The 56,784-nt window shown below is 55.5% G+C and carries 53 protein-coding genes and 1 other RNA gene (1 of these 54 only partly in view); 18 read left to right on the top strand and 36 right to left on the bottom strand.

Features of this window, described 5'->3' with window-relative positions; translation table 11 throughout:
• Nucleotides 1–70: the 3' portion of a cation:proton antiporter gene (locus IG168_RS00745; protein WP_193161229.1), read on the top strand. 1,787 nt of this gene lie to the left of the window's left edge; 70 of the gene's 1,857 nt are visible here — the last part of the coding sequence; its start codon lies beyond the left edge, outside the window; it ends in the stop codon at nucleotides 68–70.
• A 132-nt stretch (nucleotides 71–202) separates the two neighbouring features.
• Here IG168_RS00745 and IG168_RS00740 read toward each other — a convergent pair whose 3' ends face one another.
• The 5 genes from IG168_RS00740 to ccoG all read right to left on the bottom strand — a co-directional run bounded on the left by IG168_RS00740 (nucleotide 203) and on the right by ccoG (nucleotide 7,354).
• Nucleotides 203–1,720, bottom strand: coding sequence for a dihydrolipoamide acetyltransferase family protein (locus IG168_RS00740; RefSeq protein WP_193161228.1), 1,518 nt, complete (start codon nucleotides 1,718–1,720; stop codon nucleotides 203–205).
• Nucleotides 1,721–1,752: 32 nt separating this feature from the next.
• Nucleotides 1,753–2,733: an alpha-ketoacid dehydrogenase subunit beta gene (locus IG168_RS00735; protein WP_193161227.1), complete on the bottom strand. Its 981-nt coding sequence runs from the start codon at nucleotides 2,731–2,733 to the stop codon at nucleotides 1,753–1,755.
• Nucleotides 2,726–3,811: a pyruvate dehydrogenase (acetyl-transferring) E1 component subunit alpha gene (pdhA, locus tag IG168_RS00730; RefSeq protein WP_193161226.1), complete on the bottom strand. Its 1,086-nt coding sequence runs from the start codon at nucleotides 3,809–3,811 to the stop codon at nucleotides 2,726–2,728. Before pdhA ends, IG168_RS00735 begins: the two co-directional genes overlap by 8 nt.
• 766 nt (nucleotides 3,812–4,577) lie before the next feature.
• Nucleotides 4,578–5,600 (bottom strand): hypothetical protein, encoded by a 1,023-nt coding sequence (locus IG168_RS00725; RefSeq protein ID WP_193161225.1) that lies wholly within the window; start codon nucleotides 5,598–5,600, stop codon nucleotides 4,578–4,580.
• A 380-nt stretch (nucleotides 5,601–5,980) separates the two neighbouring features.
• Complete coding sequence (ccoG, locus tag IG168_RS00720; protein WP_193161224.1) at nucleotides 5,981–7,354, bottom strand: cytochrome c oxidase accessory protein CcoG; 1,374 nt, start codon at nucleotides 7,352–7,354, stop codon at nucleotides 5,981–5,983.
• A gap of 113 nt (nucleotides 7,355–7,467) precedes the next feature.
• Between ccoG and IG168_RS00715 the strand changes: the two genes are divergently transcribed.
• The gene (locus IG168_RS00715) at nucleotides 7,468–8,877 is read left to right on the top strand and encodes an aminotransferase-like domain-containing protein (protein WP_193161223.1); all 1,410 of its coding nucleotides are present in this window, start codon (nucleotides 7,468–7,470) and stop codon (nucleotides 8,875–8,877) included.
• Nucleotides 8,878–8,995: 118 nt separating this feature from the next.
• Here the strand turns inward: IG168_RS00715 and IG168_RS00710 are convergent, their stop codons facing one another.
• Nucleotides 8,996–9,793, bottom strand: a complete 798-nt coding sequence (locus IG168_RS00710; RefSeq protein ID WP_226876390.1) for an alpha/beta fold hydrolase — start codon at nucleotides 9,791–9,793, stop codon at nucleotides 8,996–8,998.
• A gap of 500 nt (nucleotides 9,794–10,293) precedes the next feature.
• Between IG168_RS00710 and IG168_RS00705 the strand changes: the two genes are divergently transcribed.
• Entirely contained in the window at nucleotides 10,294–11,481 is a 1,188-nt protein-coding gene (locus tag IG168_RS00705; protein WP_193161222.1) for a PilT/PilU family type 4a pilus ATPase, read from the top strand.
• A gap of 179 nt (nucleotides 11,482–11,660) precedes the next feature.
• On the opposite strand, the gene IG168_RS00700 is transcribed toward IG168_RS00705, so the two are convergent.
• Nucleotides 11,661–11,894 (bottom strand): PLD nuclease N-terminal domain-containing protein, encoded by a 234-nt coding sequence (locus IG168_RS00700; protein ID WP_226876389.1) that lies wholly within the window; start codon nucleotides 11,892–11,894, stop codon nucleotides 11,661–11,663.
• Between the two features lie 250 nt (nucleotides 11,895–12,144).
• Between IG168_RS00700 and IG168_RS00695 the strand changes: the two genes are divergently transcribed.
• Nucleotides 12,145–12,828: a spermine/spermidine synthase domain-containing protein gene (locus IG168_RS00695; protein ID WP_193161221.1), complete on the top strand. Its 684-nt coding sequence runs from the start codon at nucleotides 12,145–12,147 to the stop codon at nucleotides 12,826–12,828.
• A 60-nt stretch (nucleotides 12,829–12,888) separates the two neighbouring features.
• On the opposite strand, the gene IG168_RS00690 is transcribed toward IG168_RS00695, so the two are convergent.
• Nucleotides 12,889–13,473: a nucleoside deaminase gene (locus IG168_RS00690; protein ID WP_193161220.1), complete on the bottom strand. Its 585-nt coding sequence runs from the start codon at nucleotides 13,471–13,473 to the stop codon at nucleotides 12,889–12,891.
• Between the two features lie 166 nt (nucleotides 13,474–13,639).
• Between IG168_RS00690 and IG168_RS00685 the strand changes: the two genes are divergently transcribed.
• Entirely contained in the window at nucleotides 13,640–13,798 is a 159-nt protein-coding gene (locus tag IG168_RS00685; protein ID WP_193161219.1) for a hypothetical protein, read from the top strand.
• A 69-nt stretch (nucleotides 13,799–13,867) separates the two neighbouring features.
• Here IG168_RS00685 and IG168_RS00680 read toward each other — a convergent pair whose 3' ends face one another.
• Nucleotides 13,868–15,118, bottom strand: a complete 1,251-nt coding sequence (locus IG168_RS00680) for an alpha/beta hydrolase-fold protein (RefSeq protein ID WP_226876388.1) — start codon at nucleotides 15,116–15,118, stop codon at nucleotides 13,868–13,870.
• Between the two features lie 105 nt (nucleotides 15,119–15,223).
• Nucleotides 15,224–15,712, bottom strand: coding sequence for a hypothetical protein (locus tag IG168_RS00675; protein WP_193161218.1), 489 nt, complete (start codon nucleotides 15,710–15,712; stop codon nucleotides 15,224–15,226).
• A 189-nt stretch (nucleotides 15,713–15,901) separates the two neighbouring features.
• Here IG168_RS00675 and IG168_RS00670 point away from each other — a divergent pair, with 189 nt between their 5' ends.
• Nucleotides 15,902–16,690 (top strand): tetratricopeptide repeat protein, encoded by a 789-nt coding sequence (locus IG168_RS00670; RefSeq protein ID WP_193161217.1) that lies wholly within the window; start codon nucleotides 15,902–15,904, stop codon nucleotides 16,688–16,690.
• 133 nt (nucleotides 16,691–16,823) lie between these two features.
• On the opposite strand, the gene IG168_RS00665 is transcribed toward IG168_RS00670, so the two are convergent.
• The 15 genes from IG168_RS00665 to IG168_RS00595 form a co-directional block, all read right to left on the bottom strand.
• Nucleotides 16,824–17,897: a hypothetical protein gene (locus tag IG168_RS00665; protein WP_193161216.1), complete on the bottom strand. Its 1,074-nt coding sequence runs from the start codon at nucleotides 17,895–17,897 to the stop codon at nucleotides 16,824–16,826.
• A 106-nt stretch (nucleotides 17,898–18,003) separates the two neighbouring features.
• Nucleotides 18,004–18,369, bottom strand: a complete 366-nt coding sequence (locus tag IG168_RS00660) for a molecular chaperone DnaJ (protein ID WP_193161215.1) — start codon at nucleotides 18,367–18,369, stop codon at nucleotides 18,004–18,006.
• A complete protein-coding gene (locus IG168_RS00655; RefSeq protein ID WP_193161214.1) occupies nucleotides 18,362–19,162 on the bottom strand; it encodes an NYN domain-containing protein in 801 nt (266 codons plus the stop codon). Before IG168_RS00655 ends, IG168_RS00660 begins: the two co-directional genes overlap by 8 nt.
• Before the next feature lie 106 nt (nucleotides 19,163–19,268).
• Nucleotides 19,269–19,772, bottom strand: coding sequence for a GNAT family N-acetyltransferase (locus IG168_RS00650; protein WP_193161213.1), 504 nt, complete (start codon nucleotides 19,770–19,772; stop codon nucleotides 19,269–19,271).
• Between the two features lie 175 nt (nucleotides 19,773–19,947).
• Nucleotides 19,948–21,096 (bottom strand): DUF429 domain-containing protein, encoded by a 1,149-nt coding sequence (locus tag IG168_RS00645; protein ID WP_193161212.1) that lies wholly within the window; start codon nucleotides 21,094–21,096, stop codon nucleotides 19,948–19,950.
• A gap of 125 nt (nucleotides 21,097–21,221) precedes the next feature.
• Entirely contained in the window at nucleotides 21,222–22,283 is a 1,062-nt protein-coding gene (locus IG168_RS00640; protein WP_193161211.1) for an oxidoreductase, read from the bottom strand.
• A 259-nt stretch (nucleotides 22,284–22,542) separates the two neighbouring features.
• Nucleotides 22,543–23,046, bottom strand: a complete 504-nt coding sequence (locus IG168_RS00635; protein WP_193161210.1) for a GNAT family N-acetyltransferase — start codon at nucleotides 23,044–23,046, stop codon at nucleotides 22,543–22,545.
• A gap of 299 nt (nucleotides 23,047–23,345) precedes the next feature.
• Nucleotides 23,346–23,990: an HNH endonuclease gene (locus IG168_RS00630; RefSeq protein ID WP_193161209.1), complete on the bottom strand. Its 645-nt coding sequence runs from the start codon at nucleotides 23,988–23,990 to the stop codon at nucleotides 23,346–23,348.
• Nucleotides 23,991–23,994: 4 nt separating this feature from the next.
• A complete protein-coding gene (locus IG168_RS00625; RefSeq protein WP_193161208.1) occupies nucleotides 23,995–24,636 on the bottom strand; it encodes a hypothetical protein in 642 nt (213 codons plus the stop codon).
• 2 nt (nucleotides 24,637–24,638) lie between these two features.
• The gene (locus IG168_RS00620) at nucleotides 24,639–26,915 is read right to left on the bottom strand and encodes a sensor histidine kinase (protein WP_193161207.1); all 2,277 of its coding nucleotides are present in this window, start codon (nucleotides 26,913–26,915) and stop codon (nucleotides 24,639–24,641) included.
• 3 nt (nucleotides 26,916–26,918) lie between these two features.
• Complete coding sequence (locus IG168_RS00615) at nucleotides 26,919–28,205, bottom strand: N-6 DNA methylase (RefSeq protein WP_193161206.1); 1,287 nt, start codon at nucleotides 28,203–28,205, stop codon at nucleotides 26,919–26,921.
• A 560-nt stretch (nucleotides 28,206–28,765) separates the two neighbouring features.
• Nucleotides 28,766–30,028 (bottom strand): ribonucleotide-diphosphate reductase subunit beta, encoded by a 1,263-nt coding sequence (locus IG168_RS00610; protein ID WP_193161205.1) that lies wholly within the window; start codon nucleotides 30,026–30,028, stop codon nucleotides 28,766–28,768.
• A gap of 266 nt (nucleotides 30,029–30,294) precedes the next feature.
• Nucleotides 30,295–33,249: a ribonucleoside-diphosphate reductase subunit alpha gene (locus IG168_RS00605; protein ID WP_193161204.1), complete on the bottom strand. Its 2,955-nt coding sequence runs from the start codon at nucleotides 33,247–33,249 to the stop codon at nucleotides 30,295–30,297.
• 810 nt (nucleotides 33,250–34,059) lie between these two features.
• A complete protein-coding gene (argF, locus tag IG168_RS00600; RefSeq protein ID WP_193161203.1) occupies nucleotides 34,060–34,974 on the bottom strand; it encodes an ornithine carbamoyltransferase in 915 nt (304 codons plus the stop codon).
• Nucleotides 34,975–34,994: 20 nt separating this feature from the next.
• The gene (locus IG168_RS00595; protein ID WP_193161202.1) at nucleotides 34,995–36,182 is read right to left on the bottom strand and encodes an aspartate aminotransferase family protein; all 1,188 of its coding nucleotides are present in this window, start codon (nucleotides 36,180–36,182) and stop codon (nucleotides 34,995–34,997) included.
• Between the two features lie 264 nt (nucleotides 36,183–36,446).
• On the opposite strand from IG168_RS00595, the gene grxD reads away from it, so the two are divergent.
• Nucleotides 36,447–36,779, top strand: coding sequence for a Grx4 family monothiol glutaredoxin (gene grxD / locus IG168_RS00590; RefSeq protein WP_193161201.1), 333 nt, complete (start codon nucleotides 36,447–36,449; stop codon nucleotides 36,777–36,779).
• Between the two features lie 112 nt (nucleotides 36,780–36,891).
• Here the strand turns inward: grxD and bfr are convergent, their stop codons facing one another.
• Both bfr and IG168_RS00580 read right to left on the bottom strand, forming a co-directional pair.
• Entirely contained in the window at nucleotides 36,892–37,368 is a 477-nt protein-coding gene (gene bfr / locus IG168_RS00585; RefSeq protein WP_193161200.1) for a bacterioferritin, read from the bottom strand.
• A 256-nt stretch (nucleotides 37,369–37,624) separates the two neighbouring features.
• Nucleotides 37,625–38,953, bottom strand: a complete 1,329-nt coding sequence (locus IG168_RS00580) for a DUF2254 domain-containing protein (protein ID WP_193161199.1) — start codon at nucleotides 38,951–38,953, stop codon at nucleotides 37,625–37,627.
• A 446-nt stretch (nucleotides 38,954–39,399) separates the two neighbouring features.
• Between IG168_RS00580 and IG168_RS00575 the strand changes: the two genes are divergently transcribed.
• On the top strand, nucleotides 39,400–39,921 hold the full coding sequence (locus IG168_RS00575; protein WP_193161198.1) for a cupin domain-containing protein: 522 nt from the start codon (nucleotides 39,400–39,402) through the stop codon (nucleotides 39,919–39,921).
• 340 nt (nucleotides 39,922–40,261) lie between these two features.
• Here IG168_RS00575 and IG168_RS00570 read toward each other — a convergent pair whose 3' ends face one another.
• Together IG168_RS00570 and IG168_RS00565 are read right to left on the bottom strand one after the other, a co-directional pair.
• A complete protein-coding gene (locus tag IG168_RS00570; protein ID WP_193161197.1) occupies nucleotides 40,262–40,474 on the bottom strand; it encodes a bacterioferritin-associated ferredoxin in 213 nt (70 codons plus the stop codon).
• Between the two features lie 121 nt (nucleotides 40,475–40,595).
• A complete protein-coding gene (locus tag IG168_RS00565) occupies nucleotides 40,596–41,120 on the bottom strand; it encodes a cyclic nucleotide-binding domain-containing protein (RefSeq protein ID WP_193161196.1) in 525 nt (174 codons plus the stop codon).
• Nucleotides 41,121–41,418: 298 nt separating this feature from the next.
• Between IG168_RS00565 and IG168_RS00560 the strand changes: the two genes are divergently transcribed.
• From IG168_RS00560 to IG168_RS00525, 8 genes are all read left to right on the top strand, one after another.
• Nucleotides 41,419–42,021 (top strand): peroxiredoxin, encoded by a 603-nt coding sequence (locus IG168_RS00560; RefSeq protein ID WP_193161195.1) that lies wholly within the window; start codon nucleotides 41,419–41,421, stop codon nucleotides 42,019–42,021.
• A gap of 259 nt (nucleotides 42,022–42,280) precedes the next feature.
• Nucleotides 42,281–43,477 (top strand): serine hydrolase domain-containing protein, encoded by a 1,197-nt coding sequence (locus IG168_RS00555; protein WP_193161194.1) that lies wholly within the window; start codon nucleotides 42,281–42,283, stop codon nucleotides 43,475–43,477.
• Between the two features lie 121 nt (nucleotides 43,478–43,598).
• Nucleotides 43,599–45,515, top strand: coding sequence for a molecular chaperone HtpG (gene htpG, locus IG168_RS00550; protein ID WP_193161193.1), 1,917 nt, complete (start codon nucleotides 43,599–43,601; stop codon nucleotides 45,513–45,515).
• A 76-nt stretch (nucleotides 45,516–45,591) separates the two neighbouring features.
• Nucleotides 45,592–45,666, top strand: a non-coding RNA gene (locus IG168_RS00545) — sX9 sRNA.
• A gap of 195 nt (nucleotides 45,667–45,861) precedes the next feature.
• Nucleotides 45,862–46,914, top strand: coding sequence for an NAD(P)H-dependent glycerol-3-phosphate dehydrogenase (locus tag IG168_RS00540; protein ID WP_193161192.1), 1,053 nt, complete (start codon nucleotides 45,862–45,864; stop codon nucleotides 46,912–46,914).
• Nucleotides 46,915–46,950: 36 nt separating this feature from the next.
• Nucleotides 46,951–47,409 carry a DUF4389 domain-containing protein gene (locus IG168_RS00535; RefSeq protein WP_193161191.1) on the top strand — a complete coding sequence of 153 codons (459 nt, stop codon included), beginning with the start codon at nucleotides 46,951–46,953 and terminating at the stop codon, nucleotides 47,407–47,409.
• 33 nt (nucleotides 47,410–47,442) lie between these two features.
• On the top strand, nucleotides 47,443–47,907 hold the full coding sequence (gene sixA, locus IG168_RS00530; protein WP_193161190.1) for a phosphohistidine phosphatase SixA: 465 nt from the start codon (nucleotides 47,443–47,445) through the stop codon (nucleotides 47,905–47,907).
• Nucleotides 47,908–48,037: 130 nt separating this feature from the next.
• Nucleotides 48,038–48,910: an alpha/beta fold hydrolase gene (locus IG168_RS00525; protein ID WP_193161189.1), complete on the top strand. Its 873-nt coding sequence runs from the start codon at nucleotides 48,038–48,040 to the stop codon at nucleotides 48,908–48,910.
• A 28-nt stretch (nucleotides 48,911–48,938) separates the two neighbouring features.
• Here the strand turns inward: IG168_RS00525 and IG168_RS00520 are convergent, their stop codons facing one another.
• Complete coding sequence (locus IG168_RS00520) at nucleotides 48,939–49,283, bottom strand: 5-carboxymethyl-2-hydroxymuconate Delta-isomerase (protein WP_193161188.1); 345 nt, start codon at nucleotides 49,281–49,283, stop codon at nucleotides 48,939–48,941.
• Nucleotides 49,284–49,366: 83 nt separating this feature from the next.
• Nucleotides 49,367–49,906, bottom strand: coding sequence for a GTP cyclohydrolase I FolE (gene folE, locus IG168_RS00515; RefSeq protein WP_193161187.1), 540 nt, complete (start codon nucleotides 49,904–49,906; stop codon nucleotides 49,367–49,369).
• Nucleotides 49,907–50,128: 222 nt separating this feature from the next.
• Here folE and prmB point away from each other — a divergent pair, with 222 nt between their 5' ends.
• Nucleotides 50,129–51,052 (top strand): 50S ribosomal protein L3 N(5)-glutamine methyltransferase, encoded by a 924-nt coding sequence (gene prmB, locus IG168_RS00510; RefSeq protein WP_193161186.1) that lies wholly within the window; start codon nucleotides 50,129–50,131, stop codon nucleotides 51,050–51,052.
• Between the two features lie 131 nt (nucleotides 51,053–51,183).
• A complete protein-coding gene (gene aroC, locus IG168_RS00505; RefSeq protein WP_193161185.1) occupies nucleotides 51,184–52,269 on the top strand; it encodes a chorismate synthase in 1,086 nt (361 codons plus the stop codon).
• 142 nt (nucleotides 52,270–52,411) lie between these two features.
• Here aroC and IG168_RS00500 read toward each other — a convergent pair whose 3' ends face one another.
• The 5 genes from IG168_RS00500 to IG168_RS00480 form a co-directional block, all read right to left on the bottom strand.
• Nucleotides 52,412–53,473 carry an NAD(P)-dependent alcohol dehydrogenase gene (locus tag IG168_RS00500; protein ID WP_193161184.1) on the bottom strand — a complete coding sequence of 354 codons (1,062 nt, stop codon included), beginning with the start codon at nucleotides 53,471–53,473 and terminating at the stop codon, nucleotides 52,412–52,414.
• Nucleotides 53,474–53,493: 20 nt separating this feature from the next.
• Nucleotides 53,494–53,823 carry an aldo-keto reductase family protein gene (locus tag IG168_RS00495; RefSeq protein ID WP_193161183.1) on the bottom strand — a complete coding sequence of 110 codons (330 nt, stop codon included), beginning with the start codon at nucleotides 53,821–53,823 and terminating at the stop codon, nucleotides 53,494–53,496.
• Nucleotides 53,820–54,737 (bottom strand): AraC family transcriptional regulator, encoded by a 918-nt coding sequence (locus tag IG168_RS00490; protein ID WP_226876387.1) that lies wholly within the window; start codon nucleotides 54,735–54,737, stop codon nucleotides 53,820–53,822. Before IG168_RS00490 ends, IG168_RS00495 begins: the two co-directional genes overlap by 4 nt.
• 272 nt (nucleotides 54,738–55,009) lie before the next feature.
• Nucleotides 55,010–55,747 carry a TIGR04219 family outer membrane beta-barrel protein gene (locus tag IG168_RS00485; protein WP_193161182.1) on the bottom strand — a complete coding sequence of 246 codons (738 nt, stop codon included), beginning with the start codon at nucleotides 55,745–55,747 and terminating at the stop codon, nucleotides 55,010–55,012.
• A 97-nt stretch (nucleotides 55,748–55,844) separates the two neighbouring features.
• The coding region (locus tag IG168_RS00480; protein ID WP_319024629.1) for a LysR family transcriptional regulator at nucleotides 55,845–56,784 on the bottom strand (940 nt) is incomplete at its 5' end.

The following is a 56,784-nucleotide window of genomic DNA, read 5'->3' as shown; positions in this document are numbered from 1 at the left end:
GCCGGAGGAAGCAGCGGAAAAGTCCGCAGATGGCGCTCCATTGGCGCCCGGCGATGTTTCAGCCGGCTAGGAAATCGTATTTTTCTTAAGCGCCAAAATTGGCCGGCACATGTCACCAAAGCTTATGTCCAGCGAACCGCGAGCGGTTCAATACCCTCCGCGGGGGCGCCGCAATGAGATCCCGTCGCACGGGCCTTATAGTCTATATCGAAAGCATGAATTGGCCTGGATCGCCCAATAGTGTCTTGAGTCGATCCATGAACTCGACAGCATCTGCGCCGTCATTGAGGCGGTGATCGTATGCCAGGGTGATCGGTAGCATCAGTCGAGGCAAGATATCGTAATCTTCCAGCGTACCCTGCACAGTGGGCTGTAATTGCGCCTTGCCCATCCCCAGAATTGCTGCTTCAGGGTAATTGATAATAGGCTCGAATCCTGCGCCGCCAAGCGGCCCGGGATTGGTCAGGGTAAAGGTGCTGCCGCTCAGGTCGTCCTGGGAAGCCTCCCCGGCTCGGGTGCGTTGTGCCAATTCAGTCAGCGCAATAGCAATCTCGAAAAGACTCTTGCGTTCCACGTCTCGCAACACCGGTACCATCAGGCCACGGTCGGTCTGCACGGCGACGCCGATGTGGTAATACTCCTTGAGTATGATTTCATCGCTTTCAGTATCCAGACTGGCATTGAAGCGGGGAAACTCGCGCAGTAATACCGCAATCGCTTTGATCAATAGCGCGGTCAGGGTGAGCTTGCCGCCCTCGTTTTCCACTATGCCCTTGTGCTTCTGGCGGAACTGTTCCAGCGCCGTGATATCAATGCTGTCGTGATGGGTGGCGTGGGGAATCTGTGACCAGGCCCGCGCAACCTGACGCGCTGTCGCACGCCGTATCGAGCGCAGTTTTTTACGTTGAATCGGCCCCCACTGCTCGAAGTCGGGCAGCTCAGGAGTCTCGCGGCGCGCGGAACCACGACCGGCCTGCTGCTTATCCTTATCTTCGGCAAATGCCTGGACGTCTTCAGTGGTGACTCGGCCCTCGGGGCCGGTGGCCTCGACCTGGTGCAGGTTAACACCCAACTCCCGCGCCACGCGGCGTGTCGCCGGTGAGGCCGGGGCGGGGCGCCCATACTGCGACCGGGCTTCTGTTGATTCAGCTCGGGATCGCTCTTCTTTAGTTTGTACGGCTTTTTCCTGCTTTTTCTCTTGCCTTTTTTTCTCTTTCTTTTTTGCCTTCTCCTTCTCCTTCTCCTTCTCCTTCTCCTTCTCCTTCTCCTTCTCCTTCTCCTTCTCCTTCTCCTTCTCCTTCTCCTTCTCCTTCTCCTTATCTTTCTTTTCTATTTCCTTTTTCTTTTCTTTCTCCTGTTCCTTTTTTTCTTTGTCCTTCTTTTCCGAATGTTGTGACTTCCCCTTTTCTGCATCGGGCTCTGCAGTCTCCGGTTCGGATTTGTCACGCTCGGCTTTGCCTGTGTCCTCCGATGGACTTTCGCCCTTTTCGCGATAGGTCATGAGTACGTCGCCGACGCGTACCGTGTCACCTTCCTTTACGCTGATGTCCTCGATCGTACCGTCGAAGGGCGCCGGAATGTCAATCGCCGCCTTATCGCTCTCTACCGACACGAGGTCGTCGCCGTCCGCGACCGTATCACCGGATTTCACGTGCAGCTCGATGATCTCGACTTCGTGAACGCCCTCTCCCGGATCCTTCAATCGAAACTCACGGGCCATAGGGATATGCTCCTTTCGGTGTATTTCCTGCGCTAGGTATTCAGCGCGCGGCGGCATCCGTCCAGAATGCGTTCAACGCTGGGCAGGTAATCCTGTTCTCGGGCGAAGTAGGGAACCTGGATGTCGTATCCGGTGATCCGCTCCACCGGCGCCTCCAGGTAGTAGAAAGATTTTTCCATCAGGCGCGTGATGATCTCGGCGGCGGGGCCAAAGCTCCGGTGAGCTTCATGGACCACCACCATTCGCCCGGTGCGGCGGACCGACTCGGTGAAGCGGCTGTCGTCGAGTGGGGAGAGACTGATAAGGTCGATGACTTCCGCCTCCGCGCCATCCTCCTTTGCCAGCTTTTCTGCGGCCTCCAGCGCCCGGTGCAACATGGCCCCGTAGGCCACTATGGTCAGGTCCGTGCCTTCTCGGGCGGTGCGGGACTCGCCGAGGGGCAGAGTTTCTTCTTCGTCGGGAACTTCCTCGCGAAACGCCCGGTACAACGCCTTGTGTTCGAAGAATATGACCGGATCCGGATCGCGGATGGCGCTGATCAGTAATGCGCGGGCGTTGCGCGGACCGGAGGGAATGACCATCTTCAGGCCCGGAATGTGCGCATAGATCGTTTCCTTGCTCTCGGAGTGGTGTTCCAGGGCGTGCACGCCCGCGCCAAACGGCATGCGAAATACAATCGGCACGTGGAATCGCCCGCGGGAGCGCCAGCGCATGCGTGACGCGTGCGCTTCTATCTGGTTGAAGGCCATGTAACTGAAACCCGAAAACTGTATCTCACAAACCGGTTTGAGCCCGTATATGGCCAGTCCGATAGCCATGCCGGCGATGCCGGTTTCTGCCACCGGGGTATCGAGGACGCGCTTGTCGCCGAAGCGGTCGAGCAAGCCGTCGGTAATGCGGAATACGCCGCCGTTCACGCCGACGTCTTCGCCGAGCGTGATAATGTCGTCATCCCCGTCCATGGCTTCGCGCAGGGCAAGGTTGAGCGCTTCGCTCATTGTCAACTCAGCCATTGTCCTGCCCTCCGACGAACCCCTCGCGTTGCTCCTCCAGGTAGGGCGGACGCCCGGCATAGAGGTATTCAAAGATGACCGACGCATCGCTCAATGCGTCGATCTGTTCTTTCGTGTCCTGCCAGGCCTGTTTCACAGTCTGTTCGATTTCCTTTTCGTCTTTTTCTATGTCCTCGTCCGTCAGCATTTCCTTGTGCTTGAGGTATTTCTGCAGCCGCTCGATGGGATCCCGCTTGGCCCACTGTTCCACTTGTTCTTCATCCCGATAGCGGGTCGGGTCGTCGGCGGTGGTATGTACTTCCATACGGTAGGTGACACACTCGACCAGCGTGGGACCATCTCCGTCCCTGGCCCGCTGCACGGCCTCGCGCACCGCGCAATAGACTGCGAGGACGTCGTTGCCGTCCACTTGAATCCCCGGCATACCGTAGGCGATGGCTTTCTGCGCAATGGTTTCCGATCGCGTCTGGCGATCGCGAGGTGTCGAGATGGCCCAGTGATTGTTCTGGCATACGAATATGGTGGGCGTTTCAAACAGCATGGCCAGGTTCAGGGCTTCGTGGAAGGGACCTTCCGAGGTAGCGCCGTCGCCGAAAAATGTGAGAGCCACCCGGTCGGTGTCCTGGTAGCGGCAACCGTAGGCGATCCCCACCGCATGGGGAATCTGTGAGCCGACGGGAATTGCGATGGGCAGGTCGTTCTGTTCGTCCGGTATCCGTCCACCCTCGTTGTAGCCCGCGTTGTAAAGCAGCATGCCGCTCAGCGGCGTACCGCGCCAGATGGCGGCCGCAGTTTCGCGAAATGCCGGCACCAGCCAATCGTCATCTTCCAGGTTCGCGACCGCGCCGATCTGTGCAGCTTCCTGGCCCTTAACCGGCGCAAAGGTCCCTATCCGCCCCTGGCGTTGCAGCTTGAGCATGTATTCGTCGAAGCGGCGGCTTAGAAGCATTGCGTGGTGGAATTTGAGTAGTTGCTCTTTGGAGAGATCCGGGTCCAGGCTCGTGTCGGCCTCGCCAGACTCATCCAGAATGGAGAGGTATTCGAGCTGATACTTCAGGCCGATCTTTACACGGGGCATGAAAGTCTCCTTGGCTGGCAACGGCTGCTGTGGAAACGCACTGCGGCAAACTGGAAAAAGGCTGCGGAAACGCGTCGAGGGCACTTCCATCAATACTAATAAAGAAAACCGCTCTGTGCCGGATGGATGTGCCGGATGGATGTGCAGGGTGCGAGGGGGCAGTGGCGCAAGAACATCGGCGTAAATTGGCTCCTACTATTTTTCAGCACGTCGGGCGCGTTTGGACAATATCCCCATTTGCGAGGGCAATCCGATCTCGGAGTATGCCAGCCTGACCATGGATCCTTCCGCAGTTGGCAAGATGCTGGTGCTATCCCCCTACAAGCAACTCACCCCACTGATCACCTACCACTTCGAGCACTTGCTCGACAAAGGCTCGGTGCTTGGGCTCATCCCCGGTACACAGGAGGGGCGGGCCAGTTACCAGGTGTCGGAAGAGTGCGTAAAAAACTGGAACTCTTTTCCGAGAACGCCACCTACAGCCGCCTTGTCAGCCTGGTGGCGAATGGTGCAACGATCAGGACCACCCGCCTTACGGGAGCTTTCGCCATTGATAATTGCCGGGAAACCACGGTAACCGCGTCACGCGACTCTATGCGGTTGACCCGCAGGGGAAAATCCATATCGATACGACTTCACATGAATTTGCGCTTGCGCCCGACTGGCAGATTGTCAGCCTGATCGCGCCGGAGGAAGTAGCAGAAAAGCGCGCAGAAGGCTCTCCGTAGGCGCCCGGCGATGTTTCAACTGGCTAGGTCCACATCAATTACTGAGAAACGCTCAATTGGCGATACTGCGTGATGGCCTCATCTACAGAAGGTATATCGCTGATGCTGTCGCAGGAAGCCTCTCGATAATAGCCAACGCCAGTCCGGTGTGCTTCGGCTTTGCCATCACTGAATACATTCACGTGGTATCCGTGATTGGGAACAATAGACCGGCACTTGATTGAGCCAGAATCGGCATCTTGAAATTGTTCGATCCTGCTACTGCCTGAAACAAATGTAAAACTGGTGTGACATAAGTCGATGCTTTCTTTCTGGGAGGGGATCTGGAGGGTGCGCGGATTTACCTGTTTCCAGCGAACTTGGTCATCGCAAATGAAACTGAAATGGGAGTCAGTAAGGTGGAGGTTCTCAGTACTTGCCTGAGGGAATTTCTCCAGTATGGCATTCTGCGCATTTTGAAAAAGCGCTTTATAGTCAACCATGAAATAGCCATCTGGATTTGCAATAACTTCGCTGCTCATTTTTGAAGTTGAAGTAGAGTACTCCTTCGCCAGTATGGCCTCGTGCGTATTTGCAAGATCGATTATCTCCCTGGGTGTGTGATCTTCATTGCAGTCACCAGTCTCCCCGGATTGGAATTGGAACTCTGGCCGTCTTGCCTCAATAGCACCATCCTGAAAGAATTCGACAATAACCGGACGGTAGTGAGTGCTAAATAGACAAAGACCATTCCTCTGGGCAGTTATAGTTTGTTCAACTGTCGATCGGAGCATCAGATTGACTTCCACACTACACGGTGTAGAGGAAAAGGGATGCTTCAGGCACTGCCTGGCGGCTTCCTCCTGCCGATAGCGTTTTCGCTCCGGCGTACATGAAAAATGGAAGGTGTCGCCAGATGCAACCAATTCAGATTTTTGAATATCTGGATAGGTAGCATGGACAAATTCCTGCGCCTTGCGTAGTAATTCAGGCGTATCGATAAAAAACGCAGGGTTGGCGTGACAGATACCGGATACCAGGAGAAGGGCGCTGGGGAATAGTCGGGAGAGTATCGGGTTCATGCGTGACCGTGCCGGTTTAATAGGGTGGAAATATAGGCATAGTCAGGGGGAGGGGTAGTGTCCAGCTACCATTGAAGGCAGTGCGGTCGTGTTGGCAAAAAGTACGCCAAACGGCTGGGTTCACTTCAGTCTGGGTTTAATAAAATCAGCTAACGAATAAATGGACTCAGGGCAAACTTTTCACCTGGCCTCATTTGTAGTGGCACCATTGACGACTAGAGATTTCTTCGCCACGTCACTGCGATTCCAGATCGTCAATGCGTGGCCTGGTGACTTTGAATTGCCTTGTCCACGTTGCCCAGAGACGTGTAACGCATGTCTACCGGGCAACGGGTTAAACTTTCTGGGGGGCTCTAACTCAAAATGTGAAACACAGAGGATTAAGATCCGGTGGCTTCATGGTGACCGGTCAGGAAGGTCGTATTTTTCGAAACGGATAACACGTCCCCATTAAAGTGGAAGGTCAATTTTGATTTTGCCACTTTCAGGTCGCGTGCGCAGACACGGTAGGGCTGCCAATACGCGTTATCTTCCGCAAGGTCAATTTGCTGGGGTCCAAAAAAGCTGAGTTTCCCCTCTCCAGAAATCGAAACGTCGACAAAACGTTGCTCTTTACTATAGCCCTCAACTTTGACCAGATAGACGTTGCACACCGTATGTTTGTTCACTTGCCTGAACAGGGAACCGCGGTCGCGTCTGATTTCAACGAGTAACTCGGTGGTTTGGGTGAAGCCATAAAGCACTGCAGTGAAAGCCAGAATCATTACGGCTCCATATCCGGCCAATCGCGGACGAAGGAAGTGGCTTTTGTTGCCGTTGAGTTGGGCTTCAGAGGCGAAGCGAATAAGTCCGGTGGGGCGCTCCAGTTTCGTCATAACGTTATCGCAGGCATCGATGCAGGCCGCACAATCGATGCACGCTGCCTGCAAACCGTCGCGAATATCGATGCCGACGGGACATACCTGTACGCACAGCCCGCAGTCGACGCAATCGCCGCTGTTCTCACCACCTTTACGCCGGTTGGCACGGGGCTCGCCCCGGCCGGCATCGTAACTGACGGTCTGTGTATGGTCGTCGAACATTACGCCCTGAAAGCGGGAGTAAGGGCAGGCATGCAGACAGATCTTTTCGCGGACCAGTCCGGCATTCAGGTAAGTCAGGCCCGCCATAATCAGGATCCAGCCGGAAATAGCGGGCGACAAGTCCAGGTTCACGGCTTCCGCAACTATCTCGCGAATGGGCACGAAATACCCGGTGAAGGTGGTTGCGGTAGCGATTGCGAGAAGGATCCAGAGCAGGTGCTTGGCAGATCGGCGGAGGAGTACCTGTGCGGTGAGTGCTTCGCGGTCTTGCCGGGCTCTTTTGCTGGCTTTGCCCTCCGTCAGGTCTTCGATGCGGATAAATAGCCAGGTCCAAATGCTCTGCGGGCAGGCGAAACCACACCAGACGCGTCCCCAGGCCACCGCCAGGAAAAACAACATACAGGCGCTGGCGATCAGCAGGCCGGCCAGCAGGGACAGGTCGCGCCACGAGAGTGCGTCGCCGAAGAGAATGATCCGGTGCTGTTCGAATGAAAACAGCAGCCAGGGTTGGCCATCGAACTGCACCCACACCAGCCCAAAGAATGAGGCGAGTAGTGGCCAGCTGATGAAGCGCCGCAAATTCTGGAAGCGCCCTTCGGTCAGGCGCACGTGAAACTTGCCGTCCCGGGCAGGCAGAGGGGCATAGTCCTGAACAACTGGAATTTTTTCCATGACATCTCATCCGCTCGATCATCGACGGCGGAAGACTACGCGCACACTCTCAATAGGTGCAGGCATAAAAAAAATAAATACAATAGGTACAGATTGAGGTTGGAGGTGGGTTGGTGACTGAAGAGTTTCGCTACAAGCAGCTGGAGGCGTGGCTGCTCCAGGGCATCAAAGAGCAGCGCTGGCGCCAGGGAGAGAGATTGCCGTCGATCCGTACCCTGTGCCGGGAACACGCGGTTTCCAAGGCGACCGTCCAGCACGCACTGCAAAGGCTGGAAGCGCAGGGCCTGGTGGAGGCCCGGCCCAAGGCCGGCTATTTCGTCTCCCTGCAATCGCCCCCGGTCAAGCGGCCCGTCAGTCGTGCCAGGATCGAGGCGCCGCGGCCGGTGACCGTCAGTGACCTGTTGCTGGATATCATGCGCAGAAGTGCGGCGTTCGATCTGCTGCCACAGCACCCCCCCGGCGATCTGCCCCCTGGCATTGTTGCGCTGAACCGTTCGATAGGGCGCTCGCTCAGGCGTCAAGGTGGCCAGGACTACCAGTATTACGATGAACCCGCCGGTAATTACGAGCTGCGCCAGCAGCTGGCGCTGCATTTGACGCGGCGTGGATGGCAGAGCGAGCCGGATGCGTTCTGTATTACCTCGGGTTGCCAGCACGCATTATTCCTCGCCCTGATGGCGTGTTGTGATCGCGGTGACGTGGTCGCGGTAGAGTCGCCGGGGTTCTACGGCGTGATGCAGATCATTGAGCAGCTGGGGCTGCAGGTGGTTGAAGTGCCGGCCTCACTGGAAACCGGGATGGATATCGATGCGCTGGAAGACGTATTGCAGCGCTGGAAGGTCAGGGCGTGTGTTGTTTCTCCCGCGTTCTCCACCCCCGGCGGAGCATTGATGCCGGATGCGGCAAAGCAGCGGCTGCTGGCCCTGGCAGAGACCTATGATCTGGCGGTCATCGAGGACGACATCTATGCCGATATGGCGATAGGGCCCGTACCGGATCCCCTCAAAGCGCTGGACGGACACGATCGCGTGATCCTGTGCAGTTCCTTCTCGAAATGCCTCTCCCGGGATCTGCGGCTCGGATGGGTTTCCGGCGCCCGCTGGCATGCCCGTATTGTTCACTTGAAACTGGTCACGCAGCTGTCCAGCAGCCGATTCGTGCAGCGCGGGGTGGCCGAGTTCATGGAGGATGGCAGTTTCGCGGCGCATTTACGCCGACTGCGCACCGAGCTGCAAACCCGGCGAGACCGCCTGATTCAATTGCTACATGAGTGGCCCGGAAACTGCCGGGTGAGCAAACCACAGGGAGGTTTGGCGGTGTGGGTAGAACTGCCCGAGGGCGAAGACACCCTGTCCATCTATGCTGACGCACTGCAGCAGGGCGTGGTGATCACTCCCGGCCCGCTGTTTTCCGCATCCGGGCAGTTTAAGAATTGCCTGCGAATCAGCTTCGCCCATCCCTGGGGCAAAGCGCGGGAAGAGGCGCTCAACCGGCTGCCGGCGCTACTGGCTTCGAATCAATAGCCCTGTTGGATTAGGTCGAAGTTCTTATCACTTCGAGAAGAGGCCGCGACTCAGGCTGCAGAATGCGTGCAACAGAGTGGTCTTCCATGGACTTCGGTGTATCGGTTGAAGGGATTTGTCAGGCATTGCGCAGGAAGTGCAGGACGCAATCCGTGAATGCGGTGGGATTTTCCATATGGATGGAATGGGCCGCATTCTCGATCAGGCAGACACTGGTACTCGGGATCGCCTGCAAAACCTTAATGCACTCTTCGGGAGGAAACAGCAGGTCCTCCTTTCCGCTAATGAGCAATGTCCTGGCGTTGATGTCGGGCAGCTTGTCCCGGCAATTGAATTCCCCAATGGCATTGACCTGTTTTTCGAACGCCACGTCGCTTTGCGGATAGGGATATTCCACTGCGAAGCGCAGGGCATCATTGAATGTTTCCCTGTTTTCAAAAAAGTGCTTGGAAAATATCCAGTAGAACACGTTGCGAAACCAGTGTTCAGCGTCCATCCCTGATTGCAGATAGGAAACCCAGTCGCGAAACAAGGCGTTGTTTCTGTCTGAATTCACCGCCGAGGTTCCCGCCAGGATCAAATTGGCAACGCGATCGGGATAACGGAGGGCACAATCCAGTGCCACAAAGCCGCCCATCGAATGCCCAAGCAGTGTGGCGGATGGCAGCTCTAGCTGGTCGAGCAGCGCCATGCAATCGTCAGCAATCTGCCGGATGCTCGTGTCGATTTCCTGTGGCTTTGTTCTGCCCGAACCCCGGTTGTCCGGCAGGATAAGCAGGCAATGCCGGGATAGCGCTTGCACTATTGGCTGCCAACTCTGCGAATCGCTGGCTAGGCCCGCAATCAACATCAGCGGCGGGCCTTTGCCATGGCATTCGTAGTAGAGATCAACGCCGTTGACTATGGTGCTTGGCATGTCGTTTCAAGCTCTATGATCAAAAGCCTAATTTGAGAGCAGTGGCGACCCATAGCGAGCCTCTGGTCGAGCGCGAGGAGGGTAGGACAGAACTGCTTCATCTTGAACATTTTTTCCGACCCCAATACGGCTCGGCGTATTCTCGGCTGATCTTTTTCCTTCCCTTCCGATCAGGAAGTTCCATGTTTTTTACCGGTAAGTTTCGTTGCTGCCCACAAATATGCCGGTAGCTACTCTGTGCATATTCCTGCCGCAGCGTAGTTTCCTGCAGGTTCAGACTGCAATCGGCTCTGGTGGCAAAAAATTGAGCGGATCCAATTTATTGTGGATCAACGTCAACAACCGGAGGAATTGTCTGGATAAAAATCGCGCACCATGAGCGCAGCCAAACCTCTTTCCTGAGCGCATTGCCTGTGAGCCGGACAGTTTGTTTTGCCGGTCGTCCTCGTTTTAGATAAGCTTTGCGGCCGAAGATTTACGCGCCAACAGGAACTGTATCGATGGACTTTACCGGCTACCTCCGTGTACTCGCCAAAAATGATGGCTCTGACCTCTACCTCAGTACCGGCGCGCCGCCCTGTGCCAAGTTCCAGGGGGTACTGAAGCCCCTGAGCAAGGAACCTCTTGCCCCCGGGCAGATCGAGCAGATCGCCATGGAGATCATGGACGAGGAGCAGCGCGAGGTGTTCAAGCGCGAGCTGGAGATGAACCTGGCGATGACCATCCCCGCGGTGGGCCGCTTCCGCATCAATATCTTCTGGCAGCGCAACCAGGTGTCGATTGTTGCGCGTAATATCGTCACCGAGATCCCCAAGTTTGATGACCTGAAGCTTCCGCCAATCCTCAAGGATGTGGTGATGGCCAAGCGGGGCCTGGTGCTGTTTGTCGGCGGTACCGGCTCCGGTAAATCCACCTCGCTGGCTGCGCTGATTGATCACCGCAACACCAACAGCGGTGGTCACATTATCACCATCGAGGATCCGGTGGAGTACGTGCACAAGCACAAGAAGAGCGTGATCAACCAGCGCGAAGTGGGTGTCGATACCCGCAGCTTCCAGGCCGCGCTGAAGAACACCCTGCGCCAGGCGCCGGATGTGATCCTGATCGGCGAGATCCGCGACCGCGAGACCATGGAACACGCGATCGCCTTTGCCGAAACCGGTCACCTTGCAATTTCCACGCTCCACGCCAACAACGCCAACCAGGCGCTGGACCGCATTGTGAACTTCTTCCCCGAAGAGCGCCGCCCACAGCTGCTGATGTCCCTGTCGCAGAATATCCGCGCGTTTGTCTCCCAGCGCCTGGTGCCCACCGTGGATGGCAAGCGCTGCGCCGCGGTGGAGATCCTGCTGGGCACCCAGACCATTAACGAGCTGATCCTCAAGGGGGAATTCCACTCCATCAAGGAAATGATGGAGAAGTCGGAAAACCTCGGCATGCAGACGTTCGACGGGGCGCTGTTCAAGCTCTACGTGGAAGGCCGCATCAGCCACGACGAGGCCATCCGCAATGCGGACTCCGCCAACAACCTGCGCCTGCGCATCAAGATGTATGAAGAGGGCAAGAAGCCCAAGGTCGCAGCACCGGAAAAAGACGGCGAAAGCAGTGGCAGCGCGAAAAGCGGCATGGGTTTTGAGTTGTCCCTGGAGGCGCTGGAGGAAGAAGAGGAAGAGCTGGAGCAGTTCTGACACTCGTCCGCTGGCTTTCCCGGTATCAGCTCCTCTGCATTGGCTGGATATAGGGGGAGCCTTACCCACCTGCCGGCGCGAGGGGCAGTGTGCCTGGCGCGGGATAGCCTGCCAACAATTGCTCGATGGCGTGGGCGCCGAACAGCCGGCGTCCTGTCGATGGCTCCCGCGCCCGCGGATCAGCCGCCCTTACCGCCGGGCCCGGCGAAGAACCAGATAATCACGCCGATCAACGGAAACACCAACACCACCAGTACCCAGATCAACTTCTGGAGCCCGGAGGCCGAGCTCTGGATGATTTTGATGATGGCGTAAATATCGGCAATAAAGACCAGTGCCGCGAGAATGCCTTCCATGGTGACGTCGCCCTCCAGAAAATGTGGCGTGGTTTGATGCGGGTTAAGTGTGCGCAAGTATAGATGCTGGGCGCGCTGCCACCCGGTTGTCGTTCTGGCCCCATTTACTTTAACTCATGGGTGTTCTTGTTAATCCTCATGGGGCAGCAAAAGCCTGCTTTTATCATTGTGTTTTTGTAGATATCCCTTTTTCTACTTTATTTCTTGCCTCACTCGCGCCGCCAACCAATGCGGCGAGGCTTTATGCTACATTGCCCGCCGTATACCCACGGTCCCACAGCCCGACAACCACACAGCGAGCACACGCATGAAACCCTGGATCGAACTCGGTACCGCCCAGATTCCCAATGACGGCGGCATACTCAAGCTGCGTCAGCGCGATCAGGAGTTCTCCATCTCCCTGTCCGGCCCCCGCGGCGAATTGATGAACAGCCGCCGCTTTAACAGCGAGCGCGAGCTGTCGCTGCTGGGCTGCGCCCATCTGAAGAAGCACAAGAGTGCCCGTGTGGTCGTGGGCGGCATGGGCATGGGGTACACGCTCGCCGCCGCCCTCGAGGTACTGCCGTCCGATGCAGAGGTCATTGTCGCCGACCTGATCCCCGAGGTGGTGGAGTGGAACCGCGGGCCGCTGGGCGCCTGCGCCGGCCGGCCACTGGATGACAGCCGCTGCGCCGTGCATATCGGCGATGTGCGTGAGTTGCTGGAGAGGCACGACGATGCCTACGACGCCGTGCTGCTGGATGTGGATAACGGCCCCGAGGGGCTGACCCAGAGCGATAACAACTGGCTGTATTCCCTGGAAGGTACCAGCTGTATCTACAACAGCCTGACACCAGGTGGCATGTTGGCGGTGTGGTCGGCGGGGCCAGATAACCTGTACGTGAACAGGCTGAAGAAGACCGGCTTTAAAGTAGAGGTGAAGACCGTGCGTGAGCGCCCGGGCAAGGGCGCGCGACATACCATCTTTCTTGCAAAGAAAACGTCTGTGTGACGTACAGGAATGCAGGCTGGTGCGATTTGATACCAGCCGGCGGTTGGAAATCCCGGTTATTTAATTGTTGTCCCGATTTTTCACGGCGCTCAGGCCCTGCCAGTCCTCCAGCTCCTGATCGGGCTTTTCAGACCTGAAGCGGGCGTAAAGCTCTATACCCTCCCGGTCCTCCAGGATATCCACGTGAATACCCTTTTTCTCCAAAAGCTTTTCATTGCCGGCTGCATTGGTGACGTCGCCTACCACCACGCGACTGAACCCTCTCATGTAAATTAACGTCGCGCAGATGTCACAGGGGCTCAGGCTGGTAAGAAGAGTCGCCCTGCTAAAGTCAATTCGGCCGGCATCCCGGATAGCGGAAGTTTCACCGTGGTTGTAGGGATGGTTCTCCTGGACCAGCGTGTTATGACCTTTGCCCAGGATTCTTCTGGTGGAATTGTCAATGATAACCGCACCAATCGGGCAGCCGCCTTCGGTATAGCTCTTTTCTGCAAGGAATACGGCGATACGCATTAGATCGGCATCTGTCAGACCCAGGGCAAACTCCCCGTCCATCAAGATATCCAGGCTCCTAGTCGGCATATGAGCTATCGCTCTTAATACTTCATCACTTTTGTCTGTCTGCTTATTGAAAAGGGTCTTCATATTTCATTCTCATGACGTCGACCTGTACCGGGGCTATTAACCGGGGGAATATATTAGGCTAGACGCCCGCAGCAGGGGCAGCCAGACTAGGGCGAACAGTAATCCGCTGCCCCCGACGAGCAGCAAGAACGAAGCGACAATCAGGCCTCGGCCGCAGGTCATCAGTATGGCCGCTATCCACCGGACCAGCCTCCGCACAGCTCTGCTTGGGCCACTGCACGACAGCTACTGCCCCGTGCATATCGGCGACGTGCGTAAGTTACTGGAGAAGCACGACGGCGATTATGACGCCGTGCTGCTGGATGTCGACACTCCTCTCGTATAACAGCACGGCTACGGGGCTGTATGGAACGCAGCGTAATTCAGTTCCTAGCAGCCGCTTCTTAGCACTTTTTTACAGGACATTTTTTAACTTCAATTTATACGCTTCTATTTTGTCTTCTGAGTCGCCTACAGAAAACTTAATAGCTTTTTGATAACTGCTTTTCGCTTCGGCTTTTTTGTTTTGTTGTAGATATAAATTACCCAAGGCGGCATAGATTTCAGCAGAGTCTGGAAATTTTATTAATCCGGTATTTAATAGTAAAAGAGCAGCTTCAGGATTTCCATTTTCCAAGTGAAAATTACTATATTTCACATACCAAAATGCTCTTTTGTAATAGTCTGTAATAAAATCCTTGAACTCTAAATTCAGCTCATTAAATATTGCATAATCACTTTCTTTTAATGCTTGGTTCAATAAGTAATGCTTAGTATCTTCATGAATGTCTTGGCTAATTTGATAACGTTTCCCTCTATTCTTGTAATGCCTTCGTAACGCACTGATCCCTCCGTATTCTTTAAACTCCTTGATTGAATAAAAGCGAATAGGTTCATAGTCGGAAAAATAGAGCTTTAGCCCTTTATTGAAAGCATTAAATGGCGTGGTGTAATGATCGTCAGAATTTGATAAATCAAACCTCCAATTTTGCTGAGGAATGGAGCTTTTCTTAAGTATTTCAGAAAGTTTTTGGTTTGAGTCAAGGGACCAAGTTTCAACATTGCCTAGTGTGTAATAAAAGTAAACGTCAAGAGGGGAGGTGTGCTCTTGTAGAAAACTTTCAACAGCATCAAGCCTTTGTTTTGTAAAATGTGTAGGGCTTGCCAGAAAATAGGCATTAAAAAGATCAGGTTCTGATGCAAAAAATTCGAGAGCAAATCCTCCAGCCATCTCCCACCCAAAATACATTTGCATGTTATTTGTTCGGTATCTGGTGTTTATAAATGGAAATAGTTCTTTTTTGATGAAGTTAATGAATTTAATAGATTGATTATCTAATAAATTCCTGCGTTTTCGACTGTTGGTATTAATTCCAACAACGATAAATTCTGGTGACTTGTCCTGAAATAAAAGGGCCTTTTGATATGCTATTGCTTGCAATGAGTACCTTTGCCCGTCTAAAACATAAAGCACTGGATAGTGTTTCTTTTTTTCACTATAACCATCGGGCAGATAAATACTTATTTCTCTACTTTCTCCAAGGATATTTGATTCAATAGTACTTGAATAGCCAATAACATTTGCTGTTTGGTTTTCATCTTCCCTCGCAAAAGCTTTTCCCGCGCTGGCAAAAAATATTAAAAATATCAATGTTATGAGTTTCAATATACATGCTCTCCTTTGAGTGCTAACGCTTAGCGAAGGGGTTGGCGCTGTGGCGCGAGTTCTGAGCCGCTGAATAGCGCTTCTGGGCGCTCACCGGTGCCGCTATCAACTGCACCTATTGGCTCCAGAAGGGGGAGATTCCTCAGGGACTGAGTCGGAGTTCCAGCTGTGCAAGCGCTCGCGGGATATGCGTACTGCCGATTCGGTGAATAGTTCCGGGTGCCGCTGGATAACCGCCTCAAAGGCGTACTCTTCCAGGCCCATTTCCAGCAGGGCGAAGTAGCCCTGAGTCTCTGTCGGTCGATTGACCGCCCGTTCTACCGCGCCAATGATGCCGTGGCGTTCGATCATCTGCCAGGTGCGGCCAGCCCGTGTTTTCTTGCCGTTGCGCGCACTGATCACTTCCTCGTAGGCATAGACGGCTTCCAGTGCCTCGCGTTCTGCCTCGGTTGTGGCACCGTGGGACTCGGCCTTCAGTTGCAGTGCCCGCTCCCTGGCCTGGGCGGCGAGATCTTCACGGCCGCGCTCGCTGCTGTTGTTGGCAAATACTTCACATTCTTTAACGGTTTTTATTCTTTTGACTCTTTCATCCATTACCTGGATTTCCTTGTGAGTAGGATTGGATCAAACTTTAACACGTCTTTGGTTGAGTAAATTTAATGCAAAAATGTTGATCTGACCCCATTTATTCAAGATTATGAAGGCGTAAGAAATCAGGTTGAAGACTTTTTTGATTTTTATTAACGTAGGCCAGATTAAATATTCTGTCATTCTGGGGTGGTCATGAATCGCTTAATTTTTGTTTTGTGCGGGGCTTTGGGAATACAGCAGGCAAGTGCCCTAGACTGTAAATCAGAGATTGATAAGATTATTCGTTCAGGTGAGCCTTTCGCCTCCCAATTGGCGGAAATTGAGCAGTTGGAGAATCATTGCTCAAATGGTGAATACTATACGTTGGTAAAGGGTCAGTTGCTTGCCAAGAACCGACAATATGCTGAATCTGTCAAATTGCTGAACTCCTTTGGTGAACCTAAGGTTTACCGTGAAGAATTTGCTATTTTGAATGCTAAGGCACATATCATGTTGTCTAAAAACGATGATGCTAAGAATATCCTGAGTCGCTATATCTCCTCTAATGGAAGAAGTCGAAAAGCCCTATTGTTAGTCGGGCAAATTGCATCTTCTGAAGAAGATTATGATCTTGCAATTGATTATTTCGAGCGCGCATTAAGCCTTGGAGAGGAGCCGAAGTCACTACGTGGGCTGGGACTGGCATGGTTTGCAAAGGGTGATTGCGATAAGGCGTTAGATTCCTTTAACAGTGCTCTCCAGCTTGATGAAAAAATGTACGGGGATCTTGGTTTGATGATCGCTGCTTCTCGTTGTTATTCCGAGAGTGGCGAATTTAAGGTTAGTCGAAATATTTTGGGTTTGCTTTTGCAGGCCAATCCAAAAGTGGAAAAGCGCAAAGAGTTTTTAGAGGCAATTCAAAAGCTGCGCGAGGACGTCAAGCACGCCCAAACAGAAAATGACGGATCGACCGATGCGGATCAGCTTAAAGTGAAGAATTGAGCGGTTTATTGATAATTGCCCGCTAAAAATAATGACTGGTTGTTTGGGGCGATTTAATGCCAAAACGTTGTTCTGATCCCATTTATTTCAACGCCTGGATTTTGATCTGATCCACTTGTTATTCTCAATAAAATTATTCCTGGTTGCTGCTTGAGTACAGCGATTGGAAATCCACGCACTGCTTTGAATATATCCCTTCGTCCAGCTTGGTAAAGTGATAGGTTATGTTGTGGGCCGTGACCTTTTCTGGATCAAAGGCAAAAATATCTGACATGCGTAGCCAGGGTCTTCCTGATTCTTTGTCGCAATCGTCTCGATGCTGTCCTTTGCAAAACACAGACTGGTGGAGGTCGGGCGGGCTCTCGAAGCTCTCACACGATTCAGTGTAATCGCAGAGTTCTGCCTGAGGTATGTTAATTATTACGTAGGCGGAAACATCTGCGCAGGGCAGGGTGGCCATCCACGCTTGTGCTGCTGCCGGAAGCCCATTTACTTGATCCTTGCGGTTGATCTTATCCTGTAACCGAGGGGGTGTGTCGCACACGCGCCATCCCTCCCAGCTTAACGAACGTATGCCGGGCCATTCGGACCAGATACATTGATGCTTATCATCTCTTTGAAGCACAGTGTAATTGAAATCTGATTTTGAGAGATTGAAAAAGTAGACGAGGCCTAATTTCTCATTGGAGCCAGCTTTTAAAGTCTGGTTTTCATTGGATATATAGCCATTACCTTGTCGGAGAATACGCCACTCGCTGCCGTCTTCCAGGTCGAACGCAATGGATTTGAAACCCCGTAATAGATCGGGTGTAGACTCCTGAACTTGTACAAATTTTTCTGGATCGATTGAAAACACATATTCCCCAGGGTTTCGAGTAAATCGAGAGGGAACACCCGCCGCATAGTCTACGATGTTGATTTTTTGAGGGGCCAGCGTCTCATTAAAGCAGATAAATTTATACGCTCCTACAGTGATTTTCTTATTGCTTTCCGGATTTCTGGAGGATGCAACTATGCTGCCATCGGAGGTGGTTGGGCTGTAGCAGGCCCAGTCACTGGCAAATGATATAGCCGGTAGTATTAATCCGACTAATATACTGACAATGGCCGGTGCCGCGTATTTTATTGCTATGTAATTACGGATAATCATGGGGTTTTTATTAGAAAATTGCTCAATTAACGGGATCAGAACAGACTTTTGATGCATGTGTACCTTGGATGATTAAATCTAAAAATGGTGATCTGCCAAAAATTATTTTTAATGCCAGAGTTTTGATCTGTCCTCATTTAGTAAAAGTAAGTTCTTTTGGCCGTTAAGTATTTTTGTTATTGGTGAAGTAATATGCAGTTATACTACCAATCATAGTTCCTGCGAAAGCCAGGAATTCAGGGAAGTGAGGATTCCGTGTTAGCGCTAGCGCGAAGATAAAAGCTAACAAGAGTAAAACAATTAATGCAGCCAGCGCGGGCTTTATTCTTTTGTTAATTCTCTCGGTTTTTGGTTCGGCTTGACCTATGCCGTTGCAAGCTGCGCAGGATAGGCCGAAATACGCCTGGTTTTTGCTCAGTTCGTGAGCCTTTGCGCAGGCGTTGCAGCTCGCGCTGTCTTTGCCTGTAGAGCAGGTGCCCGATTCATTGCAGTGCCTGCAGGGGTAAAGATTTGCCTTAATCTCATGCATGTTCTTCAATTCCGGATTTAGCGGGTTTACTCTTTGCCTGGGTCTTGCCGCGTTTCATTCGATAGGCTATCTGGTTGCCGTTCCCCTTCTTCTTCGTGATCTCCAGTTTGTCGTTCAAGCTCTCTAATAGCTGTGAAAACTTAGGGGCGCCGTAAGATCGAGGGTCGAAGTCCGGCATCGATCGCTTCAGGAAACTCCCGGCCGCAGAGGCATTGGCCCAGCCGCTGTCATCCTGGAACTGCTCCCATGCCTTGGTAAGCAGCGGAATCAGTTCTGCGGGGTCATTCAGACTCTTCATCGTCTCTGGTTCCTTCGGTTTTCCCGCTGCCTTGGCTGCGGCCGTCTCGTCGCCACCCAAGTTCTCGGTGAAGATAAAGTCGTCGCAGGAATTGCGGAAGGAAATGGGTGTTTTGCGTTCGCCAACGCCGAATACGAATTTCTCATCCTCTCGCAGGCGGGAGGCCAGTTTGGTGAAGTCGCTGTCGCTGGAAACCAGGGCAAAGGCATCAAAACGGTTGGAATAGAGAAGGTCCATAGCGTCGATGATCATCGATGCATCGGTGGAGTTTTTGCCGGTCGTGTAGGCGAACTGCTGCACCGGCTGGATGGCCAGTTCGTTCAGGGACTTCTTCCAATTCTTCAGGTTTTCACTGGACCAGTCGCCGTAGGCGCGTTTGATCACGATATGCCCGTGTGCGGAAATTTCGTCCAGTATCGCCTTGACCTTCGAGTATTGGGCGTTATCCGCATCGATCAAAACAGCGATTTTCTTATGGTCATCGAGATCTTTCATTGACGTCCTTGCTCTTGTTGTCCCCACCGCTTAATCGACAGCGTTTAGGAGATGTTTTTTTACATGCTGAAATTTTACTTTGGCCCCATTTATTTAAATTGGCTTGCTAGTCTGGTTTTGGCAATACATAGATATCCCTGCTTAAGCCGTCGTTAAACTCTTGCCGCCTGGATTTTTTGCCGCCCAGTTTTTCAACTAAAGCGCGTGCAGCAATATTTTCATCATTCATATAGGTTTCAACTTTGTCCCATTTGAATTCGTTATACGCATGCAATAAGGCCGCTTTAGATGCTTCTGTGGCAATACCCTTTCCACGCCCCTCAGGCATTACCCACCAGGTTAGTTCTCTGGGCCAGTCTCTGCCTTGCCAGTAACCACAGGTGCCAATAAGGCTGTTATCGGATTTCAGCTGGATAACCCAAACGCCAAAACCGAGTAAATACCACGAGCCAAGGTCGGCTTTCAATCTACCCCAAACCTGTTCTCTACCTATGGGGCCGCCATACATCTTTGATGCTTCTGCATCCGTGTAAAACCGCTCATAAACGTCAAAGCTATCTGGGCTGGGCGGGATTAATCTGAGTCGCTCTGTTTCTATTGTTGGTATCATTTTCTTCTAGTCTGCCTAATGCCCACCGTAGGGGCTGTCGAAACGTGCTGTAAGCTGCCTCACAGAGGTCGCACTATTTTTCGGTCGGGGTGTGATAAATGGGGTTGGGTCAATCTTATGGCGTATGTTTGTTTTGGGTGTTTCAGTGCCAAAATGGTGATCTGACCCCCATTTATTATGTTGGCCACCAATAGTGAGTTGGGCCACAGGGAGTAACCAGTCTTTCATCTGCAGTGGTCTCGAGCTGATGGAGATCCTGATTCCAGTGCTGGGACAGGCCTGCAAACGCGGCGTAAGCGGATAGGGCGGCATCCCATTCGTGGTCATTGACTGTTTTGATATCCATTCCCAGGCATTCGCTAGTCATTTGCTCCATATCTGCTTTCAGTACTTCGTAGTTGTACTTCCTGCCGGTCAGGGCGTGGAACAGGACTTTGGGGTGCGTTTCGGTGACTGCCAGCTCCTTGTTGCGAGTGCGCAGGGCGACAAGGACGGCCATGCCGTTGATGCCCATTGAGCCGTACAGGCTGTTGGGGGAGGCGATACTGTGGGTCACCGTTGGGTAGCTCTGCCTGAGCCAGCGGTCCGCAGGGCGCCAGCCGCTTTCACCCGTGGACCAGCAGGTAAAGGTGTCAATGCCAACAGCCTTCAGGTCGCGAATGTTCTCTGCAAAACCCAGGACTTCCTCGGCTGTTTTCAGTGTCTTGATCTGAATGTCGACTAGTTCGCCCTTAACGTAGGTGGCCGCTGCCACACCGTGGGCCCTGTTGCCGCCCGGGTCATAGCCCAGGATTGTGCCGCTGAACTGCGCCTCTGGGTGCTCACCGGTGTCGCTATCCACTGCACCTGTTGGTTCCGGAAGGGGGGATTCCTTAGGGACTGAGTCTGAGTTCCAGCTGTGCAAGCGTTCCCGGGATATGCGTGCTGCCGATTCGGTGAACAGCTCCGGGTGCCGCAGGATAACCGCCTCAAAGGCGTACTCCTCCAGGCCCATTTCCAGCAGGGCGAAGTAACCCTGAGTCTCTGTCGGTCGATTGACCGCCTGCTCCACCGCGCCAATGATGCCGTGGCGTTCGATCATCTGCCAAGTGCGGCCGGCCCGTGTTTTCTTACCATTGCGCGCACTGATCACTTCCTCATAGGCGTAGACGGCTTCCAGTGCCTCGCGTTCTGCCTCGGTCTTGGCGCCGTGGGACTCGGCCTTCAGTTGCAGTGCCCGCTCCCTGGCCTGGGCGGCGAGGTCTTCACGGCCGCGCTCGCTGCAGTTGTTGGCAAATACTTCACATTCTTTAACGGTTCTTATTCTTTTGACTCTGTCATCCATCACCTGGATTTCCTCGTGGGCAGAAGTGCGTCAAATTTTACCATTTCTTTGGTTGAGTAAAATTAATACCAAAATGTTGATCTGGCACCATTTATTCGGACACTTACAGGCAGGGGCTGCTACTGCTACCTCAATGACCACTCTCTGTCGTCTACCGCAACCGTTTGTCCGCTCGCACTGCTCTGCAGGGCCAGTTGGATCAGGCGGATGTTGCAGAGGGCCTGTTCGGCGCTCACCGGGACTTCACCACCCTCGAGAATGGCCCGCGCCAGCTGCTGGAAGTAGTGCTGGTAGCCGCCGGTTTCGGTGGTGACCGTGGTCATGCCGTCGGCCGTGTAAAGCTGGCCATATTGCTCGGGAGTTTCCCGGGCCCAATTTGCGGGTACCGGTAGCCGCCCCGTTTTAAGTCGATCCTCCTGCGGGTCGAGGCCGGACTTCACATAGCTGCCGGCGGTGCCCTGCACCTCGAAGCGCAGGTTCGGCGAAGCGCAAAATGGGCTGCTGCGCAGCACCGCGAGCCGGTCCGGGTAGTGCAGGGTAAGGTGGAAAAAGTCATCGACCTCCGCCTGTGGCCTCAGTGTGCCTACCTGCGCGGTAATGGCCACTGGCAGACCAAACAGGTGCAGTGCCTGGTCGAGCAGGTGCGGCCCGAGGTCGAACAGAATACCGCCGCCTTCTGCCGCAGACTCGCGCCAGCGTTTGCGCACCTCGGGGCGGAAACGGTCGAAATGGCTTTCGAAATAACGCACCGCGCCCAGGTTACCCTCGGCCAGCAACTTCTGTACCGTCAGGAAGTCACCGTCCCAGCGGCGGTTGTGATAAACGCTCAGCACCCGCTGTTGTTGCCGGGCCAGCGCGATCAGCTCCTCGCCGTGTTCGACGCGGGTCACGAACGGCTTTTCCAGCACCACGTGCTTGCCCAGCTGCAGTGCGCGCTTGGCCAGCGCATAGTGCGCGTCGTTGGGAGCGGTGATGATCACCAGGTCGGCATCGCAGTCCGCAAGCATGGCATCCGCATCCGCATACACGGCCACCTCGGGGTGCTGCTGCCGTACCTGTTCGCCCTTCGAGGTGCTGACCGCCGTAAAGCGAAACGGCGGCAGGTTCAGGATAAACGGCAAGTGGAAGGTGGTGGCGGAAAAGCCATAGCCGATGATGGCGGTTTTGATTTCGGTGTTTGTCGGCATGGTAATAAAGTTAAGTCTTGTAAATCCGGGGGCAGTTATTTCGTGTCATGAGGTGCTCAATGGTTTTAGCGCGAAAATGCGCGAAGTCAGCGCATGGCTTGATTTGCTCACAATACTGGGTCAGGCAACCTCTTATTGCATGCATTTGTGTGATGCAATGTTAAAATGTTGATCTGACCCCATTTATTTCGGTGCTAGAGATTAGGATTCTTTTGGAGAAATTTTACGCTGATCCCAATTATTTGCGTTGGTTGGAAAATTATTCTGGCTTTGGCAATACATAGATGTCCCTGCTTAAGCCATCGTTAAACTCTTGTCGCCTGGATTTTGTGCCGCCCAGTTTTTCAACTAAAGCGCGTGCTGCAATATTTTCATCATTCATATAGGTTTCAACTTTATCCCATTTGAATGCGTTATACGCATGCAATAAGGCCGCTTTAGACGCTTCTGTGGCAATACCCTTTCCACGCCCTTCAGGCATTACCCACCAAGTGAGTTCTATAGGCCAGTCTCTTCCTTGCCAGTAACCACAGGTGCCAATAAGGCTGTTATCAGATTTCAGCTGGATAACCCAAACGCCAAAACCGAGTAAATACCACGAGCCAAGATCGGCTTTCAATCTACCCCAAACCTGTTCTCTACTTACGGGGCCGCCATACATCTTTGATGCTTCCGCATCCGTGTAAAACCGCTCATACACGTCAAAGCTGTCTGGGCTGGGCGGGATTAATCTGAGTCGCTCTGCTTCTATCGTTGGTATCATTTACTTCTAGTCTTTCTGGGATCCACTGTAGGGGCAATCGAAATGTAGTGTTGGCTGTCTCGCGGAATCCACGTCATTTTGCGGTCTGAGCGCAATAAATGGGAATGGAGACAACCTTGTGGCGCATGTTTTTTTGGGGTGGTTCAGTACAAAAATGTTGATCTGACCCCAATTATTCATATCTAGGACTCATGGGAAGCTAACTAGATATGCTCTATTACCATTTGGATGTTGATGCAATGACTCCATATCTTGTATCGTGTTAATTTGCACCAAAAGCTCATCTTAGTGCCAAGATTTTACTTTCCCTCAAATTTTTGGTTGCGCATTGATCCCAACTTTTCTTGTAACGCTACTAACTTTTCCAGTCTGTCTGTCGCGCAATCGTAGGCTATAGTTTTACTCTTCATTTCTATATAAAGTTCTTTTAATTGAGTCGTTATCTCCGCAGATAACTCTTCAAATTTTTTTAATATAATTCTTGATTGGCGAACTACCACTCGAGATTTTCGATTTAAATGCATGCGTTTTATGATGTAATTTATCGGTGGCGATTTTGGAGATACTAAGCCTTTATCGTCCACTTCCAAATACTGGTCAATAGAAACTGAAAAATAGTCGATATAACCGATGTTGTTTTCGTAAGTATTTTTACTCTTCGGGTCTGCTGGCCAATCGTCGCTTTTAAATCGGTTGCATTTAGGGCAAGCAAGAACAAGGTTGTGGGGGTGAGATTTCAGCTCTGGGAAATGGGCTTGGGGTCGAAAATGATCCAGTTGCATCCCTTCTCCTCCCATCTCTGTAGCTAAAATGTCGCAATAGACACATCTATGCTGACAGTCTTCTTCAATTTTTTCTCTATTCTTGTTGTAGTCAGAATAAAATACTCCCTTGGAATTGTGATATTCCTCCTCGGGCTTTCTAGTTAAGGATGGAAAGAACATACTATTAATTTTTATCCTTTAATATTTTTAATTCTTCGTGAATTTCATTTAGTAATTTATTCTGCTGTTCTATTTGTGACTCCAGCTCTTGGGTTGGGATTTGTTCATTGAGTAGTGCATTCTTAACTCTGAGAATGTTGAGCTCTTCATATTCCGCTAATTCCTCGGCTGATAGTGATTCATTTATTGATTTAGCTAGTAGGTAGTTGAATCGGTTCGCTCTATTGGTTTTGATATCATTGAAAGTCTCCTGATGTCGCCTCATTCTTTGTGCTAACATCTTTCTTCTATCAGGATCGCCTGCGATTGTTTTGTCTATAACAAACTCTATCTCTCCCGAAAGTGGATCCACATCACCAGCATAGCTAGTCAGTATGTATACGGGTATTTTGCTATCAATTTCTCTAATGGCTTTCGCTAAATCACTACCTGAATATTTAGTTTCACCCGTAAACTGAAGTTTTTCATCTAGAACAAAAGCCGCAGGGCTTTCAAAGTTAAAGAGCTTCTCCCTCATTTCTAAAATTTCTGCACATGGAATTGGTGTAACTATCTCATACTCAAGCCCATAAATTCGCTTAAGAGTGTTAGAGAAGGTTTTCCTAGCATCTTCTTGATCTTCTATGTAGATAATTTGATTGTTCATAATTAAGAGGCTGGCAATTTGAAGGTAAACTCAGCTCCGCCTATTGAGCTTGTTGCTGTGGCTGAAACTTCACCGGAGTTATGTTCTTCTATATGGTTTTTTATGATGGATAGTCCCATACCTGTTCCGATTATGTTCCCATGTTGATCCCTTTTATTGCTATTCATAGGCAGGAAAATTTGTTCTTCTGTCCCTGCTTCGAGGCCTAAACCTGAATCTCTAAATTTAATCTCGATAACTTTTTTATCTATAGTTCCAAAGTCGACTTGAATTAGCCTATTTTTCTTTGGGGTATTTTCCATTGCCCAAATCGAATTCGTAATCAAGTTTATAGCAATGCTTTCCCAGTCAATCTCAAAAGCATGAACGTTTACGTCGTTTCTTGAAATGTTTTCATATGATAATTCGTATTCTATTCCCGTGGCTTTAAATGTATCCTCCATTAGAGAAAATACATATTCAAAAACCTTTGGAATGTTTATTTTCTTTCTTTTTCTCTTGTCTGGCTTGATATTACTTAAAGTTAGCTGAGAGAACCGTTCGATATATTTTATGTTCTTTCTTATTATTTCAGAAAGTTTTTGGCATTCTGGAAAATCCAATTGTGAGCCAGATTTTTGAGCATCAGTTATTATATCTTCAATCTCTAGGGCGTTGGCAGACGCTTGACTGGTGTGTTGTCTGATTTCGTGGCCAAAACACACAGTTAATATTCCAAGAGAAGCAAGATTCGATAGCGTATCTTTTTGTTCTTGCAGTTGCCTCTTTTCTTGCTGTAGTGCAAGAAAGAGTTGTTTTTGCGATTCTTCAGCTTTTTTCTGCGCCTTTTCAAATTCGACAATTCGTTTTTGTATTAGATGTCTTTGACGCTCCTTCTTTTTTTTGCTGGATTTTCCTGCATTTGGTCTAATTAGAGTTGATAAGTTGTTTGCTGCTTGAATCGCCTCGCTATTCGACTGCTCAAGATCTATTTCTAAGGATTTTGGAAGTTCGTTGAATTCTTCTTCCTTGGCATCTTTATGTGCCAATGCTTCAAAATTATTTATTATTTTTAAAACAAATGTCCGTAGTTGAAAAAAGGCTCTATTTTCAACAATGCCTTCTCGATTAGCTTGATCGTTTAAGATCGAATTTTCATCCCTAGATATTAATATTGCACCTAATAATTGATTGGGGCCTACTCTCCATCCTTCCCTTGAAATTGCAGCAGGGTTTGAAGCTTTTCGATAGCCTAAGTCAAGCCAGTCCCCCTTTCCTGACGGTTCTCCATACGGTCTGACTCGAAACTGATCTCGATATATTCGAACCCCTCGGTTTAAATGCATAAAGCGTCGAAAATCTTTTGTTTTTAGTTTGACTTGTTTTAAAACATCCGTATCTTGAGGAATGTAATAAATTCTCAGCTCTAAAGGGCCAAATGAGGGAGTTTCTCCAGCCCCCTTTATCCATTTTTGCCAAGGGATTTTTTCATGTTTTTTTTCTATTTTTTTAGTTCTGTTTACATATTTTTCAGATACATTTCCTTCACTATCTATTTCTACTAAAACCTCCCATTTTGCTAGGTTTAGAAATTCTTCAGAGGCCAGTTTTTTTAAGTGCTTTTCTTCTCCCGTTTTTTGAGAACTTAAATTAATTGAGAAGTCATTTTTTGAATAGAAGGGGGATATAAGAAGTCTTAGCTCGTTTTCTAAAGAGTCAAGGAGTGTTTCGTGCCACTTGTCTTTTAAGCCGACCAGAAGCATTCTGGTGCCCTTGTCTGACTTTTTTAGAAAAACCTGGCCATATTTATCCTTAATCGGCAAACTTACTTTATAAATTTCATGCTGTATATCTGATAGCTTGCTATCGGTGTTTTCGTAGCTATTCCAGTTAATTACTAACTGTATCGCATGATCCATATTTTCTGTTTTCGTGTAAAGAATTAGCTTTTTGCAAAGCCGATCAATACCTAACCTCCCTAAACCTTTGGCCCCGGTAAGAATTCGAGTTTTACTCCGGGTATGCTTTTTCGTGGATTTATTATTTGTACCTACTGTTAACCATTTATCAACAAGATCGGCTAAATTCATGCCATCACCATCATCACTAATTGCTAGTGTGGAGACAGCACTTTCACGTAAATAAAAAGCAATATCTACATTTTTTGCATCCGCATCATAAGAGTTTTTTATGAGTTCCGAAATTGCTACGGTAGAGCTAGAAATACTCTCTCTACCTAACTGTAAGGTAACTCGTGCTGAAAATTCGAATGGTTGCTTGTCAATTAATTCCCTTTTCATTAGTTATTCCTTGAGGGGAAAGTAGGGTATTTGTTTGACGGCTTCGACAGTTAAATGCCGACACCTAATTCTTTTGTTTAAATATTCATTTGTCGATTTTGATTTAAGTACTTTTAGAAGTTTCTTGCAATCTTTAAGAGTTTTACTGTGTGGTTTAATTATTATCAAGTGATTTTCGACAGCTACGGGTTCATTCCCTCTTATGATAGAAGCCGCTGCCCTATACCGATCATCCGGTCTAGAATTTCTTCGTATTACTACAAAAGGAGGGTCTATGGCAGTTCCAGAGAAAAGTCTTCTTTCTGGAAATTCTTTAATTATTGACCAGAGAGGAACGTTCTTTGAATGAATGAAGGGTCTATCAACGCCAATTTCCGGATCGCGATAGGCGACTAGTCTCCCGACCGAAACTTCAAAATTGGTTGAAATTACATCTTCATGATGCAAGGAGCTAGTACCCCAATCAATAGTTTTGCTTGTTCCCCCTGTTTTTCCAAACAAGATGAAAACATCAACATCCGTTTTAGAATTAAATCTACCAATTACTTTTGTATGGCCGGATATCGTGCTGTGACAAAATGCTCTCCATTTATGGTATCTAGTTCCAGACCTAAGAACTTCCGGCAAAATAGAGCTTAAATCTGATCCTTGGGGAAGTATTTTTAAATAATGCGCTAGTATTACTGCTGAAGCATTAACCTTTCCTGTCTTCCAAAGACCTTTTAAGGTGGGTTTTTGTAGTGTGAAAGGAGGGTTTAATATGGTATGTGTTATTTGAATTAATTCTTCTCTATCGGTCTCTAAAGCATCACGAACAATTATGTTGGGCAGTAATTTCAACGCCTTATTGATATTGCAGTCAATTTGGCAGCCTCTATTGTTGATGGCTTCTAGAATAATTCTTAGTTTGCATGCGTCAATGAAAGTTGGATAAAGGTCGTAGCCATGCAAGACCTTTCCCCATATCATTAGTGTTTTTGTAAGGCTTTTATATGCAGGTAGTTTTCTAGAGCATGCAATAAGCAAGTTGCCTGCACCACAAGTTGGATCAAGAATTCTGGAATTTTTATTGATTTTTCTCTTAAAGAGACCTACCAAGGTTTGAGCTAGCTCATCACCTGTAAAAAAAGTTCCAGATTTCCTCATGTCTTCGATACTGAGAACTTTTCTTAGTGTATTGTCTATTTCATCAAGACTAGTGTTGTAATCTACTACATTTTTGCTATTGCTTTTTCGGGTAGACTTATATGCGATTCGTAGGTTTTGATTATGCTCTGCAAGCTCGATCATACTTGTTTTTCATTCGTATTTAATTTACTTCTGCGAAGCGTTTTATACCATAATGTAATAGTTTTACGCCATCTTCACTGGTTGATGGAGAGCTTCTAACTTATAGGTGAGTAGATATAGCTCCCCCTAAAGGGGGTTAGTCATTTATTGGTGCTCAGAGAAGAGAATTTTTGCGATGGATGATTAACGTATATTCATTGAATTAGGGTGCCGCTTTAGCATGGAAAATAGAGCTAGCGTTCTTAAAAATAAAATTAAGGTAATGCGAAGTATCTTGGTGACACCCTATTCGTTTATTTGCTGCAGTTGTTAGAAGGTTGTACGGTATATTCCGAATATACGTGCATTATTCAGGTTATAATCAAGAACTTCCTATCTAGTAGCGTCGGTAGATATTTCTTCAGTTACTTTTATCTTTTATCTTGCGCACCTTCTCTCATGTTTGACTTATATTTGAAGGCTTAAAAAAAGCGGGCTTGCGCCCGCTTTCAATACCTCTCTTCCTGTGAGCGACTACTTTGTTGTAGTTGTCCTTTTGCTACCTGTCGGTATTCATCCTGTTACCACTGCAGCGCACCACCGGTCTGGTATTCGATTACCCGCGTCTCGAAGAAGTTCTTCTCCTTACGCAGGTCCATGATCTCGGACATCCAGGGGAAGGGGTTCTGGGCGCCCGGGAACTGTTCTTTCAGGCCCAGCTGGCTCAGGCGGCGGTTGGCGATGAAATGGAGGTATTCCTCCATCATCGATGCATTCATGCCGAGCACGCCGCGGGGCATGGTGTCGCGGGCGTAGGCCACTTCCAGTTCCATGCCTTCCAGGATCATCTGGGTCACCTCCTGCTGGAACTCTGCGGTCCACAGGTGTGGGTTTTCCAGCTTGATCTGGTTGATGACGTCGATGCCGAAGTTCAGGTGCATGGACTCGTCGCGCAGGATGTACTGGAACTGCTCGGCCACGCCGGTCATCTTGTTGCGGCGGCCCATGGACAGGATCTGGGTAAAGCCGCAGTAGAAGAAGATGCCCTCGGTCACCGCGTAGAAGGCGATCAGGTTGCGCAGCAGCTCCTGGTCGGTTTCCGGGGTGCCGGTCTTGAAGTTGGGATCGCCGATGGACTGGGTGTGCGACAGGCTCCAGGCGGCTTTCTTGGCGACGCTGGGCACTTCGCGGTACATGTTGAACACTTCACCTTCGTCCATGCCCAGGGACTCCACGCAGTACTGGTAGGCGTGGGTGTGGATGGCTTCCTCGAAGGACTGGCGCAGGATGTACTGGCGGCACTCCGGGTTGGTGATGTGGCGGTAGATGGCCAGCACCAGGTTGTTGGCTACCAGGGAGTCGGCGGTGGAGAAGTAACCCAGGGAGTATTCCACGATGCGACGTTCGTCCGCGGTCAGACCTTCGGGGTCTTTCCACATGGACACGTCTTTGTTCATGTTGACTTCTTGGGGCATCCAGTGGTTGGCACAGCCATCCAGGTATTTCTGCCAGGCCCAGTCGTACTTGAACGGTACCAGCTGGTTCAGGTCGGCGCGGCAGTTGATGATGCGCTTTTCGTCCACCTGGATACGGGCGGCGCCCATTTCCAGTTCTTCCAGACCCGGTGCCGGGTCCAGGTCGGCTACGGCGGCCCGTGCAGCTTCGACCGCGGAAGATCCCGCAGGTGCTGCGTTGGATTGGGCCGCGGGCGACGCCGGAGCGCTGTGCGCCTCGTAAGAGGCACTTTGTTCGGCTACTTCTGGCTTCAGCGTTTCCGGCGCCGGTCGCGGTTCGGTGGCTTTCTTCGGTTGTGACGGTTGTTCGAAATCGTCCCAGCTCAGCATAGTTTGACCTTTGATCCGTCTCTTCTTTGTGTGTTCAATAATTCGTCAATTTTTTCCGGGTTTCCAAGTGGAAACCGGAGCAGGGCAGGCGCTTTCAGGTCGCCGCCGACTCCCGGTCCGCAATTCCCCGCCTTCCCCCAAGAAGGGCGGGGTGGACCGGGGTCGGTGCGATTGGTCTTGGCCGCTGGTGCGGTTGCGACGCTCTCCCCCGAGAGTTCTTTCTATCGTTCCTTGCCCCTCGCCCGCAGGCGAGGAGAGGGCACTGCTTACTGGCAGGCCTCGCAGTCCGGGTCGTCCAGGGAGCAGGCCTTGGGCACTGCGGCCGGGGCCGGCTCCTGTTGAACCGAGGCTTGTGGCGCTGCAGCCGGTGCTGCTGCTGCGGCGCCGTTGCCTGCACCACTGCTCACTGCGTTCAGGGTGCCGCCGTTCACGGTGGATTTCTCCGTGCTGGTGGCGGCCAGGGCGCGCAAGTAGTAGGTGGTCTTCAGGCCGCGGTACCACGCCATGCGGTAGGTCAGGTCCAGTTTCTTGCCGTCGGCGCCGGCGATGTACAGGTTCAGCGACTGCGCCTGGTCGATCCACTTCTGGCGACGGCTGGCGGCGTCGACGATCCAGCGCGGCTCTACCTCGAACGCGGTGGCGTACTTGGCTTTCAGGTCCGCCGGGATGCGGTCGATCTTCTGTACCGAGCCCTCGTAGTACTTCAGGTCGTTGACCATGACCTTGTCCCACAGGCCGCGGGCTTTCAGGTCGTGTACCAGGTAGGGGTTCACCACGGTGAATTCGCCGGACAGGTTCGATTTCACGTACAGGTTCTGGTACGTGGGCTCGATGGACTGGGAAACCCCGGTGATGTTGGCAATGGTCGCGGTCGGTGCGATCGCCATCACGTTGGAGTTGCGCATGCCCTGTTTTTTCACTTTCGCGCGCAGGCCGTCCCAGTCCAGCGTGCTGCTGGTGTCCTGTTCGATGAACTGCTCGCCGCGGTTCTCCGCCAGGATCTGGATGCTGTCCAGTGGCAGGATGCCCTTGCTCCACAGGGAGCCCTTGTAGCTCTGGTACTGGCCGCGCTCTTTGGCCAGGTCACTGGACGCGGAGATGGCCTGGTAGCTGATCGCCTCCATGGAGGTATCGGCAAAGGCAACCGCCTCGTCGCTGGCGTAGGAGATGCCGGCCTTGTACAGCGCGTCCTGGAAGCCCATCAGGCCGAGGCCCACCGGGCGGTGACGCATGTTGGACTGGCGCGCGGTTTCCACGGAGTAGTAGTTGATGTCGATCACGTTATCGAGCATGCGCACCGCGGTCTTGACGGTCTTGGCCAGTTTTTCCTGGTCGAGCTTGCCGTCTTCACCGATGTGCTGGGCCAGGTTCACGGAACCCAGGTTGCACACGGCGATTTCTTCATTCGCCTTGGTGTTCAGGGTGATCTCGGTGCACAGGTTGGAGCTGTGAACCACACCGGCGTGCTGCTGCGGGCTGCGCAGGTTGCAGCTGTCCTTGAAGGTGATCCACGGGTGGCCGGTTTCAAACAGCATGCCCAGCATCTTGCGCCACAGGTCCAGCGCGCGCACTTTCTTGTGCAGCTTCAGCTTGCCTTCGGCGGCCATTTTTTCGTAGTGCTCGTAGCGCTCTTCAAATGCACGGCCGAACAGGTCGTGCAGGTCCGGGCAGTCCGCCGGGGAGAAGAGGGTCCACTCCTTGTCTTCAAACACGCGCTTCATGAACAGGTCCGGCACCCAGTTGGCGGTGTTCATGTCGTGGGTGCGGCGGCGGTCGTCGCCGGTGTTCTTGCGCAGCTCGAGGAATTCCTCGGTGTCCAGGTGCCAGGTTTCCAGGTAGGCACACACGGCGCCTTTGCGCTTGCCGCCCTGGTTCACAGCGACCGCGGTGTCGTTGGCCACTTTCAGGAAGGGCACAACACCCTGGGACTTGCCGTTGGTGCCTTTGATGTAGGAACCCAGTGAACGCACCGGCGTCCAGTCGTTACCCAGGCCGCCGGCCCACTTGGACAGCATGGCGTTGTCCTGGATGGCGCCGTAGATGCCGTGCAGGTCGTCAGGCACCGTGGTCAGGTAGCAGGAGGACAGCTGCGGGCGCAGAGTGCCGGCGTTGAACAGGGTCGGCGTGGAGCTCATGTAGTCGAAGGAGCTCAGCAGGTTGTAGAACTCGATCGCGCGCTCGTTCTTGTTCTCTTCGTTGTTGGCGAGGCCCATGGCGACGCGCATGAAGAAAATCTGCGGCAGCTCGAAACGGATGTCGTTGCTGTGCAGAAAGTAGCGGTCGTACAGGGTCTGCAGGCCGAGGTAGGTGAACTGGTGATCGCGCTCGCCCTTGATGGAGGCGCCGAGCTTTTCCAGGTCGAAGGTGGCCAGGGCCGGGTCGAGCAGTTCCAGCTCGATGCCTTTTTCTACGTAGGCGGCGAGGGTCTTGCCGTACAGGGCTTCCATCTCGTGCTGGGTGGCGGCGTCGGCCACGCCGAGGAAGCGCAGGGCTTCACTGCGCAGCTTGTCCAGCAGCAGACACGCGGTGGCGTAGGTGTAGTTGGGTTCCTGCTCGACCATGGTGCGCGCGGTGATCACCAGCGCGGTGTTGATGTCGTCTTCGGAGACGCCGTCGTACAGGTTTTTCAGCGCTTCGGCGAGAATGGCTTCGCCGTTCACGTCGGTCAGGCCTTCACAGGCTTCGCTGACGATGGTGCGCAGGCGCTCCATGTCCAGCGGGATCATGGAACCGTCTTCCATTTTCACGCGGATGCTCGGGTGGGCATCGGCGGGCACTGTGGCGGCCGGTTGCTGCTGTTCTTTCTCGGCGCGCAGGCGGGCGTGCTCCTCACGGTAGAGCACGTAGTCGCGGGCGACCTTTTGTTCGCCAGTGCGCATCAGGGCCAGCTCGACCTGGTCCTGGATTTCCTCGATGTGGATGGTGCCACCGGAGGGCATGCGGCGCTGGAAGGTGGCGCTGATCTGGGAGACCAGTTCCTTCACCTGCTCGTGAATGCGGCTGGACGCTGCGGCGGTGCCGCCCTCGACGGCGAGGAACGCCTTGGTGACAGCCACAGAGATCTTGCTGTCGTCGTAGGGCACAACGGTGCCATTGCGCTTGATCACGCGAATCTGACCCGGCGCGGTGGCCGCTAGGGTCGTAGTGCTGCCGGACTTGTCCCCGGAAGTGCCCGCTTTTTCAGTGGACACGGATTGAGAGCGCCCTGTCTCTGTGTGCATGAATTTCTCCGCAAGATTTTTACTGTTTTTTCCCACACCAGTTCGCGTGAACGGCGTCCCCTCGAAAGAGTAACCCTGTGTGGAACGTGTCCGTCGTCTCTCCCACTTTCCCCCGCTTGGCACGCCCGGAAACGGCGCGAACCGGAGTGGGAAAACAGGCCGCTTTGTCGTCGGTCCGCGCGCCCTCGGTGTCGGGGGCGGGTGCGGGCCTTCGAGTGCCTGCGGCGGACAGTCCGTTCCGCCTGTACCTCTGATTTGTTCGCTGACTGTTGGCGTTGCCATCTCCTTTCCGGAGCGGCACGCCGAGTCGGAATTCACCCCGTCGGCTTGGGGTAGGGTCGGGGCCAAAACCCAATATGTTGGGGTGGCTGCTCGACTGAGCAACAAGATAATGCGGTAGGGGGCCTATTTCAAGGCGAATAACTTTGTGGTTAGTTGTGGATAAATTGTGGGTAGGCGGTGAACGTCAGTAGTCACTTTCGCGCCAGCGCCCGCCGTTACTAGGGGTGGTTAAACGCTGTACAGGGCGGCGGGGTGGGGTGCCGGTTTTAAGAATATTTTTTAATAGTAAGCGCCCGCTAAATTAACCAAGGCAATAACGATTTCGAGTTGTTCAGTCGTTGTGCAAATTGGTACTCGGACGTCCAGTTTCGGGGCGTTTATTTAATTCTTCGGCTGCGCGGCGCTCAAAAAATGATCGCGCCGCCAGTGGCGCACAGTGTGGTGTTTTTTTCCACAATATGCCGGTGCCACCGGCGGTCGCGATCGCGTTTTTTCCGTGCGCGACAGTGCTGGTGAAATTGTGTGCAGTTACGCGCTCTGTTCCTGCAGAAATTCCATCAGCGCCTTCTGCGCGTGCAGGCGGTTTTCCGCCTCGTCCCAGACCACGGAGATGCTGTCGTCCTCGAGCAGTTCGCCGCTCACTTCCTCGCCGCGGTGGGCCGGCAGGCAGTGCATGAACACGGCGCCGCTGTTGGCGAGGCTCATCAGTTCGTGATCGACGAGGAAACCCTCGAAGGCCTTGATGCGGATCTGCTGTTCCGTCTCCTGGCCCATGGAGGCCCAGACATCGGTGGCGACCCAGTCGGCACCGCGCACGGCGTCGGCGGGTTTGCGCACGATGGTGACGCGGTCGCCGGCGGCGGCGAGAATCTGCTCGTCCGGCTCGTAGCCCTCGGGGCACGCGATGCGCAGTTCAAAATCGCACTGGCGCGCGGCGTTGATGTAGGAGTGGCACATATTGTTGCCGTCGCCGACCCAGGCCACGACTTTGCCCGCTGGATTGCCGCGGTGCTCGACGTAGGTCTGGATGTCGGCGAGCAGCTGGCACGGGTGGTAACTGTCGGACAGGGCGTTGATCACCGGCACGCGCGAGTACTCGGCGAAGCGCTCCAGCACGTTGTGGCCGAAGGTGCGGATCATCACCATGTCCACCATGCGCGAGATGACCCGGGCACTGTCCTCGATGGGTTCGCCGCGGCCCAGCTGGGTGTCGCGCGGCGACAGAAACAGGGCGCTGCCGCCCATCTGCGCCATGCCGGCCTCGAAGGAGACGCGGGTGCGCGTGGAGGACTTCTCGAAAATCATGCCGAGCACCTTGTCGCGGAAAGGCTCGGTGGCAATGCCCTGGTTGCGCAGTGCCTTCAGCTCGATCGCGCGCTCGATCACGCTGGACAGTTCTTCTTTGGACAGGTCGAGCAGGGTGAGAAAGTGTCTGGTAGCCATAAATCGTTCCCTCTAAGCAGTCAGGCCGCGCACTGGGTAAATTGTTGAATCAGTGTGCTGACGGTGTCGGCAATGCGGCCGCATTCCTCGTCACTCAGTGTCAGCGGCGGCAGCAGGCGCACAACATTGCCTGCGGTCACGTTGATAAGCAAGTCGTGGGCGCGGGCCTGTTCCACCAGGTCGCCGCAGGGGCGATCCAGTTCGATACCCACCAGCAGGCCCAGGCCGCGGATTTCTTTGACGGTGGCGCAGCCGTCGAGGTGTGCGCGCAGCTGCGCCAGCAACAATTCGCCGAGGGCAGCGGCGCGCTCGATCAGCCACTCCCGCTCCAGGGTTTCCAGCACGGCGAGGCCGGCGCGGCAGGCCAGCGGGTTGCCGCCGAAAGTGGAGCCGTGGCTGCCGGCGGTAAACAATTCCGCGGCTTTGCCGCGGGCCAGGCAGGCGCCGATGGGCACGCCGTTGCCGAGTCCCTTGGCAGTGGTGACCACGTCCGGCAACAGTCCGTCGCTGTGCTGGTAGGCGAACAGCTTGCCGCTGCGGCCGTTGGCGGTCTGGATCTCGTCGAGCATCAGCAGCCAGTCGTGGTGGTCGCACAGTGCGCGCAGTCGCTGCAGGTAATCGGGTGCGGGCACGCGGATGCCGCCCTCGCCCTGTACCGGTTCCACCAGTACCGCGACGATATCGTCATGGGTGGCGGCGAGTTTTTCCACGGCGGCCACATCATTGAAGGGCACGCGCAGGAATCCCTCGGGCAGCGGCGCGAACCCCTGCTGCACTTTTTCGTTGCCGGTGGCGGTGAGGGTGGCGAGGGTGCGGCCGTGGAAGGCTCCCTCCATTACCACGATGCGCGGCACGGCGTGGCCGCGCTCGTTGCCGAGCTTGCGCGCCAGCTTGATCGCCGCCTCGTTGGCTTCGGCACCGGAATTGGAGAAGAAGACGTTGTCCATGCCGGACTGCGCCACCAGCTTCTCCGCCAGCTGCTCCTGTGCGGGAATGTTGTACAGGTTGGAAACGTGCAGCAGCGTGCCGGCCTGGTCCTGCAGCGCCTCGGTGACGGCCGGGTGGCAGTGGCCGAGGCCGCAGACGGCGATGCCGGACAGGGCGTCGAGGTATCGTCGGCCGGTGTCGTCCCACACATAGTTGCCTTCGCCCCTGACCAGCGTCAGGGTCCTGTTGCCGTAGTTCTGCATGAGTGCGGGATTGGCCACGTTGCGATCTCCTCTGGTGGCGGGCCTGAAAACCGGGTTTCCGCAGAAAATGCGGCATTGGTGCCGCCGCTCCGCAGTTTCCCCGGGAAAGCCGGCAATACTAGCATATAGAGAGTGTCGCGCTAGCCATCCGTGCGGCCTTTTGGCCTTTTTCGTACGGGGCACCACACTAGGGTACAATGCCGGCCAGCGCGCAGCAGCCCGCCGCGCCGGCACCGCGCCACCACTCAATGCAAGGTTTACTACCCGAGGTTAGTCATCCCTATGGAAACACTGGAGAACATCAAGCAGCAGATCGCCGACAACGCCATCCTGCTCTATATGAAAGGTAGCCCCAACGCCCCGCAATGCGGCTTTTCCATGCGCGCTTCCCAGGCGCTGATGGCCTGCGGCAAGCGCTTCGCCTATGTGGACATTCTGGCTAACCCGGATATCCGCGCCGAGCTGCCCAAGTACGCCAACTGGCCGACCTTCCCGCAACTGTGGGTGAAAGGTGAGCTGATCGGCGGCTGTGACATCATCATGGAGATGTACGAAAACGGCGAGCTGAAGACCCTGGTCGAAGAGGCTGCGGCCGAGAGCGAAGGCGGCGAGTAAGTTCCGCTTTGCTCTGTATCGGTGTCGCGGGTGTGACGCCGATACAAAGACCAATAAAAAAGCCGCGGCAATTGCCGCGGCTTTTTTATTGGATGCTGTCCGGGGAAATTTGCTACGAGGCGCTTTCCATCTGCGTCTGCAGGTAATTCTGGATACCCACCTTTTCGATCAGTTCCAGCTGGGTCTCCAGCCAGTCGACGTGTTCCTCTTCGGAGTCGAGGATTTTTTCCAGCAGTTCGCGGCTGCCGTAGTCGCGCACGGATTCGCAGTACTCGATACCGTCGCGCAAATCGGGGATCGCCTTGGATTCCAGTTTCAGGTCGCACTTGAGCATTTCCTCGGTGTTTTCACCGATCAGTAGTTTGCCCAGGTGCTGCAGGTTGGGGATGCCCTCGAGAAACAGGATGCGCTCGATCAGCCAGTCGGCGTGCTTCATTTCATCGATGGACTCGTCATACTCATGCTTGCCCAGCGCTTTGAGGCCCCAGTTGTCGTACATGCGGGCGTGCAGGAAGTACTGGTTGATTGCTACCAGTTCATTGCCCAGTACCTTGTTCAGATGTTCGATAACCTTGGGGTCGCCTTTCATAGCTGTCGCTCCTGTGACTCTGCAAAAAAGTAATGCTGCAGAGAGTTCCTGATATCGGGAAAGTGTTATTTGAACCGCACCAGTGTTTTGAATCTTAGTGTTAACTGCCACTGGCTACGCAATTGCGGTCGAGTTTGCGTGGCTGTCATAGGCAAGTCAAGCGCATTGGCCGACTTTACTTTGCGGCGTGCGGGAGCAATAAATAACGGAAAATCGGCCAAAAAAACCAACGATAATGATTGCCGTTTAGATTATTTCACCTCCGCGCGACCTGCAGGCGGATATCGCGGATTTTCTCACCGATAATTTTCCTGTCGAAACGATCCTCAATAAATTTATCGCAGTCCTCTTCGAGCCGGTAGGAATAGGCATCGAGTGCGCGTTTGTCTTGCAGGCGGGTACAAATGCGCGCCAGCGCCATCAGGTTGTTCAACAGGTGGCGCATGACGACACCGCTCTGGCGTCCGTACTCGCGGATTTCATCGAAGGCCGCCTGCAACAGGTCTTCGAAATCGAGCACTGTAGTGACGAGGCGCAGCTGGCCATCCTCGTCGTGAAAACAGTTGGGCAGTTGCGGCCGCTGCAAAACCTTGCCGATACCGTCCACCAGGCGGTCGATACACGAATAGGCGGTGTAGGGGTCGTTGATGCCGGGCGACAGCGCGCGCACCGCAATCTGCGACAGCTGGTGAATGGAAAACACCACGTCCTGTTCCGCCGTGGGCAAATGGCCGATGCTGATGGCGCTATCGATGCTGGCGGTGATTTCCGCGCTGTCGATACTGCGCGGCGGAAAGTACACCCGCGCCACCCGCGACCAGTGATGCAGATAGCTGCCGGGATGGCAGTCGAGCACGATACAGCAGTCGTGTTCGCACGCCCATTTCAGCAGTTTCTGGCGATCGATCGACAGGATATAGCCGCCGCTGAAACCGTAGATCGTCAGGTAATCGTCACCCATGTTCAGTTGCTTTACGTCGCAGAAATTGGCGCCTTCGTCAAAATCCCGCGCGCTCGGATAGTGATGGTCGATGGCGTTGCTGAACTCGCGGTTGATATTAAAGGTGACATTGTCCACCTGGATCGACAGCGCCACGTTGTGAATGAAATAGATCAGCGTGCCGATGCTGACCAGCGCCAGCAGCACGGCGACATGTACGGCGAGATCGTGGCTGGCGTTCGTGCCCTCGATGTGCGCTTGGATGCCGCGCATGGTCATCAGCGCATAGACGAAGGTGGAGAGGAAAATCCCCATTGCGAACTGGGTGCCGCGGTCGCGCATGAAATTGCGCACCAGCCGCGGGCCAAACTGGCTGGAGGCGAGACTGAGGGCCACGGTGGTGATGGAGAAGACGGTGCCGGCCACGGTAATGGTGGAGGCGGCGATCGTGGAAAGCAGCGAGCGCGCGCTGTCCGGATCGCGCAGGGTGAGCCAGCCGAAGCCGGGCACGCCAGCCAGGTCGAGGGCCCGGTCGATGTACTGAAATCCCAGCGACAGGATCATGGCTGCAATCACCATCAGGGTGGGCACTAGCCAGAAGCTGGCGCGCAGGCGTTCGCCGAGATGTTGAAGCCGCTGTTTCATTCCATGTTGGCCGCTGGTTGCGCATCGAATGCCGCGCGCGAGCGCGTGCCGTTACAAGATAGGTCAGTCGCCGGCGGGTGCCAGTACCAGTGGTTGTGCGGACAAGCGGGGTGCCGCCGGGCCTGCTCCTCTGGCATATCTCGCCGGCGTCTTCTGTGCTGACATCCCGCTCCAGCAGATCCGGGCCCGGGGGGCAGTCGTCGCTGCTGCCGTTGCTGTATCGGATACTGGCCAGGTCCTGGCCGTAGTTAGCAAATGGATTCCAGTAAAAATGGCGTCTACTCTTCCTAATACGCCAGTTACCCCCAGACCTCAGCCATGTTGAGCAGGCGGGTTAGTGGTGATCGGGAACGTAAATCCATCGCACGGTGCGGTGCTTGCTGCCGGGCAGGCTGCAGGACAGAAAGCCACCGTCCTATTTTGAACTGCGAGGAGGGTCTCATCCGATGAAGCGAGATCATTGGGTCGCGGCGGCCATGGCCGGATTTTTAATTGCGGCGTTTTCGTTCTCCTGTGCTGCGCAGCAGCCGGAGGTTTCCGGTACGGTTAAACCGATCGCCCAGGCTAAGGACAAGGCGAAGTTCGGCGGATTGGAGGTATTGCCTTCATGCCTGACCTTCGCTGTTTATCGCGGCGATCCTAAGACCGGTCCGTCCCTGTTGCTCATCAAAATGAAGAGCGGCTGCGTGGTTCCCTGGCACTGGCATACCGCGCGAGAAGAACTCATGCTGGTCAGCGGTAAAGGAAAGGTCGAACTTGCGGACTTCCCCACGCAGGTGATTGAGCCGGGGGGCTATGTCCTTCTTCCGGCAAAGCACCATCACCAGTTCACTTGCCAGACGGACTGTGTGTTCTTTAATGCAATCTCGGGAAAATTCGACATCCATTATCTCGACAAATCCGGTAACGAGATTCCTGTGGAGCAAGCGCTACAGGCGGTCTCGGAGCAACCGGGGAAGTCGAATTGACGGACTCGGACTAGGCATCTTATTCCCCGTACCAGTCCGGGTCGCTTAGCGCGACTCAACCCCGCTGCTGTTCAATCATTCAGCAATCGCGAAGCGAGCCCGAAATGCGGCTCGCTTTTTTATGCACCCAAGGCGCTGGTTTCAGGTTTTCCGTGAGAGAGTCCGACGATCTACCAGGTTCAGCCGCGAGTCCTGCGAGTCCTGAAAGGTGCTTGGCATTTGGCTGTTGCCGTTTCGATTGCGTGAGTGCGCCAGGGAGTGGCAGGCACGGTGTGTGCCGGGGGGAGGGTGGCTATGGCGGTCCTGGCTGGAATGCCGGGACCGCGGCCAAGCTGCGGTCTCAGCTGGCGGAGTAGAACAGGCCGTTGTTGGCAGTGGCGATAACGCCGCCGCTCATGGTTTCTTCAATGATTTCCTGGGTCAGTTCGGCGCAGCGGCCGCACTGGGAGGAAACGCCCAGGTGGCGACGCAGGGCCTTCACGGACGTAGAGCCGTCGTAGACCGCTTCTTTGATCTGGCGATCGGTGATGCCTTTACAGATACAAACGTACATCGTCGCTGCAACCCTGGCGCCTGAAGCGCTCAATGTTTAATCTTGCGCAGATCGTATTGCAAGTGAGAATGAGTGTCAATAAGATTTCTCGAATGCTCAGTCGCCGCAGGTCAAGGTCCCGTCAATCCTTGTTTCCGATGATGGTCCGATAGGCAGCATTTATCTGCAAACGCAGCTCCGCCAGCGTATTTCCCGCCTTCAGCACGGCCCTGGCCATGCCGCGGGCGAGATTGAGCAGCAGCAGGCCGAAGGCATCTGGATTCTGCTGGTGTAGCTTGAGGAACTGCTCGGAACTGATCTCGACGACAATCGAGTCGGTTTGGGCAGTGGCACTGCCAGGGCGGTCGATTAACGCGATCATGGGGACAAAGCCCAAGTCGTCACCCGCTCGATGACGGCGCACCAGCGCCCCCCTGTTGCCGTTTCTCTCCTCATTGGTATCGATCGTTCCGCTCAGGACGACAAAGAAGGATTCGCTCTTATCACCGACGCTGTAGAGAACCTCTCCCTTGTTGAGCCGGATCGCTCGCCCGTTCGTCAACAGGCTTAGTATCACGTCCTCGGGCAGGGCGCCGAAGGTCGAGAGTTCACGAAAGTAGGCGGGCCCAAACTGCTGCCAAAGTGCCAGGGCATCGACAGTTTCCATCTAGTATCCACTAGAGTTTGCCGGTGACACCTTCAGTGTAGTGTCAACCGCCTATCGTCAATTTCGTCGGGGCGCAGTTGGTGTGAAGTGACCTGGCTCGACGAGTTGGTCGCAAATAACTTGTGACACCGCCTGCTTGCGCCGCTATCGACCTCATATAAAAATTTAATAGGTCTGCTGTGGGCGCCTGTGTATCATAGCGACCCACTATCACTTCTTATTCAATTTATAGCGATTGCATATAAATTGATCATTTTACCGTTCGAACACTAACCAACATTGGAACGAGGAGGTTCTTATGGCAGTTCTGGTAGGCAAACCAGCTCCGGACTTCACCGCTGCCGCGGTACTGGGTAACGGCGAGATCGTTGACACTTTCAACCTGGCCGAAACCATCAAGGGCAAGAAAGCCGTTATTTTCTTCTATCCGCTGGACTTCACCTTCGTGTGCCCGTCTGAGCTGATCGCTTTCGATCACCGCTTTGCGGAATTCCAGAAGCGCGGCGTGGAAGTGATCGGTGTTTCCATCGATTCCCAGTTCTCCCACAACGCCTGGCGTAACACCTCCGTCAACGACGGCGGCATCGGCCCGGTCAAGTACGCTCTGGTAGCCGACACCAAGCACGAAATCTGCCAGGCCTACGACGTTGAGTCCGAAGGCGGCGTGGCTTTCCGCGGTTCCTTCCTGATCGACGAAGAAGGCGTTGTCCGCCACCAGGTCGTTAACGACCTGCCGCTGGGCCGCAACGTTGACGAAATGCTGCGCATGGTCGACGCGCTGGCTTTCCACCAGGAGCACGGCGAAGTTTGCCCGGCTGGCTGGCAGGAAGGCGACAAGGGTATGAACGCCTCTCCGGAAGGTGTTGCTGCTTACCTGAGCGAAAACGCCGAGAAGCTGTAAGTTCCCGCGGTACTGCCGCTGGTGAACTGGGGGGTGCCTGGCGTTCCCCGCGAAAAACCGCCGAAAGGCGGTTTTTTTGTGCCCGCTGCCCACAAAAAGCGCAAAAGCGTGCCTATTTGGCACGCGCGCTGTGCGTTGGATCAGGTTTCTGCGTACAATGCCGCGCTTGATTCGAGCGGGCAGACGGGAAGAGAATTTTTTCGCGGGCTGCTAGTCTTAATAACAAGTAATGAATTGCCGCGGCGGCCCGAAGTACGGCATGAGACCTCAATCCCTGATCACTCTGTTTGCCTGCTGGCGCCCGAGAGGTGCCATCTACCTGTGCCTGGCGTTGATGCTGTTGGGCACGACCTCCGTGCAGGCCGAAGATATCAAGACCAGCGCGAAGGAATTCGATCGCTATTTCCGCCAGTTGATGAAGCAGCAGGGCATCCCCGGCGGTGCCTACGCCATCGTCGACGGCGACCATGTGGTGGCGATGAGCACCTATGGCGTGCGGATCAAGGGCAAGAGCGGCAAGGTGGACACGCACACCGTCTTCCGCCTGGCATCGGTTTCCAAGACCTTTGCTGCGAGCATGGCGGCGGTGCTGGAGCACGAGCACAAGTTCAGCTGGGATGACCGGGTGGTGAGCTTCGTACCCCAGCTCAGTTTCAAGACGCCCTCGCTGTCGCGCCAGCTGCAGGTGCAGCACCTGCTGAGCCACTCCTCGGGCCTGACCCCCAACGCCTACGACAATTACCTCGAAGACAACAAGCCGCTCAGCAAGATATTGCCGAAGTTCGCCAATATCGACCCGCGCTGCAAGCCGGGCACCTGCTACGGCTACCAGAATGTGCTGTTCAGCCTGATCGGCGACGTGATCAAGAAGGCCACCGGCACCACCTATGAGCGCCAGCTGAAGGAGCGTTTCTTTGCGCCGCTGAAGATGCAGGATGCCTCGCTGGGCTGGGACAGCTTTATGGCCTCCAACAACCGCGCCGCGCCCCACGTGCAGACCGGCCGCGGCTGGCGCGCGGTGAAAGTGGAGAAAGAGTATTACCTGGCGGCGCCGGCCGCCGGCGTCAACGCCAGCATCAGCGATATGGCCCAGTGGCTGAAGGCGCAGATGGGCTACTACCCGAAAGTGCTGTCGCCGGCGGTGATCGACGATATCACCACCGAGCGGGTCGCCACCCAGCGGCATATGCGCCACCGCATCTGGCGCGACTACCTGACCCACGCCGGTTATGGCCTCGGCTGGCGCCTGTATTCCATCGGCGACGACCGCATCATCTACCACGGCGGCTGGGTGGCAGGTTTCCGCGCCGCGGTGGCCTACTCCGAGAAGCGCAAGATCGGTATCGTCATCCTGATGAACGCGGAATCCCGCGTCATTTCCGACCTGACCGCCAATTTCGTCATCGATATCACTGGCCACGGCAGTACCCTCGCCACGGCCCTCGCGGGCGAATAACCTGCGGAATCTGGCCGGATCCGCCCGGCCGGTCACACGCCCGCCCTTGAAACCCGGCGGGCCACCCCTATATCTGCTCCCTGTTCCGATTTCGAATTGAAGTGTACGGGGAGACCTATCCATGACCGTTGAGGCCCATAAAGAGAGCCACGGTTTCCAGACGGAAGCCAAGCAACTACTGCACCTGATGATCCACTCGCTCTACTCCAACCAGGAGATCTTCCTGCGCGAGCTGGTTTCCAACGCGTCCGATGCGGCCGACAAGCTGCGTTTCGAGGCCCTGTCCAAGCCGGAGCTGCTGGAAGAGGACCCGGAGCTGCGCATCCGCATTGAATTCGACAAGGAAGAGGGCACTCTCACGATTACCGATAACGGTATCGGCATGAGCCGCGACGAGGTCATCGAGAACCTCGGCACCATCGCGCGCTCCGGTACCTCCGCCTTTATGCAGAACCTGACCGGCGACCAGAAGAAGGACGCGCACCTGATCGGCCAGTTCGGTGTGGGCTTCTACTCCGCTTTTATCGTCGCCGACAAGGTGGACGTGTTTACCCGCCGCGCAGGTCTGGAAACAGACCAGGGCGTGCACTGGGAGTGCAGCGGCGAGGCCGAGTACTCGGTGGAAAATGTCGAGTGGCCGAACCGCGGTACCCGGGTGGTGCTGCACCTGAAGGACGACGCCAGGGAATACGCCGACGGCTGGCGCCTGCGCTCGATCATCAAGAAATACTCCGACCACATCGCCATCCCCGTGGAGATGCTGAAGGAAGAGGCTCCGGCCGCCGAGGGCGAGGAAGAGGCCGAAAGCAAGGCACCGGAATTCGAAGTGGTCAATGCCGCCCAGGCCCTGTGGACCCGCCCGCGCTCCGAGGTGAAATCCGACGAGTACAAGGAGTTCTACAAGCTGGTCTCCCACGATTTCGACGACCCGCTGACCTGGAGCCACAACAAGGTGGAAGGCAAGCTGGACTACACCAGTCTGCTGTACATCCCCGGCCGCGCGCCGTTTGACCTGTACCAGCGCGACGCCACCCGCGGCCTGAAGCTGTACGTACAGCGCACCTTCATCATGGACGACGCCGAGCAGTTCCTGCCGCTGTACCTGCGCTTCGTCAAAGGGGTGCTGGACTCCAACGACCTGCCGCTGAACGTGTCCCGCGAGATCCTGCAGAAGGACCGCAACACCGACGCGATCAAGAGTGCGCTGACCAAGCGCGTGCTGGACATGCTGGAGAAGCTGGCGAAGAAGGACGTGGACCAGTACCAGACTTTCTGGGATCTGTTCGGCAGCGTCATGAAAGAGGGGCCGGCGGAGGACTTCGCCAACAAGGAGAAGATTGCCAAGCTGCTGCGTTTCTCCACCACCCACACCGATGTGCCGAAACAGGATCAGTCCCTGGAGGAATACGTCGGCCGCATGAAGGACGGGCAGAAGTACATCTACTACGTGGCCGCCGACAACTTCGCCACGGCCAAGTCCAGCCCCTATCTGGAAGTGTTCCGCAAGAAGGGCATCGAGGTACTGCTGCTGACCGACCAGGTGGACGAGTGGTTTGTCGGCCATATGCACGAGTTCGACGGCAAGCCGTTCCAGGATGTCGCCAAGGGTGCGCTGGACCTGGGTGAAGCCGAGACCGACGAGGACAAGGCCGAGCGCGAGAAGGTCGAGAAAGAGGCCGGTGCGCTGGTGGAGCGCGTGAAGGAAGTGCTGGAAAGCCGCGTCGAGGACGTGCGCGCGACCACGCGCCTGGTGGACTCCCCCGCGTGTCTGGTGGTGAGCGAGCAGGATATGGGGCCGCAGATGCGCCGCATTCTCGAGCAGGCCGGCCAGGCACTGCCGGAAGCCAAGCCGATCTTCGAACTGAACACGTCCCACCCGCTGGTACAGCGCCTGGACCAGGAGCAGGACGAGGAGCGCTTCGCGGACCTGACCAATATCCTGATGGATCAGGCCAACCTGGCGGCCGGCAACCAGCTCACCGATCCGGCGGATTATGTGCGTCGACTGAACACACTGCTGCTGGAGCTAAACAGCTAGAAACTGCATCACAACTACTGCGCGGGCGCCTGGCGGCGTCCGGCGGTGCTGGAGCGCCAGCCCGGTCGTCATCCTCATGTACGATTTGTACACTGCGGTGACTGTGCTCCGGCGGCCACCACCAGGCACCCGCTCGCTACGTTGTGCAGCAGCTTCTATACACGCTATCTGCCGTATCGGGCGGCGGCCATTTTCCGTTTCGCTGGGTAACTTTTGCGCGATCTGGCAATAAACGCTCGTTAACTGTACGCGATCTGAGCGAAAGTCACATTTTTTCCCTGCCGTCATTGGGCTGCCAGTGCCGCCCCTCTATAATCCGCAAAACTCGAACAAAAGCTTTATCGGTATGACGACACAGACGGAAACCATCAAATCGGCCTCCGCCGAAACCTTTTCCATTGCTGTACTGGGGGGCGGCAGTTTCGGTACTGCTATCGCCAATATTGTCGCCGGCAACGGCCACGACACCCGTCAGTGGATGCGCGACCCGGAGCGCGCGAGCAACTGCCGCGAAATGGGCGAGAACCACTACTACCTGCCGGGCGTTCCCCTGCACCCGGACCTGAAAATCACCTGCGAACTGGAAGAGGCCATCGACGGCTGCCAGATCGTGTTCGTGGCGATTCCGAGTAAGTCCTTCCGTGAGGTGGTGCGGCGCGTGGCGCCGCTGCTGGAGCCGGGCACCATGCTGATCTCCACCACCAAGGGGATCGAGCACGACAGCTTCCACCTGATGAGCGACATCCTGCGCGAAGAGACCCGCGATATGCGCGTCGGTGTCCTGAGCGGTCCCAACTTTGCCAAGGAAATTGTCGAGGGGCATTACACCGCCACAGTCATCGCCAGCGATGACGAGGTCCTGTGCAGCCGCATCCAGAAAGTGCTGCATTCGGAGACTTTCCGCGTCTATTCCAGCGGCGATGTGTTTGGCGTGGAGCTGGCCGGTGCACTGAAAAATATCTATGCGATCGTCACCGGCATGGCGGTGGCGCTGAACCGCGGCCAGAACACCATCAGTCTGCTGATTACCCGTGCGCTGGCGGAAATGATGCGCTTTGCCGAAGCCATGGGTGCGGATCCGATGACGTTTATCGGCCTTGCCGGTGTCGGCGACCTGATCCTGACCTGCTCCTCCGATCTCAGCCGCAATTACAGGGTTGGATACCTGGTGGGCAAGGGCCGCCCGCTGGAACAGGCCGTCGCAGAAATCGGTCAGGTGGCCGAGGGTGTGAACACCGTGCGGCTGATTAAGCACAAAGCAGACGAATTGGGCGTCTATATGCCCTTGGTTTCCGCGATTCACGCCATATTATTTGAAGAGCGGCCGATTCCGGAGGTAATACGCGAATTGATGTCGGGCGCACAAACCTTTGACGTGGCCTACTCGGCAAAGCCGTAAAGCCAGAATAGAGCCAAACCCTGACGGTGATAATTTATGGATAATGAAGAACTGAAGACCAACCTGACCTCCGGAAACCAGTGGCTGCGCCTGGTATATATGGTGCTTTTTGCTTTCCTGCTGGAAATCGCCGGCTTCGTCATGCTGGCGGTGGTAGTGCTGCAATTCCTGTTTTCGATTATCACTGGCTCCTCCAACGACAACCTGCGTCGTCTGGGGGACCAGATCGCGTCTTACATCTACCAGACGCTGCAGTTCCTGATTTACAACTCTGAGGAAAAGCCCTTCCCGTTTTCCGAGTGGCCGGAATCCGATGTGGACGATCTGTCCGGGTATGAAAGTGCCGAGGAAGTGGAAGCAGAAATCGTGGCCGAAGATGAAGAAGCGGAAGAGGCTATTGTCCTGAGCGCCGATTCCGATGAGAAGGAAGCGCCGGCGAAAAAATCTTCCGGCGGCCGCAAATCCACCGAAGACGAGGGTGAGGCCAAGAGCTGATTCCCGGCCCTCTCTCCAGCGCGGAGGTTGTCTGTGCAACTGTTGATACTGCGTCACGGCCAGGCCGAACCGATGTTCGGCGACGATGCCGCCCGCCAGCTCACCGAGCGCGGGCGCGCCCAGGTGGCGGGTATCTGTGCGCGCCGCGCCGATGAACTCGCGCAGGTGCGCGCCATCTGGGCCAGTCCCTTTGTGCGCACCCTGCAGACGGCACAGATCGTCGCCGAGCATCTGCAGTTGCCAGTCACTACGCAGCCGCTGCTGATCGGCGATACCGATCCCCAGGCGGTACTCGATGCGCTGCAGCAAGCGGACGCGGCGGATTTCCCCCTGCTGCTGGTCAGCCACCAGCCGCTGGTGGGCAGCCTCGTCAATGGCCTCTGTGGCAGCGACAACGCGCACCCGCTGGGCACTTCCAGCCTCGCCTGCCTCAACGCCGACGTGTGGGCCAATGGCTGCGCCGAACTGGCGTGGCTGCAGCACGCCGACGGAATATAGGCGTTTACTCCGCTCCGCCGTTGCCGACTTTCCCAGTCAATCCACCATCTGCCCTGGCGCATTGCGTCATTGAACGGCTTCGCCGCTGTCGGCAAGATTCCATGCTGGTTATTTCAGATTTGGCCTCCCTATGAATCCGTCTCCCCGCGAAATTTCCCTCGAATTCGATGGCAAGACCATTGCCGCGCGCCAGTGGGGCGACCCCGATGGCGCGCCGGTGCTGGCACTGCACGGTTGGCTGGACAACTGTGCCAGCTTCGACCGGCTGGCGCCGCTGCTCGGCGGGATCAACCTGGTGGCGGTGGATATGGCGGGGCACGGACTCAGTTACCACCGCTCGCGGGATGCGAATTACAACATCTGGGAAGAAGTGGAGGACGTGCTGGGGGTGGCGCACGCGCTGGGCTGGCGCAAGTTCTCGCTGCTGGCCCACTCGCGCGGCGCGGTGGCGGCGATGCTGACGGCGGGTACCTTTCCCGACCGCATCGAGCGGATGGCGCTGATCGATGGCCTGGTGCCGCCGCCGGCACAGGATGCCGAGGCACCGGAGACGCTGGCCAAGGCCATCGCCCAGCGGGCCCGCTACGGGGCGCGCAAGCCGCGCCATTTCGACACGATTGAAGAGGCGGTGGAGGCGCGCAAGAACGGCATGTTCCGCCTCAGCGACGACGCCGCCCAGCGCTTGGTAGAGCGCGGTACCCATGCCGCTGGCGATGGCGGCGCGGTGGTTTGGAGTAACGATCCGCGCCTGATGGCGACGTCGACTGTGAAACTGAACAACGCCCAGGTGCAGGCGTTTCTCGACCGGGCTGCGATGCCGGTACGGCTGGTGCTGGCGGAGGCGGGCATCGTCGATATCATTGCGCGCCTGCGGCCGCTACTGGACGATCACCCCAATATCGCCGTCAGGGAATTGCCCGGTGGACACCACCTGCACATGGAAGACGGCGCCGAGGCCATCGCCGAATGGTTCGGGCCCTTCCTGCGCGGCGAAGCGGAATAGGGCGGGCTGCTGCCGGCGAAGGAAGGCGTCAGAATGGCAGCCGTTTCGAATAGCAGTTCTCGTCCATCTCCCGCACTTCCACTGTCACCGCCGGCACCCCGTCGGCAAACTGGCACAGGCAATTGAATACCGCCGAGCTCAGGGATTCGCGGTCGCGCTCGCTGCGTCCCTCGAACAGGCGGATCTCCGCGTGAATGAAACTGCCGCCCTTGTCGCCGGCAATAAAATGGCGGTAGGGCAGGGCGCGGGTCTTGATGGTATGGGAGGCGAAAAGCCCGGATCGGAGCATGGCGTCCTGCGCGGAACTCACCAGTGCGGGGATGGAAATCCTGTCTTCCAGGTTTTCCGCATACTCGATAACGATATGGGGCATATGGCTTCACTCCGTGAATGCTGTGCGGCCGCACGGCGGCCTGTCGGACACTACACTTCCCTGTGTCGCCGATGACTCCGCTGCTAGCGGATCAGGGAAAGGAATTCGTTGCGCGTGGCCTGGTTGCTGCGGAAGGTTCCGAGCATCGCAGAGGTCTTCATGACCGAATTTTGCTTCTCGACGCCGCGCATCATCATGCACATGTGCTTGGCCTCGATAATGACGCCAACGCCCGCGGCGCCGGTCACCTTCTGCAGGGTATTCGCAATCTCTACGGTGAGCTGCTCCTGGATCTGCAGGCGGCGGGCGTACATGTCGACGATACGCGCCACCTTGGACAGGCCGACTACCTTGCCGTCGGGAATATAGGCCACGTGGGCCTTGCCGATAAACGGCAGCAGGTGATGCTCGCACAGGGAGTAGAGCTCGATATCCTTGACCAGAACCATTTCGCTGCAATCGGATGGGAACAGGGCGTCGTTGACGACGTCTTCCACGGACTGCTTGTAACCCCGGGTCAGGTATTCCATGGCCTTGGCAGCGCGCGCGGGTGTGTCCACCAGACCCGGACGTTGCGGATCTTCGCCGATTGCCTCAATAATTCGCGCGTAGTGTTCGTTCATCTGGTCGTATTCCAATATCTCAGCCCGAGGGGCGGGTGCGCTACCCTAAGCTTTTGTCACCCCTGAGTAAAGTTCCGCCGTTGGGCGCGGATGGCGCCCCGGTCATTTTACTCGCGGGTGGGCTGCATGGATCACCTGTTGCCGAATTTCTGCCGTACTCTCGCGCCGATCGCGCGGGCCTGCCGGCTCGGATCCGGCCAAAATATGTAAAGGATAGAGTGAATGATAGAAAAGCGTGAAGCCAGCCTGCACGAGCTGTGTACCGTGCTGGATTTCATCCGCTGGGGCGCCAGCCGCTTCAACGAGGCGGGACTCTGGTTCGGCCACGGTACCGACAACGCATGGGACGAGGCGCTGCTGCTGGTCATGCACGGCCTGCACCTGCCACTGGAGAGCAAGCCGGAAGTCCTGCAGGCGCGCCTGACCATGGACGAGCGCCGCGAAGTGATGAGCCTGCTGGAGCGCCGCTTCACCGAGCGCCTGCCGGCCGCCTACCTGACCCACGAAGCGCACTTCTGTGGCATGGATTTTTATGTGGACGAGCGGGTGCTGGTGCCGCGCTCGCCGATCGGCGAATTGATCCGCAACGAGTTCCAACCGTGGCTGCAGGTGGAACCGCTGGCGATCCTGGATCTTTGCTGCGGTAGCGGCTGCATCGGTATCGCCTGTGCCGAGGCGTTTCCCGAGGCGCGGGTGGACCTGAGCGATATCTCCGAGGGTGCCGTCGAAGTGGCGCAGATCAATATCAACCGCCACGACCTGAACGAGCGGGTGCGCGCGGTGCAATCGGATCTGTTCGCCGGACTGGACGGATTCAGTTACGAGCTGATCGTGTGCAATCCGCCCTACGTGGATGCGCGGGACCTGTCTGAGATGCCCGAGGAATACCGCGCCGAGCCGGAAATCGCTCTCGGCTCCGGCGACGACGGGCTCGACTTCACCCGCCGCCTGCTGCGCGAAGCGGCCAACCACCTGCAGCCGGACGGCCTGCTGGTCTGCGAGGTCGGCAACAGCTGGGAAGCACTGGAAGAGGCCTTCCCGCAGGTGCCCTTTGTCTGGCCGGAGTTCGCCGATGGCGGCCACGGCGTTTTCGCCATCAGCCGCGAGGAGCTGCTGGCCTACCAATCCTTTTTCGACGGCGAATAACTGATCCTAGAGATAGCCGCGCACCGCGTACCGGCGCCGCTTTTTGCGGCGCGCGGCGCACCGGCGCGGCGAATAATCTATAATGCGCCGTTCTCCAGTTTCTGACGGGAAAGTAGGCAGGGAAATCGCATATGTCGGGCAACACTTTTGGCAAGCTGTTTTGCGTCACCACTTTCGGCGAGAGCCACGGGCCGGCGCTGGGCTGCATCGTCGACGGCTGTCCGCCCGGGCTGGAAATCAGCGAAGAGGAAATCCAGCTGGAGCTGGACCGGCGCAAGCCGGGCACTTCCCGCTACACCACCCAGCGCCGCGAGGCGGATCAGGTCAAGATCTTGTCCGGCGTGTTCGAGGGCAAAACCACCGGCACACCCATTGGCCTGCTGATCGAGAATACCGACCAGCGCTCCAAGGATTACGCCAATATCGCCGAGCAGGTACGCCCGGCCCACGCGGACTACACCTACTGGCAGAAATACGGCGTGCGCGACTACCGCGGCGGCGGCCGCTCGTCTGCCCGCGAGACGGCCATGCGCGTCGCTGCCGGAGCCATTGCCAAGAAATGGTTGCGGGAACAGTACGGTATTGAAGTGCGCGGCTACCTGTCGCAGCTCGGCCCGATCAAGGTGGAAAAGCTCGACTGGGAGCAGGTGAGCGAGAATCCGTTCTTCTGCCCGGACGCGGACAAGGTGCCGGAAATGGAAGCCTATATGCAGGCGCTGATCAAGGAGGGCAATTCCATCGGCGCGCGCATCTCAGTACACGCGAGCGGCGTGCCCGCGGGTCTGGGTGAGCCCATCTTCGATCGACTGGATGCGGACCTGGCACACGCGCTGATGAGCATCAACGCGGTCAAGGGCGTCGAGATCGGTGCGGGGTTCGACAGCGTTGCGCAGAAGGGCACCGAGCACCGCGACGAAATCACCCCGGAGGGATTCCTGTCCAACAATGCCGGTGGCGTGCTCGGCGGTATTTCCAGTGGCCAGGAACTGATTGCCCACATCGCCCTGAAGCCCACTTCCAGCCTGCGTATTCCCGGGCGCAGTATCGATGTACACGGCAACCCGATCGAAGTGGTCACCAAGGGCCGCCACGATCCCTGTGTCGGTATCCGCGCGACGCCGATTGCCGAGGCAATGATGGCGCTGGTCCTGATCGATCACGTCATGCGCCAGCGCGCGCAGAACGGCGACGTTCAGTCGGGCGTCGTCACCATTTAACCGGGTGCTGACAAAGACCTTTCGCGCGTCTTCTCAGCTCCAGGGTGTGTGACTCGGCCGCAATCTCACTGTGCCAAATCCATTACGCGCTTATCCAGCCCTCTCTGGCCCGCTCTCCGTAGCGGGCCATTTGTCAGCCCGATTACGCCTTGCTACCGGAATCGTCCAGTGACGCCATGTCGATCACAAAGCGGTAGCGCACATCGGCGTGCTCCATTCGCTCGAAGGCTTCGTTGACTTCATCCATGCGGATCATTTCGCACTCGGGAAGAATGTTTTTCTTCGCGCAGAAGTTCAGCAACTCCTGGGTTTCTTCGATTCCGCCAATTGGCGAGCCAGCGATGCGGCGGCGCCCCATGATCATCGGTACGGTGATCGGTTCTTCGAGCGGGCCAATCTGACCGACGAGCACCAGAGTGCCGTCTATATCCAGCAGGGGCAGATACGGGTTGAGGTCGTGTTTGACCGGTACGGTATCGATGATCAGGTCGAAACTGGACTCAGCTTCTTCCATCGCCTCACTATTGGATGAGACCAGCAGGCGATCGGCACCGAGGGCCAGCGCATCGGCCTCCTTGTCTTTCGAACGGCTCATTACTGTCACGTCGGCACCCATGGCGGCGGCGAGCTTGACCGCCATATGGCCCAGTCCGCCGAGCCCGATCACGCCCACGCGGCTGCCGGGCCCCACATTCCAGGTACGCAGCGGTGAATAGGTGGTGATGCCGGCGCACAGCAGCGGCGCGGCGCGGGAAGCGTCCAGGCCGTCCGGTACCCCCAGGACGAATTCCTCACGCACCACCAGGTGCTTGGAATAGCCGCCGTAGGTCCGGTCTCCGGTTATGCGATCCACGTCGTTGTAGGTCTGGGTCATGCCCTCGCGGCACATTTGCTCCTCGCCGTGGTGGCACTGGTCGCAGTGCTGGCAGGAGTCCACCATGCAGCCGACGGCGACAGTGTCGCCCACCTTGTAGTGGGTGACGTCGCTGCCCACATCGATCACGCGGCCGACGATCTCGTGGCCGGGCACCAGCGGGTAGTTGCTCCGGCCCCAGTCATTGCGAACCTGATGCAGGTCGGTATGACAGATGCCGCAGTAGAGGATTTCCATGGCGACGTCGTTGGGGCGTAGATCGCGGCGTTCAAATTCGAACGGCGCCAGGGGCGCTCCGGCGGATTGGGCGGCGTAGCCGGTTGTCTTCATGTTCTTGCTCCTCTGTATGTCTAACGGTTGACCCGGGCTGCCAGCTTTTCGGGATAGCGGTCGCCCTGCACGGAAATATCGGCCAGCGCTGTTTCGATCTCTTTCAGGTCTTCCGGGGTCAACTCCAAATCGACTGTAGCGAGACTTTCTTTCAGGCGGGGCGCTAAGTCGCGGAAATCACTGCTGTCGAAACTGGTGAATTCGCCGATCGCGCCGCTGAGAAAGCCTTTGCCCTGCGGGCCGAACGGAACGAATCCGATGCCGAGTTTCAGCCATGTGGGCAGTTCTTCCTTCTTTAATCTCCCGAAGGAAGGGCTGATTTTCCAGTCGATGGCGAATGTAGTCCTCAAACATATCGCAGTTCTGCCGGAGCTTCCCGCAGACGTGCGAGGTCCTTCATGGGGGGGGCGCCAAAAAGGCGGCTATATTCGCGGCTGAATTGAGATGGACTTTCATATCCCACCGCATGACTGGCGCTGCCGGCATCCAGAGCATCGAACAGCATCAGCCTGCGCGCTTCCTGAAGTCGCAGTTGCTTCTGGTATTGCAGCGGCGTCATATTGGTGATGATCCTGAAGTGCTTGTACAGTGCCGACGCGCTCATGCTTGCGATGTCGGCGAGATCGTCAGCATGAACCCGCTCACGAAAATGCTGCTTGAGCCAGGTTACGGCGCGGTTCACCTGTTGCAATTTGCTTTCGCTCTGGGAAATCTGGCGCAGTTGGGCACCGCATCGGCCTTTGAGAAGCCAGTAGAAGATTTCCTGCTTCGTTGGCTTGCCCAGCGCTGCCAGGTCCTCCGGTGTTTGCAGCAGGCGGACAAGCCGGGTGGCCGCGTCCAGCAATTGCGGCGACGCGTTGGCGACGGCCAGACTGGGGTGAAGTTGTTCGGCGCGTTCCGCTTCGGAGCCGGCTTGCAATATAAGCTCCCCGAGGATGTCAGAATCCAGCTCCAGAAGCAGGGACAGATACGGTTTCTTTGCGGATGCTTCGACAATTTGACCCGTTACCGGAACGTCTATCGAGACCAGTAAATAATTGCCAGCACCATATTCAAAGCGCTGGTCGCCCAGCATCGCCTGCTTGCGTCCCTGTGCTATCACGCACACTGCGGCGTCATAGGTGGTTTGCAGCGGATGGCTGGGGGTGGTAACGCGGGCTAGGCTGAGCCCCGGCAGCGGCGTTGACTGGGCGCCATCACCTTCGCACTGGCTGTCAATTGCCTCGGCCAGTGCGGTCAATTCTTTGTCGATAGAGTCACCCAAAACCACGCACCCTTGCCGAGTTGGGACAGAGTTAAGTTTCTTTTCAAAGAGTAGACCGGGGAGCGGCGTTGGACTCACGCAATCGTTCGCGGGAATTGCTGCCTCCAAGACCACTTTTAACTCGGTGGGTGAAACATTGATTTCAGCGAGGCAAATAATTCTATCCGCTAGAAGATAGCGTAAGGGCGGGGCGGGGCGGGGATCGTCAAAGCGTGCGGTAAAAACAAAAAGGGCGGCCAGTGGCCGCCCTTTTTTGTACCGGGTGAACCGCCTTACAGGTGCAGGTTCAGTCCCAGGTATGGACCCTTGATGGTCAGGTCGCTCTGCAGGTCGTCCAGCTCTGACAGCTTGAGCGACATGCTGCGATAGCCGGCCTCAACGGCGAAATCCAGTGCCGGAGCGAAGTCCCAGCGCACCTTGGCGGTGAGGTCGGTGAGGGTGTCGCCCTTGTAACCGGTGCCGTTGCCCTGGGCAACGATGGACCAGCCGGTAAATGGCAGGTCGAAGCGCGCCATGGCGTAGGCCATCGGCAGCACGCCGTTCAGTTCAATGTCTTCGGACTGCATGTCGCTGGTCAGCTTCAGGTTGCCCTTGTACTGGCGCGCGGTCAGGCCCAGATCCAGATTTACCCAGTTGTCCAGGATCTCGTAATAGAGGGTCGCGTCGGTGTGGCTCAGGTCCAGGTCGGCATTCACGTTGGTGCCGGCGGTGAAAGTTTCATCACCGAACTGCACGGATTGACTCAGGTCGGCCATGCCGGTGGTACCCATCTTGCTGTGGGCGACGAGGATGTTCGGTACCAGGGGAATCGGGTGCTCGAGGGCAGCCTGGATAAAAGTGATGTTGTCTTCATCCAGCGCGAACTTGTCGACATTGAAGTCGTCGACACCGACGGCACCGCTGTAACTTGGCTGCCAGACACCGGCAGTAGCGTCAAATCCGAGAATGGTGTCGGCGCTCGCTGCGCCACTGGCTAGTGCTGCGCACAGGGCTAGGGTTATTTTTTTCATTGGGTTCTCTCCGTTCGAAACTGCGCCGGAGTTTACCTTCTTTATTTAGCGCAAGCCGGTGTTCGCCGCACATTTTTGGTTTTTTTTGTGAACCGGTTCAGTGTTTTGCATCGGTTGCTGGTTTTTTGTTCGCTGCGGCGAGCAGGAGTTGCTGCAGTGCGCTGGCGGCGTTGCTGAGTGTGCGTGCGCGGTGGCTGATTACACCGAGGTTGCGCAGGATATTCAGTTTTTCTACCGGTAACACTGCGAGGCTTTCGTCGACCAGCGTGCGCGGCAGTACGCTCCAGCCGAGACCGACGCCGGCCATCATCTTGATGGTTTCGAGAAAATTGGTGGCGAGCTTGGCGGTGAGTTTCAGTCCCTGCGCATCGAACTCGCGTTTGATCAGGCGGCCGGTATAGGTGTTCAGGTCCGGCAGTATCGCGGGATAGCGGGCCAGGTCGGCGAGATCCAGCGCGGACATTTTGGCGAGCGGGTGATCGGGGGCGGCGACCACCACGCAGGGGTCTGGCCAGATGATGCGCGCGTCCAGGCTCGGGTAATCTTTCAGGGCCAGCGTGACCACTGCCAGTTCGTATTCCCCGGCCATCAGCGCTTCGTAGGCCTGTTCCGAATCGACGAAATCGATATCCAGCGCCACATCCGGATAGCGGGCGCTGAACTCCTTAAGTACCGGTGGCAGGTGATGCAGGCCGACGTGGTGGCTAGTGGCGATGCGCAGGCTGCCGGTTACTTGGCCGCCGAGGGCGCGCAGTTCGCGCTCGGCATCGCTGACTTCGTTGAGGATATGGCGCGCCCGCGGCAGCAGCGCACGGCCAGCGTCGGTCAGCTGCAGGCGGCGGCCGATGCGGTCGAACAGGGCCGTATCGAGCTGCTGTTCGAGGGCGGCCAGGCGCTTGCTGACTGCGGGCTGGGTCAGGTGCAGCTGTTCCGCGGCCTCGGACACCGAGCCCTGTTCGGCGATGGCCAGGAAGGCCTTGAGCCATTGGATTTCCACTGGGCGCTCCGTAGTTTGTGTGGTGGCGGCCCTGTTGCCG

The sequence above is a fragment of the Microbulbifer hainanensis genome (assembly GCF_014904735.1).
Lineage (GTDB): Bacteria > Pseudomonadota > Gammaproteobacteria > Pseudomonadales > Cellvibrionaceae > Microbulbifer > Microbulbifer hainanensis.
Note: the sequence above shows the minus strand (reverse complement) of the source record. Positions and strands in the feature narration are given on the sequence as shown.

Excerpts from the sequence above, each read along its gene's own strand:
- IG168_RS00740 (WP_193161228.1), bottom strand. The coding sequence starts at position 1,720 with ATGGCCCGTGAGTTTCGATTGAAGGATCCGGGAGAGGGCGTTCACGAA.
- IG168_RS00735 (WP_193161227.1), bottom strand. The coding sequence starts at position 2,733 with ATGGCTGAGTTGACAATGAGCGAAGCGCTCAACCTTGCCCTGCGCGAA.
- pdhA (WP_193161226.1), bottom strand. The coding sequence starts at position 3,811 with ATGCCCCGTGTAAAGATCGGCCTGAAGTATCAGCTCGAATACCTCTCC.
- IG168_RS00725 (WP_193161225.1), bottom strand. The coding sequence starts at position 5,600 with ATGAACCCGATACTCTCCCGACTATTCCCCAGCGCCCTTCTCCTGGTA.
- ccoG (WP_193161224.1), bottom strand. The coding sequence starts at position 7,354 with ATGGAAAAAATTCCAGTTGTTCAGGACTATGCCCCTCTGCCTGCCCGG.
- IG168_RS00710 (WP_226876390.1), bottom strand. The coding sequence starts at position 9,793 with ATGCCAAGCACCATAGTCAACGGCGTTGATCTCTACTACGAATGCCAT.
- IG168_RS00705 (WP_193161222.1), top strand. The coding sequence starts at position 10,294 with ATGGACTTTACCGGCTACCTCCGTGTACTCGCCAAAAATGATGGCTCT.
- IG168_RS00695 (WP_193161221.1), top strand. The coding sequence starts at position 12,145 with ATGAAACCCTGGATCGAACTCGGTACCGCCCAGATTCCCAATGACGGC.
- IG168_RS00690 (WP_193161220.1), bottom strand. The coding sequence starts at position 13,473 with ATGAAGACCCTTTTCAATAAGCAGACAGACAAAAGTGATGAAGTATTA.
- IG168_RS00685 (WP_193161219.1), top strand. The coding sequence starts at position 13,640 with ATGGCCGCTATCCACCGGACCAGCCTCCGCACAGCTCTGCTTGGGCCA.
- IG168_RS00675 (WP_193161218.1), bottom strand. The coding sequence starts at position 15,712 with ATGGATGAAAGAGTCAAAAGAATAAAAACCGTTAAAGAATGTGAAGTA.
- IG168_RS00670 (WP_193161217.1), top strand. The coding sequence starts at position 15,902 with ATGAATCGCTTAATTTTTGTTTTGTGCGGGGCTTTGGGAATACAGCAG.
- IG168_RS00665 (WP_193161216.1), bottom strand. The coding sequence starts at position 17,897 with ATGCATCAAAAGTCTGTTCTGATCCCGTTAATTGAGCAATTTTCTAAT.
- IG168_RS00660 (WP_193161215.1), bottom strand. The coding sequence starts at position 18,369 with ATGCATGAGATTAAGGCAAATCTTTACCCCTGCAGGCACTGCAATGAA.
- IG168_RS00655 (WP_193161214.1), bottom strand. The coding sequence starts at position 19,162 with ATGAAAGATCTCGATGACCATAAGAAAATCGCTGTTTTGATCGATGCG.
- IG168_RS00650 (WP_193161213.1), bottom strand. The coding sequence starts at position 19,772 with ATGATACCAACAATAGAAACAGAGCGACTCAGATTAATCCCGCCCAGC.
- IG168_RS00645 (WP_193161212.1), bottom strand. The coding sequence starts at position 21,096 with ATGGATGACAGAGTCAAAAGAATAAGAACCGTTAAAGAATGTGAAGTA.
- IG168_RS00640 (WP_193161211.1), bottom strand. The coding sequence starts at position 22,283 with ATGCCGACAAACACCGAAATCAAAACCGCCATCATCGGCTATGGCTTT.
- IG168_RS00635 (WP_193161210.1), bottom strand. The coding sequence starts at position 23,046 with ATGATACCAACGATAGAAGCAGAGCGACTCAGATTAATCCCGCCCAGC.
- IG168_RS00630 (WP_193161209.1), bottom strand. The coding sequence starts at position 23,990 with ATGTTCTTTCCATCCTTAACTAGAAAGCCCGAGGAGGAATATCACAAT.
- IG168_RS00625 (WP_193161208.1), bottom strand. The coding sequence starts at position 24,636 with ATGAACAATCAAATTATCTACATAGAAGATCAAGAAGATGCTAGGAAA.
- IG168_RS00620 (WP_193161207.1), bottom strand. The coding sequence starts at position 26,915 with ATGAAAAGGGAATTAATTGACAAGCAACCATTCGAATTTTCAGCACGA.
- IG168_RS00615 (WP_193161206.1), bottom strand. The coding sequence starts at position 28,205 with ATGATCGAGCTTGCAGAGCATAATCAAAACCTACGAATCGCATATAAG.
- IG168_RS00610 (WP_193161205.1), bottom strand. The coding sequence starts at position 30,028 with ATGCTGAGCTGGGACGATTTCGAACAACCGTCACAACCGAAGAAAGCC.
- IG168_RS00605 (WP_193161204.1), bottom strand. The coding sequence starts at position 33,249 with ATGCACACAGAGACAGGGCGCTCTCAATCCGTGTCCACTGAAAAAGCG.
- argF (WP_193161203.1), bottom strand. The coding sequence starts at position 34,974 with ATGGCTACCAGACACTTTCTCACCCTGCTCGACCTGTCCAAAGAAGAA.
- grxD (WP_193161201.1), top strand. The coding sequence starts at position 36,447 with ATGGAAACACTGGAGAACATCAAGCAGCAGATCGCCGACAACGCCATC.
- bfr (WP_193161200.1), bottom strand. The coding sequence starts at position 37,368 with ATGAAAGGCGACCCCAAGGTTATCGAACATCTGAACAAGGTACTGGGC.
- IG168_RS00580 (WP_193161199.1), bottom strand. The coding sequence starts at position 38,953 with ATGAAACAGCGGCTTCAACATCTCGGCGAACGCCTGCGCGCCAGCTTC.
- IG168_RS00575 (WP_193161198.1), top strand. The coding sequence starts at position 39,400 with ATGAAGCGAGATCATTGGGTCGCGGCGGCCATGGCCGGATTTTTAATT.
- IG168_RS00570 (WP_193161197.1), bottom strand. The coding sequence starts at position 40,474 with ATGTACGTTTGTATCTGTAAAGGCATCACCGATCGCCAGATCAAAGAA.
- IG168_RS00565 (WP_193161196.1), bottom strand. The coding sequence starts at position 41,120 with ATGGAAACTGTCGATGCCCTGGCACTTTGGCAGCAGTTTGGGCCCGCC.
- IG168_RS00560 (WP_193161195.1), top strand. The coding sequence starts at position 41,419 with ATGGCAGTTCTGGTAGGCAAACCAGCTCCGGACTTCACCGCTGCCGCG.
- IG168_RS00555 (WP_193161194.1), top strand. The coding sequence starts at position 42,281 with ATGAGACCTCAATCCCTGATCACTCTGTTTGCCTGCTGGCGCCCGAGA.
- htpG (WP_193161193.1), top strand. The coding sequence starts at position 43,599 with ATGACCGTTGAGGCCCATAAAGAGAGCCACGGTTTCCAGACGGAAGCC.
- IG168_RS00540 (WP_193161192.1), top strand. The coding sequence starts at position 45,862 with ATGACGACACAGACGGAAACCATCAAATCGGCCTCCGCCGAAACCTTT.
- IG168_RS00535 (WP_193161191.1), top strand. The coding sequence starts at position 46,951 with ATGGATAATGAAGAACTGAAGACCAACCTGACCTCCGGAAACCAGTGG.
- IG168_RS00525 (WP_193161189.1), top strand. The coding sequence starts at position 48,038 with ATGAATCCGTCTCCCCGCGAAATTTCCCTCGAATTCGATGGCAAGACC.
- IG168_RS00520 (WP_193161188.1), bottom strand. The coding sequence starts at position 49,283 with ATGCCCCATATCGTTATCGAGTATGCGGAAAACCTGGAAGACAGGATT.
- folE (WP_193161187.1), bottom strand. The coding sequence starts at position 49,906 with ATGAACGAACACTACGCGCGAATTATTGAGGCAATCGGCGAAGATCCG.
- prmB (WP_193161186.1), top strand. The coding sequence starts at position 50,129 with ATGATAGAAAAGCGTGAAGCCAGCCTGCACGAGCTGTGTACCGTGCTG.
- aroC (WP_193161185.1), top strand. The coding sequence starts at position 51,184 with ATGTCGGGCAACACTTTTGGCAAGCTGTTTTGCGTCACCACTTTCGGC.
- IG168_RS00500 (WP_193161184.1), bottom strand. The coding sequence starts at position 53,473 with ATGAAGACAACCGGCTACGCCGCCCAATCCGCCGGAGCGCCCCTGGCG.
- IG168_RS00485 (WP_193161182.1), bottom strand. The coding sequence starts at position 55,747 with ATGAAAAAAATAACCCTAGCCCTGTGCGCAGCACTAGCCAGTGGCGCA.